At 54.1% G+C, this 40,437-nt stretch carries 41 protein-coding genes, 1 tRNA gene and 1 pseudogene; 24 read left to right on the top strand and 19 right to left on the bottom strand.

Features of this window, described 5'->3' with window-relative positions:
• Window positions 1-100 precede the first annotated feature (100 nt).
• Window positions 101-805: a response regulator transcription factor gene (locus PFRI_RS10715; protein ID WP_072630697.1), complete on the bottom strand. Its 705-nt coding sequence runs from the start codon at window positions 803-805 to the stop codon at window positions 101-103.
• Complete coding sequence (locus tag PFRI_RS10710; RefSeq protein ID WP_072630696.1) at window positions 802-2,718, bottom strand: hybrid sensor histidine kinase/response regulator; 1,917 nt, start codon at window positions 2,716-2,718, stop codon at window positions 802-804. The genes PFRI_RS10715 and PFRI_RS10710 overlap by 4 nt, the downstream gene beginning before the upstream one ends.
• 182 nt (window positions 2,719-2,900) lie before the next feature.
• Here PFRI_RS10710 and PFRI_RS10705 point away from each other — a divergent pair, with 182 nt between their 5' ends.
• From PFRI_RS10705 to PFRI_RS10670, 8 genes are all read left to right on the top strand, one after another.
• Window positions 2,901-4,874, top strand: a complete 1,974-nt coding sequence (locus PFRI_RS10705) for an AMP-binding protein (RefSeq protein WP_175549250.1) — start codon at window positions 2,901-2,903, stop codon at window positions 4,872-4,874.
• A gap of 20 nt (window positions 4,875-4,894) precedes the next feature.
• Window positions 4,895-5,443, top strand: coding sequence for a hypothetical protein (locus PFRI_RS10700; protein WP_139292115.1), 549 nt, complete (start codon window positions 4,895-4,897; stop codon window positions 5,441-5,443).
• Window positions 5,444-5,445: 2 nt separating this feature from the next.
• Window positions 5,446-6,264 (top strand): ABC transporter ATP-binding protein, encoded by an 819-nt coding sequence (locus tag PFRI_RS10695; RefSeq protein ID WP_072630694.1) that lies wholly within the window; start codon window positions 5,446-5,448, stop codon window positions 6,262-6,264.
• 36 nt (window positions 6,265-6,300) lie between these two features.
• Window positions 6,301-7,314, top strand: a complete 1,014-nt coding sequence (locus PFRI_RS10690; protein ID WP_072630693.1) for a branched-chain amino acid ABC transporter permease — start codon at window positions 6,301-6,303, stop codon at window positions 7,312-7,314.
• Window positions 7,315-7,368: 54 nt separating this feature from the next.
• A complete protein-coding gene (locus PFRI_RS10685; RefSeq protein WP_072630692.1) occupies window positions 7,369-8,445 on the top strand; it encodes a branched-chain amino acid ABC transporter permease in 1,077 nt (358 codons plus the stop codon).
• A gap of 70 nt (window positions 8,446-8,515) precedes the next feature.
• Window positions 8,516-9,790 (top strand): ABC transporter substrate-binding protein, encoded by a 1,275-nt coding sequence (locus PFRI_RS10680; protein ID WP_072630691.1) that lies wholly within the window; start codon window positions 8,516-8,518, stop codon window positions 9,788-9,790.
• 75 nt (window positions 9,791-9,865) lie between these two features.
• Entirely contained in the window at window positions 9,866-10,690 is an 825-nt protein-coding gene (locus PFRI_RS10675; RefSeq protein WP_072630690.1) for an ABC transporter ATP-binding protein, read from the top strand.
• Window positions 10,691-10,727: 37 nt separating this feature from the next.
• Window positions 10,728-11,924, top strand: a complete 1,197-nt coding sequence (locus PFRI_RS10670) for a phenylacetate--CoA ligase family protein (RefSeq protein WP_072630689.1) — start codon at window positions 10,728-10,730, stop codon at window positions 11,922-11,924.
• Here the strand turns inward: PFRI_RS10670 and PFRI_RS10665 are convergent.
• The 3 genes from PFRI_RS10665 to PFRI_RS10655 all read right to left on the bottom strand — a co-directional run bounded on the left by PFRI_RS10665 (window position 11,921) and on the right by PFRI_RS10655 (window position 13,651).
• On the bottom strand, window positions 11,921-13,093 hold the full coding sequence (locus PFRI_RS10665; RefSeq protein ID WP_072630688.1) for a cytochrome P450: 1,173 nt from the start codon (window positions 13,091-13,093) through the stop codon (window positions 11,921-11,923). The two genes, PFRI_RS10670 and PFRI_RS10665, sit on opposite strands and share 4 nt — an antisense overlap.
• Before the next feature lie 286 nt (window positions 13,094-13,379).
• Window positions 13,380-13,505, bottom strand: a complete 126-nt coding sequence (ykgO, locus tag PFRI_RS10660) for a type B 50S ribosomal protein L36 (RefSeq protein ID WP_048864290.1) — start codon at window positions 13,503-13,505, stop codon at window positions 13,380-13,382.
• Window positions 13,506-13,576: 71 nt separating this feature from the next.
• A tRNA-Val gene (locus tag PFRI_RS10655) sits at window positions 13,577-13,651 on the bottom strand.
• A 151-nt stretch (window positions 13,652-13,802) separates the two neighbouring features.
• On the opposite strand from PFRI_RS10655, the gene PFRI_RS10650 reads away from it, so the two are divergent.
• The gene (locus PFRI_RS10650; protein WP_072630687.1) at window positions 13,803-14,666 is read left to right on the top strand and encodes an N-formylglutamate amidohydrolase; all 864 of its coding nucleotides are present in this window, start codon (window positions 13,803-13,805) and stop codon (window positions 14,664-14,666) included.
• Here the strand turns inward: PFRI_RS10650 and PFRI_RS10645 are convergent, their stop codons facing one another.
• Window positions 14,667-15,920, bottom strand: a complete 1,254-nt coding sequence (locus PFRI_RS10645) for a DNA polymerase IV (RefSeq protein ID WP_072630686.1) — start codon at window positions 15,918-15,920, stop codon at window positions 14,667-14,669.
• 126 nt (window positions 15,921-16,046) lie between these two features.
• Between PFRI_RS10645 and PFRI_RS10640 the strand changes: the two genes are divergently transcribed.
• Both PFRI_RS10640 and PFRI_RS10635 read left to right on the top strand, forming a co-directional pair.
• Complete coding sequence (locus PFRI_RS10640) at window positions 16,047-16,943, top strand: SPFH domain-containing protein (protein WP_072630685.1); 897 nt, start codon at window positions 16,047-16,049, stop codon at window positions 16,941-16,943.
• A gap of 23 nt (window positions 16,944-16,966) precedes the next feature.
• Window positions 16,967-17,215 carry an NfeD family protein gene (locus PFRI_RS10635; RefSeq protein WP_245812345.1) on the top strand — a complete coding sequence of 83 codons (249 nt, stop codon included), beginning with the start codon at window positions 16,967-16,969 and terminating at the stop codon, window positions 17,213-17,215.
• A gap of 48 nt (window positions 17,216-17,263) precedes the next feature.
• On the opposite strand, the gene pyrF is transcribed toward PFRI_RS10635, so the two are convergent.
• Window positions 17,264-17,959 carry an orotidine-5'-phosphate decarboxylase gene (gene pyrF, locus PFRI_RS10630; protein ID WP_072630683.1) on the bottom strand — a complete coding sequence of 232 codons (696 nt, stop codon included), beginning with the start codon at window positions 17,957-17,959 and terminating at the stop codon, window positions 17,264-17,266.
• Window positions 17,960-18,027: 68 nt separating this feature from the next.
• Window positions 18,028-18,297, bottom strand: coding sequence for a hypothetical protein (locus tag PFRI_RS10625; RefSeq protein WP_072630682.1), 270 nt, complete (start codon window positions 18,295-18,297; stop codon window positions 18,028-18,030).
• Between the two features lie 228 nt (window positions 18,298-18,525).
• Between PFRI_RS10625 and clpB the strand changes: the two genes are divergently transcribed.
• Both clpB and PFRI_RS10615 read left to right on the top strand, forming a co-directional pair.
• Window positions 18,526-21,144, top strand: a complete 2,619-nt coding sequence (gene clpB / locus PFRI_RS10620; protein WP_072630681.1) for an ATP-dependent chaperone ClpB — start codon at window positions 18,526-18,528, stop codon at window positions 21,142-21,144.
• A 144-nt stretch (window positions 21,145-21,288) separates the two neighbouring features.
• A complete protein-coding gene (locus PFRI_RS10615; protein WP_084649670.1) occupies window positions 21,289-21,939 on the top strand; it encodes an HAD family hydrolase in 651 nt (216 codons plus the stop codon).
• A gap of 107 nt (window positions 21,940-22,046) precedes the next feature.
• Here PFRI_RS10615 and PFRI_RS10610 read toward each other — a convergent pair whose 3' ends face one another.
• Window positions 22,047-22,226: an EF-hand domain-containing protein gene (locus PFRI_RS10610; RefSeq protein WP_084649669.1), complete on the bottom strand. Its 180-nt coding sequence runs from the start codon at window positions 22,224-22,226 to the stop codon at window positions 22,047-22,049.
• A gap of 346 nt (window positions 22,227-22,572) precedes the next feature.
• Window positions 22,573-23,055 (bottom strand): fasciclin domain-containing protein, encoded by a 483-nt coding sequence (locus tag PFRI_RS10600; protein WP_072630679.1) that lies wholly within the window; start codon window positions 23,053-23,055, stop codon window positions 22,573-22,575.
• A 324-nt stretch (window positions 23,056-23,379) separates the two neighbouring features.
• Between PFRI_RS10600 and PFRI_RS10595 the strand changes: the two are divergent.
• Window positions 23,380-24,880: pseudogene (locus tag PFRI_RS10595) on the top strand (FMN-binding glutamate synthase family protein).
• Here the strand turns inward: PFRI_RS10595 and PFRI_RS10590 are convergent.
• A complete protein-coding gene (locus PFRI_RS10590) occupies window positions 24,863-27,637 on the bottom strand; it encodes an AsmA family protein (protein WP_072630678.1) in 2,775 nt (924 codons plus the stop codon). The pseudogene PFRI_RS10595 and the gene PFRI_RS10590 sit on opposite strands and share 18 nt — an antisense overlap.
• A gap of 127 nt (window positions 27,638-27,764) precedes the next feature.
• Between PFRI_RS10590 and rimO the strand changes: the two genes are divergently transcribed.
• From rimO to PFRI_RS10575, 3 genes are read left to right on the top strand one after another with little or no spacing between them, the layout of a single operon-like run.
• The gene (gene rimO, locus PFRI_RS10585; protein WP_072630698.1) at window positions 27,765-29,156 is read left to right on the top strand and encodes a 30S ribosomal protein S12 methylthiotransferase RimO; all 1,392 of its coding nucleotides are present in this window, start codon (window positions 27,765-27,767) and stop codon (window positions 29,154-29,156) included.
• Between the two features lie 42 nt (window positions 29,157-29,198).
• Window positions 29,199-30,062 carry a hypothetical protein gene (locus PFRI_RS10580; protein WP_072630677.1) on the top strand — a complete coding sequence of 288 codons (864 nt, stop codon included), beginning with the start codon at window positions 29,199-29,201 and terminating at the stop codon, window positions 30,060-30,062.
• 45 nt (window positions 30,063-30,107) lie between these two features.
• Complete coding sequence (locus tag PFRI_RS10575) at window positions 30,108-30,314, top strand: hypothetical protein (protein ID WP_072630676.1); 207 nt, start codon at window positions 30,108-30,110, stop codon at window positions 30,312-30,314.
• Here PFRI_RS10575 and PFRI_RS10570 read toward each other — a convergent pair.
• The 4 genes from PFRI_RS10570 to PFRI_RS10555 are packed head-to-tail and all read right to left on the bottom strand — an operon-like array spanning window position 30,306 to window position 33,506.
• Window positions 30,306-30,722 carry an NUDIX hydrolase gene (locus PFRI_RS10570; RefSeq protein ID WP_072630675.1) on the bottom strand — a complete coding sequence of 139 codons (417 nt, stop codon included), beginning with the start codon at window positions 30,720-30,722 and terminating at the stop codon, window positions 30,306-30,308. The two genes, PFRI_RS10575 and PFRI_RS10570, sit on opposite strands and share 9 nt — an antisense overlap.
• Window positions 30,722-32,338: a long-chain-fatty-acid--CoA ligase gene (locus tag PFRI_RS10565; RefSeq protein ID WP_072630674.1), complete on the bottom strand. Its 1,617-nt coding sequence runs from the start codon at window positions 32,336-32,338 to the stop codon at window positions 30,722-30,724. Before PFRI_RS10565 ends, PFRI_RS10570 begins: the two co-directional genes overlap by 1 nt.
• A gap of 53 nt (window positions 32,339-32,391) precedes the next feature.
• Window positions 32,392-32,775, bottom strand: a complete 384-nt coding sequence (locus tag PFRI_RS10560; protein ID WP_072630673.1) for a YigZ family protein — start codon at window positions 32,773-32,775, stop codon at window positions 32,392-32,394.
• Window positions 32,775-33,506, bottom strand: coding sequence for a M48 family metalloprotease (locus PFRI_RS10555; RefSeq protein ID WP_072630672.1), 732 nt, complete (start codon window positions 33,504-33,506; stop codon window positions 32,775-32,777). Before PFRI_RS10555 ends, PFRI_RS10560 begins: the two co-directional genes overlap by 1 nt.
• Before the next feature lie 124 nt (window positions 33,507-33,630).
• On the opposite strand from PFRI_RS10555, the gene PFRI_RS10550 reads away from it, so the two are divergent.
• From PFRI_RS10550 to PFRI_RS10535, 4 genes are read left to right on the top strand one after another with little or no spacing between them, the layout of a single operon-like run.
• Complete coding sequence (locus tag PFRI_RS10550; protein ID WP_072630671.1) at window positions 33,631-33,879, top strand: DUF8831 family protein; 249 nt, start codon at window positions 33,631-33,633, stop codon at window positions 33,877-33,879.
• A gap of 1 nt (window position 33,880) precedes the next feature.
• Window positions 33,881-34,987, top strand: coding sequence for a histone deacetylase-like amidohydrolase (locus PFRI_RS10545; RefSeq protein WP_072630670.1), 1,107 nt, complete (start codon window positions 33,881-33,883; stop codon window positions 34,985-34,987).
• 56 nt (window positions 34,988-35,043) lie between these two features.
• A complete protein-coding gene (locus PFRI_RS10540) occupies window positions 35,044-35,622 on the top strand; it encodes a nitroreductase family protein (protein ID WP_072630669.1) in 579 nt (192 codons plus the stop codon).
• Entirely contained in the window at window positions 35,619-36,320 is a 702-nt protein-coding gene (locus PFRI_RS10535; protein WP_072630668.1) for an EI24 domain-containing protein, read from the top strand. Before PFRI_RS10540 ends, PFRI_RS10535 begins: the two co-directional genes overlap by 4 nt.
• Here the strand turns inward: PFRI_RS10535 and PFRI_RS10530 are convergent.
• The gene (locus PFRI_RS10530; RefSeq protein WP_072630667.1) at window positions 36,274-36,570 is read right to left on the bottom strand and encodes a DUF1467 family protein; all 297 of its coding nucleotides are present in this window, start codon (window positions 36,568-36,570) and stop codon (window positions 36,274-36,276) included. The genes PFRI_RS10535 and PFRI_RS10530 overlap by 47 nt on opposite strands.
• A complete protein-coding gene (mce, locus tag PFRI_RS10525; protein ID WP_072630666.1) occupies window positions 36,570-36,974 on the bottom strand; it encodes a methylmalonyl-CoA epimerase in 405 nt (134 codons plus the stop codon). The genes PFRI_RS10530 and mce overlap by 1 nt, the downstream gene beginning before the upstream one ends.
• 162 nt (window positions 36,975-37,136) lie before the next feature.
• On the opposite strand from mce, the gene PFRI_RS10520 reads away from it, so the two are divergent.
• Entirely contained in the window at window positions 37,137-37,853 is a 717-nt protein-coding gene (locus PFRI_RS10520; protein WP_072630665.1) for a response regulator, read from the top strand.
• Here PFRI_RS10520 and PFRI_RS10515 read toward each other — a convergent pair.
• Window positions 37,850-38,560: a GNAT family N-acetyltransferase gene (locus tag PFRI_RS10515; protein WP_072630664.1), complete on the bottom strand. Its 711-nt coding sequence runs from the start codon at window positions 38,558-38,560 to the stop codon at window positions 37,850-37,852. The genes PFRI_RS10520 and PFRI_RS10515 overlap by 4 nt on opposite strands.
• Window positions 38,561-38,712: 152 nt before the next feature.
• Here PFRI_RS10515 and msrP point away from each other — a divergent pair, with 152 nt between their 5' ends.
• On the top strand, window positions 38,713-39,624 hold the full coding sequence (msrP, locus tag PFRI_RS10510; protein ID WP_072630663.1) for a protein-methionine-sulfoxide reductase catalytic subunit MsrP: 912 nt from the start codon (window positions 38,713-38,715) through the stop codon (window positions 39,622-39,624).
• Window positions 39,624-40,253 carry a protein-methionine-sulfoxide reductase heme-binding subunit MsrQ gene (gene msrQ / locus PFRI_RS10505; protein ID WP_072630662.1) on the top strand — a complete coding sequence of 210 codons (630 nt, stop codon included), beginning with the start codon at window positions 39,624-39,626 and terminating at the stop codon, window positions 40,251-40,253. The genes msrP and msrQ overlap by 1 nt, the downstream gene beginning before the upstream one ends.
• Window positions 40,254-40,257: 4 nt before the next feature.
• On the opposite strand, the gene PFRI_RS21525 is transcribed toward msrQ, so the two are convergent.
• A partial coding sequence (locus tag PFRI_RS21525; RefSeq protein ID WP_217653410.1) for a hypothetical protein occupies window positions 40,258-40,437 on the bottom strand: 180 nt, incomplete at its 5' end.

Below are 40,437 nucleotides of genomic sequence, written 5' to 3'. Positions count from 1 at the left end.
TTCGTGAATCATGACGACAAACCAGCATCAAGGCAATTAATGGGTCCTGAGCCTAAGGGGCAGGTTATTGGTTCGAATCCAATCGGGGTCAGCATATTGATCAACGCCACGAAACATCCCCCAAAAAAATATAGCCAGCACCGTAGATCGTTTTGATCAACTGCGGGTTCTTCGGGTCCTCGCGCAGCTTTGTGCGCAGGCGCGAAATGCGTACGTCCATAGCGCGATCGAAGCTGTCACCGGCACCGCCTCCGAGCATGTCTTGCATTTGTGCGCGCGAAATGAGGCGTTTGGGGCTTTGCAGGAAGAGCCGCAAAACCTCGCCTTCAGCGTGACTGAAAGGGGTTTCTTGGCCTGTGTCGTCTTCCAAAACATAGCGGTCAAAGTGCGCTGTCCAATTGGCGAAACCTGCAGTGTTGGAGGTGGTTTCAGTCGGTGCGGTCTTGCGCAAACGCACGCGGATTCGGGCGACGACTTCGGATGGGTCAAACGGCTTGATGATGTAGTCGTCAGCACCCAGCTCTAATCCGGTTACCTTGTCTTGCACCTGAGAACGCCCTGAAATGATGATCACAACCGCGCCTTGTTCCAGCGCGAGGCGATGCACGAGGGCGAGACCATCTGTGTCAGGTAGCGAAAGATCGACCAAACACACATCTGGGGTGACGGTTTTGAGCGCTGCTTCAAATTCGCGGGCGCGACCGAAACTGAGAGTGCGAAAACCAGCGTCTTCAAGGGTGTCGGAAAGGATCTCTCGGATTTCTGGTTCGTCATCGAGGATCGTAACCAATGGGAGTTTGCTCATGATGTCGCTCTCATTTGAACAGCGCTGGCGAGCGCTGCGCGCAAAGCGGTGTCGCTGAACGGCTTGTGAAGGAAAGCACCTCGCGCATGGGCGGCTTTGTGCAAAGGATCGCAGGTAGGTAAAGACGTCATAAGCGTAATCGGGCGATCTGTGAAGGACGCCAGATCAAGCCCTGTTCGCGCGCCGCTGAGGTGGATGTCAGAGAGAACATATGCAATGTCGGGCACACTGTTTAACAACGCTTCGGCCTCATGGACAGAAGTCGCTTCTAGTACAAGATGCCCCTGTGCGACCAACATATCGCGGATAGACGCGCGCAAGTCTTCGCTATCCTCTACCAGCAAAACAAGCCCCGCAGGGATGTGCGCATCGGCCATGCGCAAAGGTAAACGCAGCACCACGCACGCACCGTCTCTATTAAAAAGGCGCATGTCGCCGCCCGCGAGTTTCGTCATGTCATAGACCATCGCGAGACCAAGCCCGGAACCTTCTCCGCCTTTCGTGGTGAAAAACGGTTGCAGGGCATGTTCTAATGCGCGTTCGGAAAAACCGGGACCTGTGTCAGCGACTTCGAGCTCGAGCCACGTGTCTTGAACTGCGCGAGCGGTGAGCGTGATTTGCCCACCCGGAGGCGTCGCATCGCGCGCATTCAGGATCAGATTGAGCAGACTGTCCTGAAGCATTCCTGCGTCAAGATTAAAGGTCCCATCAGCTGCGTTCTGCACAACGTTTAGCTCATGATCACTACCGAGCGTCGGGGTCGCCATGGTTTCCAGCTCATTCAGGAACGATGAAAGTGTGACAGGCGTTGGGCGCAATGTTCGCGGCCCTGTCATGTCCGCAATACGGTGCAGCAGGCCACCGCCACGACGCGCAGCGGCAAGGGTCGCGGTGATCAGGTGTTCGGCATCAGCAGGAAGGTCGCTCATCCGCTCGAGTTTGCTCTGCATGCCGAGGATAATAGTGAGCAAGTTTGAAAAATCATGCGCGAGGCCGCTGGTCAGCTGCGCCGCCATTTCGCGACGACGGGTCTGTTGCAACGCAACGCGCGTTTGGGTTTCTTCTGTGACGTCCATGGAGAGGACGTAGACCCCTTGTACGCTTTGCTCTGACACATCCGGTGTAAACGCGACACGTATGCGACGAGAGCTGGAATGATGGGTGAACTCAAAAACAGAAGGTTCATTTTTTAGAGCACGTTCGAGGTGCGGTTTGATCACCTCATAGGTCGATGTGCCAAGCGCTTCGATGGCGCTCAGACCGACGATATCATCCGTGCTGCCCGGCATCACATCATGCAGTCGTCGGTTGGAAAACGTGTAGCGCTGTTGCAAATCCAAGTGTGCGATATGGGCTGGCATCATTTGCGTGGTGAGACGCGTGCGCGCCTCCATTTGGGTGAGTTGATGCTTTGTTTCTTCGAGGGTCGCATTGCTCGACGCCAATGCTCGGTTGGTAGAGGCAAGCTCCTCCGAGCGGGCGAGCACCTGTTCGCTTAAGACTTCAGAGCGTGCGCGCAGCAATGCTTCTTGCTGCTTTGTCTCGGTGATGTCTGTGTAGACAGTGACCCAGCCGCCTTCTGGCAAAGGTGCGCCTTCGACGCTGATGACGCGACCATTGGCACGGGTTCGCTCCATATAATGCGGCTCAAAGGCAAGGGCGAGCTTGGCGCGCACTGCGACGAAGTCTGCCAGATCATCGATTTCGCCGTATTCTCCACGCTCGGCTAAAAACCGAATCACAGATTCAAAGCTCACACCAACTTCGGTCAAAGCATCAGGTAGATTGAACATCTGTTGCATGGGGCGATTGATCAGGACCAGTTTCAGATCAGAATCGAAAATCGACATGGCTTGCTGGATCAGGTTCAATCCAGCAGCAATCATCGTGTCATGGCTATTTGTGCGGTTCATAGCCCTATGGCTAGCACCGTGAGGGCATCGCCGGAAAGCCCTGCGAGTGCGCTGTTACAATTCGTTAGGTTTCAGAAAACTTACGGAAAAAGTTGACCTTCAGAAAATAGCTGGCACGGTACATGGAGCGAGTCGCAAAAAGCGGCCATGTTCGCACAAGCGGGCAACGGGAGGAAACATCGTTGACACAAACGTCTGAGGGCGTGAACGGATTGACTTCCGTTCCGGCGCTATTGCAACGCAACGCAACCGAGTTCGCTGACAAAGCGGCTTACCGTGAAAAAGAGCTGGGCATCTGGCAAAATTGGACATGGTCCGAGACGGCGGATGAGATCGACGCATTGTCGTTAGGTCTGCTGACGCTTGGGATAAATGAAGGCGATTTCGTCGCAATCATCGGCCGCAATCGTCCATACCTGTATTGGGCGATGGTCGCTGTGCAATCTGTCGGTGCTGTGCCTGTGCCTTTGTACTCCGACGCCTCTGCAGAAGAGATGGCATATGTTCTCGATCACTGCGGCGCGCGTTTTGTGATCGCCGCGGATCAAGAGCAAGTTGATAAGGTGCGCGACGTTCAGGAAGGCCTGAGCCAGTTCGAGAAAATGATCTATCTCGACCCGCGTGGATTGCGTAAATACGACCATGCGAACCTGCATCAATTCTCGAAAGTGCAGGACGCCGGACGCGCTGCTCTGTCCGAGTTGATGCCAGAGCTGAACCGCCGCCGCGAAGCGCTGAATTACGACAGCACTTGCGTGATGCTTTATACTTCTGGCACCACGGGAAAGCCTAAGGGCGTTGTTCTGAGCAATCGTAACATCATTGAAACTTCGCGTCATTCATCCGAGTTTGATAGCCTCAGCGCTGGCGAAGATATTCTCGCCTACCTGCCGATGGCATGGGTTGGTGATTTCATCTTCTCGCTTGGTCAGGCTTATTGGACCGGTTTCTGCGTCAATTGCCCTGAAAGCGTTGATACGATGATGACCGATCTGCGTGAGATTGGTCCGACCTATTATTTTGCCCCTCCACGCGTGTTTGAAACACAGTTAACGACTGTGATGATCCGCATGGAAGATGCGTCACCTATGAAGAAACGGATGTTTGACTACTTCATGGCGCATGCCAAGAAAGTCGGCCCCGATATTCTGGACGGCAATCCCGTCAATGGTTTCGACAAGCTGAAGTATAAGCTGGGTGATTTGCTGGTTTATGGTCCGTTGAAAAATACTCTTGGTTTTTCGCGTGTACGTATCGGCTATACGGCTGGTGAAGCAATTGGCCCTGAGATTTTCGACTTCTACCGCTCGCTCGGGATCAATCTGAAGCAGCTTTATGGTCAGACGGAAGCCTCGGTCTTCATCACGCAGCAACCGGATGGGCAAGTGCGCTCTGACACGGTTGGCGTTCCATCCCCCGGTGTCGAGTTGAAGATCGCTGAGAATGGTGAAGTGTTTTACCGCTCTGAGGGCACGTTCGTTGAGTACTATAAGAACGCGGAAAGCACGGCAGACACCAAAGACCCAGAGGGTTGGGTCGCGACGGGTGACGCTGGTTTCATCGAAGAAGGCACAGGGCATCTGCGCATCATTGATCGTGCGAAGGATGTGGCGAACATGTCTGATGGAGCACTGTTCGCGCCGAAGTACGTTGAGAACAAACTGAAGTTTTACCCCAACATTCTGGAAGCCGTCGTGTTTGGCGCGGGGCGCGACCGCTGCACGGCGTTTATCAACATTGACCTGACAGCTGTTGGTAACTGGGCAGAGCGTAACAATATCGCGTATGCATCCTATCAGGAATTGGCCGGTCATCCCCGTGTCTTAGAGACGATCCAAGAGCATGTTGAGACAGTGAATAAATCTGTTGCCGAAGATCCGATGCTGTCGGGTTGCCAAGTCCACCGCTTCCTCGTTCTGCACAAGCAACTTGATGCGGACGACGGCGAGCTGACGCGCACGCAAAAGGTACGTCGCAAGATCATTGGCGAGAAATTCGAAGATTTGGTGAACGCGCTCTATGATGGATCACCCGAAATCTACACGGAAACCGAAGTCACGTATGAAGACGGTCGCAAAGGCATGATCAGTGCGACGCTGGAAATTCGTGATGCGAAAGTGGTGCCTGTTACCGCTTCCAAAATTGCTGCTGAATAAGGGAAAGCAACGAGATGCACTTGTCACGCCCACGCCTTGCTAAACTCGCAGCTATGCTGAGCGCTTTCGCTTGCATCGCGGCCAGCACGGCATACGCAAAGGTTGAGAGCCGCTTTTTGCTCGGCGCGGCTGCGTTTGAGATGCAGTGCTTAACGCCCATTCGAACGGGAAAGACAATTGCGCCCTCTCTGAAAACCGCTGGCGAGAAACAGTGGTGGGTGTCCAACGGCGTGATCCTCAAGGCAATAGAAAGCAAAAAAGGGCAAAAAGGCTGTCAGATATACCCATCAAGCGGTCAACGAGTGCCGCTCGAAACGCTCAACGCAGTGGCTGAAAATTTCGATGTTTGGGCCAAGGACGCAGAACAGTCCAAGGTTTTGAGAGAGTATCAAAATTGCGACGCTTTCGAAGATGGTACGCGCAGGGTGTTCGATACGATGCCCAATTTGAAGGGGAGCGCGATTCGCGTTGTGTTCCAGATTGATCCCGGCCTTTCACACTTTGTGATGATCGCCGCAGAAACCAGCGTATTTACACCACCGGCCGATTGTGAGCCTTGGGAGTCATAGAAGTGCTAGATAATTCAGAGAGCTACGTCACCGAGGACGGCCGCACGATTGGTGGCGTGGTGATGGAAATGAAGAACATTACCCTGCGCTTTGGCGGCGTTGTGGCGATTAAGGATATTTCGTTTGATATTCGCGAAGGCGAAATTCGTGCGATTATCGGGCCGAATGGTGCTGGTAAATCCTCGATGCTCAACGTGATTTCAGGGTTTTATGTACCGCAAGAGGGCGAGGTGCTGTTTCACGGCAAACCGCGTCCGCAGCTGCGCCCTTATGAAGTTGCGCAGCAAGGCATCGCGCGCACGTTCCAGAACATTGCTTTGTTCGAGGGCATGACAGTTCTCGATAACGTCATGACCGGTCGTTTGAACAAGATGAGCTCCGGTCTTTTGGCGCAAGCGATTTGGCGCGGTAAGGCAGAGAAAGAAGAGATCGAGAACCGCGAAAAGGCGGAGAAGATCATCGACTTCTTGGAAATTCAGCACATCCGTAAAACACCTGTTTCGCGTCTTCCTTACGGCTTGAAGAAGCGGGTTGAACTGGCGCGTGCGCTTGTGTCTGAACCGTCGATTTTGCTGCTTGATGAGCCGATGGCCGGCATGAACGTTGAGGAAAAAGAGGACATGAGCCGCTTTATTCTGGATGTGAACGATGAGTTTGGCACCACGATTGCGCTGATTGAGCATGACATGGGCGTTGTCATGGACCTGTCTGACCGCGTGGTCGTGATGGATTACGGCAAGAAAATCGGTGACGGCACACCTAGCGACATTCGCAACAACCAAGCTGTGATTGATGCGTATTTGGGGGTGGCTCATGACTGATTTTGCCCACGTTTTACCTAAGATGGAGGCCAAGTGATGCTTGAACAGCTCTACTTTGCGATGGAAGTGTTCCTCAATGGTCTGATGGCAGGCGTGCTTTATGCGCTGGTCGCGCTGGGCTTTGTTTTGATCTTCAAAGCCTCCGGTATTTTCAATTATGCCCAAGGGGTCATGGCGCTGTTTTCAGCCTTGACGCTGGTGGGAATTATGGACGGGCAAGTGCCGTTCAGCCATATCATAAATGCAACCTTTGGTACGGATATCCATCACTTTGGCTGGCATGTGCCTGCTCTGTTTGCGATATTTGGGACTGTCATTGTGATGGTTCTGTTTGCGTGGATCGTGCAGCGTTACATCTTCCGCCACTTGGTCGGGCAAGAGCCGATTATTTTGTTCATGGCCACGATCGGTCTCGCCTACTTCCTAGAAGGGGTTGGCGATTTGATGTGGGGGTCTGAGATCAAGAAACTTGATGTGGGTTTACCCCAAGGTATCAACGATACGATTGATCAGGTCACCTATGAGATGTTTGGCTATGGCTTCTTCATCGACAACCTAGATATCGTCGCGACAGTTGTTGCTGTCTTGCTGGTGATAGGTCTGGTCATTTTCGCGCAGTATTCCAAAGAGGGCCGCGCGATGCGGGCTGTGGCGGACGATCACCAAGCGGCTTTGTCCGTGGGTGTGTCGCTCAACTTCATCTGGATCATGGTCTGGTCGGTTGCAGGCTTTGTCGCTTTGGTGGCGGGTATCATGTGGGGCACGAAGTCAGGCGTTCAGTTCTCGCTCTCTTTGATCGCATTAAAGGCTTTGCCGGTTCTGATGCTGGGTGGTTTCACGTCTATTCCGGGTGCCATTGTCGGTGGTCTCATCATTGGTGTGGGCGAAAAACTGTTTGAGTTCTTCATGTCCAGCTCTGCGCTCGCGGGTGAGTTGTTCGGCTTTACGATTAGCGCGACCGAGAATTGGTTCGCTTATGTGCTTGCTCTTATCTTTCTTGTCTTCAGACCGCAGGGTCTGTTCGGCGAGAAGATCATCGAGAGGGTATAGCCATGCTTAACCACTCCACACGCGCGACTGAATTTTTCGAAGGGACTGTCTGAGATGTTTTACCGTGAAGCAGGTGATTTCAAAACGTCCTATACGGATGACAATCAGACCTTTCCGATCAAGTTTGATCGCTACCGCTACTACGTGGTTCTGGCGATTGCCTTTGGTGTCATCCCGTTCTTGATCAATGACTACTGGGCGAATGCGTTCTTGCTGCCCTTTCTGATCTACTCGATCGCGGCGATTGGTCTGAACATTCTGACAGGCTATTGCGGTCAGGTGTCACTAGGAACCGGTGGTTTCATGGCTGTGGGTGCCTATGCGTGCTACAAGCTGATGACCTCTTTCCCTGATGTGAACATCTTTTTCCATGTGATTGCAGCGGGGGGTGTTACCGCGATTGTCTGCACGGCTTTCGGTCTTCCTAGCTTGCGAATAAAGGGTTTCTATCTTGCGGTTGCGACACTTGCTGCGCAGTTCTTTCTTGTTTGGCTCTTCAACAAAGTCAGCTGGTTTTATAACTATTCCGCGTCTGGCCAAATCAATGCGCCGGAACGTTTTGTCTTTGGTGTGCCTGTAACTGGTGCAAATACGGACGCTTGGGCGACCTACTTGTTCTGTCTCGTGTTCCTCACCATCAGCGCCATTATCGCGCGCAATCTGACGCGCGGCATGCAAGGGCGTAAATGGATGGCCATTCGCGATATGGATATCGCGGCGGAAATCATTGGCGTGAACCCGATGCGCGCGAAACTAAGCGCGTTTGCCGTCTCTGGTTTCTTCATTGGTATTTCGGGCGCTTTGTTTTTTGCGGTTTATCTTGGCGCTGTTGAGGTTGGCGAAGTCTTTGGCATCCAAAAATCATTCCTTGTGCTGTTTATGATCATCATTGGTGGTCTTGGGTCTATCTTTGGATCCTTCGCGGGTGCGGCTTTCCTTGTGCTTTTGCCTGTCGTGCTCAAGCTGATCGGGGTCGATTTCCTCGGCTGGCCAACAGATATCGTTGCACATTTCAATTTGGTGATCGTGGGCGCATTGATCATTGTCTTTCTGATCGCAGAGCCACATGGCATCGCCCAGCTCTGGCGTGTTGCGAAAGAGAAATTACGCCTTTGGCCGTTCCCGCATTAATGTGCGCGGCCAAAGTACAATAAGGGGCGAATGCCCCACACATCGGACTAACCATGGGAGGAAAACCCCGATGAAGATGAAACTACCAGCAATGGCGCTTAGTGCGCTTATGATCGCAAGCCCCGTTATGGCGGATCTTGTGTTCCCATCCTTGTCCTATCGTACAGGCCCTTATGCGGCTGGCGGCATTCCGTTCGCGGATGGCTATGCGGATTACTTCACGATGCTCAATGCACGTGACGGCGGTATCGGTGGCGTTGAAGCACGTGTTCTTGAGTGCGAGACAGGCTATAACACTGAAAAAGGCGTTGAGTGCTACGAGTCCACAAAGGGCGAAGGCGCACTGGTCTATCAACCGCTTTCCACAGGTATTACATATCAGTTGATCCCCAAAGCAACGGCTGACGGCATCGCGATCCACTCTATGGGTTATGGTCGTACATCTGCAGCGAACGGTAAGGTGTTTAGCAACGTCTTTAACTATCCTGCAAACTACTGGAACGGTGCATCTGGCGCGATCAACTACCTGATGAGCCAAGGTGATATCTCTGGCAAGAAAGTGGCGTTGGTTTATCACAACTCCGCATACGGCAAAGAGCCTATCCGCACATTGGAAGAGCTCTCCGCAAAGCACGGCTATGACCTGACGTTGATCCCAGTGGATCATCCGGGCCAAGAGCAGAAATCACAGTGGCTGCAAATTCGTCGTGAAAAGCCTGACTACGTGATCATGTACGGTTGGGGCGTTATGAACCAAGTTGCGGTTCAAGAAGCGGCGAACATCCGTTTCAACATGGAAAACTTCATTGGCATCTGGTGGTCCGGTTCTGAGAACGACGTTCTCCCAGCGGGCGAGAAAGCGAACGGCTACAAAGCTCTGACGTTCCACGGTGTTGGCGACGATTTCCCAGTGTTTGACGACATCAAAGAGCATGTTGTTGACGCAGGTAACGCAGCAGGCGCTGGCGATCAGATCGGCACGGTTCTTTATAACCGTGGTCTTTATGCGGCGATGCTTGCTGCTGAAGCTGTGAAGACGGCTCAGGAAATCCACGGTGTCGCAGACATCAACGCCGCGCAAATGCGTGACGGTATGGAAGCCCTTGAGATCACAGAAGACAAGATGGCAGCACTTGGCCTCCCAGGCTTTGGACCATCGTTCAAAGTGTCTTGCGAAAACCACGGTGGCCCAGGTCTTGTTGGTATGACGCAGTGGGATGCAGCCGCGAAAGAGTGGACGCTGATCTCTGACTTCTCGCCATCCGACATGGACCTGATCCAGCCGCTGATCGACGAAGATTCCATGGCGTATGCTGCGGAAAACAAAATTGAGCCAAGCTGCTAATCCAGCTTTCTCTTGGTCCGGCTTGCCGAAGGGTTGGCCGGACCTTTCCACCCTCATTTATGACAGGCGTTTGACATGCTAGATTCCGCTCCAAGCACCGAGAAACTTCTCGAAGTGAACAACATTGAAGTGATCTACAATCACGTGATCCTTGTGTTGAAAGGTGTCAGCCTGCACGTGCCTAAAGGCGGTATCGTCGCCTTGCTGGGCGGCAATGGCGCTGGCAAAACGACAACGCTTAAAGCCATTTCTGGCCTGTTAAAATCGGAGCGCGGTGACATCACCAAAGGCTCTGTGAGCTATCGCGGCGCTGACCTCGCGGGTCGTGACCCTGCTGATCTCGTGCGCTCTGGCGTTATTCAAGTGATGGAAGGCCGTCACTGTTTCGAACACCTCACCGTCGAGGAAAACCTGCTGACCGGCGCATACACGCGCAAGGACGGCAAAGGCGCAATCGCGGCTGATCTGGAAATGGTTTACGACTACTTCCCGCGTATCAAAGAGCGCCGTAAATCACTGGCAGGCTATACGTCTGGCGGCGAACAACAGATGGTTGCGATGGGTCGCGCATTGATGTCGCGGCCTGAGACGGTTCTGCTTGATGAGCCCTCTATGGGTCTCGCGCCGCAACTGGTTGAGCAGATCTTCGAGATCGTGAAGAAGATCAACGAAGAGCAAGGTGTGACCATTCTGCTGGCCGAGCAAAACACAAACGTTGCCCTAAGGTATGCGCATTATGGCTATATCCTAGAAAGCGGCCGCGTCGTGATGGACGGTCCTGCGGCTGAATTGCGCGAGAATCCGGATGTGAAGGAATTCTATCTCGGGATGTCTGATGAGGGCCGTAAATCCTTCCGCGATGTGCGTTCTTATCGTCGTCGCAAGCGTTGGCTGAGCTGATCCGCTTTTCACGTCCCTTCCATTTGCGAGCTGCCCCATGACCAAATATTTCGATACGCTTGAGACACGCTCCTTAGATGAGCGCCACGCACAACAAAGCGCCGGGCTCATGGAGCAACTCGCGCGTGCGACAAGTGCGGATGGCAATTGTCTTGATACAAGTGGTGTAAGCGGCATCGACGATCTGGCGAAGCTGCCCGTTTTGCGCAAGTCCGAATTGGTCAAATGGCAGGCAGAAAAGCCGCCCTTTGGTGGGATCAATACCTCCAACGTCGCACATATCTTTCAATCGCCAGGTCCAATCTATGAACCCGGTGGTATCAGCCACGATTGGTGGCGTATCGGGCGTTTCTTGCATGCGCTTGGCATTGGCAAAGGCGACATCGTTCAGAACTGCTTTGGCTATCATCTGACGCCTGCTGGCTCTATCTTTGAGAATGGCGCGCGCGCTGTTGGCGCAACTGTGTTGCCTGCGGGAACGGGTCAGACAGAACTGCAAGTGCGCGCAGCGAAGGACGTTGGGTCTACCGCTTACGCAGGCACGCCTGACTATCTCAAAGTGATCCTTGATAAAGCTGATGAAATGGGAGTTCGACTCGGTTTCACCAAAGCGGCTGTCGGTGGTGGTGCGCTCTTCCCGTCTTTGCGCCAAGAATACGCAGATCGCGGCATCCTGTGCCTGCAAAACTATGCGACGGCTGACCTCGGTAATGTGGCTTACGAATCCCAAGCGCAAGAAGGGATGATCGTTGACGAGGGCATCATCCTCGAAATCGTTATCCCTGGCACAGGCATCCCTGTTGAGCCGGGCGAGGTGGGCGAAGTCATCGTCACGTCGCTCAATCCTGACTACCCTTTGATCCGCTTTGCCACTGGTGATCTTAGCGCTGTGATGTCCGGCACATCGCCTTGTGGGCGCACCAATATGCGCATCAAAGGGTGGATGGGTCGCGCCGATCAAACCACCAAAATCAAAGGCATGTTCGTGCGCCCTGAACAGGTTGCCGATCTTGTTGCTAGTCACGATGGCATTGAACGTGCACGCGTTGTCGCTTCGCGAGCGGACGAGAAAGACGTGTTGACGGTTCAAATTGAAAGCGCTGGAACAGACGCCAGCACCTTCGAGCAAGCCGTTCAAGCGACCCTCAAAATGAAGGGCAAGATCGAGCTCGTCGCGCTAGGCGCCTTGCCGCGGGATGGTTTGGTGATCGAGGACCAACGTAGCTACGATTAACCTTGAATATGGACGGGTAGCTCGGCGAAGGCGCAGATGGAATTGTTCATCGCGATTGTAGGTGTCCCGACAGTGACGGCAGGCATCTGCTGCGTCATAGCAAGGATCAAACATTCGATTTCAAGCAGAGCAAGGTGCATTCCAGCGCACATGTGAACGCCCGCTCCAAAGGCAAGGTGGCGACGCGCGTTACGGCGCTCAATGTCAAACTCATCCGCTTGTGGAAAGATTGTCTCATCGCGGTTCGCTGATGAATAGAGCATCATCACACGCGCCCCTTTAGGCAGTTGGTGTCCCGCAATTTCGACAGGCTTCGATGTGTGGCGGCTGAATGAGCGGATCGGCGTTCCGATCCGGATCGCTTCATGAGCAGCATTGAGCGCAAGGGACGGATCGTCTTTCAGTTTTTGCCACGTATCGGGATTCGACCCTGCGTGGAATATAAAGTGCCCAATCGCGGAAATCGTCGTGTCGAGGCTGGGATTGATGTAATCCCTGATCGCAAACGGCACGATCTCGGGGTCGATTTCTCCGCGCGCTGCCAACTCTGTAATTCGGTGTGACCAGCTTCCTGGCTTCAAGGTGTCAGGTGTAACATCTCTTGTGATAAACTCCTTCATTTCGGCGATCACAGGACGGGCTGCTTGGCCGCGAGCATTTTGGATGCCTTGCATATCAAATGCTGCGCTGGCCCATTTCAACATGTTCTCGCGTCCAAAGTCTGGCAACCCGACCAGATCACGCACCAACATGAGGGGTAGGGGCTGTGCAAGATCGGCGATCGCTTCAAAACTGCCTTTTTTCATGCAATTCGCAACTATGTCGTCGGCGATACTCTGGATTTGGGGTCTGAGGGTCTCCACACTGTCGCGTAAAAGGGGGGGCGAGATTGTGTCGCGTAACGTGGTATGGCGTGGCGCGTCAGAAGCAACGGTATTGCCCCTTTGGTGAGTGCAGCCAAAATCATCGGCTGCGGCTCCAAGGCTAGAAATGTGGGTCTCATGGTCGCGTAAACCGTTTCGAACAGTGTCATACTGTGTGAAGGCATAGTTCCCCAATGCCTCCATCCAGACCACCGGACCCAAGTCACGCAAGCGCGCATAGTGGGGCCAAGGATCGCGAATGACTGCATCATCATATAGATTTACCGGATCGCTTGGACCGTCCATTTTAAACGCCTTTCAAGAAGCTTTCCCTGAGCATGACTGACCCAAAGGAAGTTTTGTAGACCTATCTGAACATATACTGAGGGATTTGCGTAATCATTTGCTAAGAAAAAGCTGCTACTAGCTGTGCGTCTATCAGGCAAACACCCAAGCTTAACCCGACGCCGCTTTTTCACTGTTGATGGCATCGTTTTAGAAAAGCGTTGTGACAGGTGATCGTGACGCAATACCCAAAAAGAAAAGGCCGCCTCAAAAGAGACGGCCCAATCAATTCGAAAGCTCTTAGCTCTTAACCCTGACGGGCCTTGAAGCGAGGCTGTGTTTTGTTGATCACATAAACACGGCCCTTACGGCGCACAACACGGCAGTCGCGGTGACGCGACTTCAGCGAGCGGAGCGAGTTTTTAACCTTCATAGGTCTTCTCCTCTTACGCGGCGCTGATTGCGCCTCGGTGGTTAACGCCCGAAATTGGGCAGATAAATTCATGGTGGGCGATACAAGGATCGAACTTGTGACCCCTTCGATGTCAACGAAGTGCTCTACCGCTGAGCTAATCGCCCATGAAACCGTTACGAAACCTTTGCCCAATACAAAATGGAGCGCAGAATCCCGCGTCAGTACTGGGGCTATAAAAGGAGTCGTTCGCAGGATCAAGGGCTTTTGGTAGTTGGATGAAATGGGTTATAACGTCTGTGACGAACAGGAGCATTCATGCCACGATCCGGCTTTACTCTCACACGACCTGACGCGCTGACCTCTAGCGTTGTATGTGCCTCGCCTCATAGCGGTCGTGACTACACGTGGTCGTTCATGCGCCGCTCTGCACTCAGCGAGTTGACGATGCGTTCTAGTGAGGATGCTTTTGTCGATCAGCTTATCGAAGACGCACCGCGCTTTGGCGCACCTTTGCTAACAGCGACAGTGCCGCGTGCGTTCGTGGATCTTAATCGCAGTGTTGATGAGCTCGATCCGGCGCTTATCGATGGCGTGCGCAAGAGCGGGTATAACCCGCGTGTCGCCTCTGGTTTGGGTGTAATTCCGCGTGTGGTTGCCAACAGTCGAGCGATTTATCGCGGGAAACTTAGCCACGTCGAAGCGCGCAAGCGGCTTACGGATTATTGGTTTCCCTATCATGACCAACTCGCCAGCTTGCTCAGTGAAGCGCACGAGAGCTTTGGCACCGCTCTTTTGATGGATTTCCACTCCATGCCCCACGAAGCGCTTGATACTGTTGTGCGCGCCTCAAAAGATCGTCCGAACGTTGTGTTGGGGGATCGCTTTGGTGCCTCAGCAAACAGCGATGTGGTGGATTTGGTGGAAGCTGCGTTTGCCAGCGCGGGTTTCAAAGTCGCGCGCAACACACCTTTCGCTGGTGCCTATGTGACACAAACTTACGGTCGTCCGTCACGACAGCAACATGCAATTCAGATCGAAATTGATCGCTCGATCTATATGGACGAAGAGACGCTCACGCCCAATGCTAACTTCAATGATGTAAAACAGGCGCTGACAGCAGTGATCGCGGATGTGTGCGAGATGCGAAGAGGGACGAGCCAACCTGTCGCGGCGGAGTGATCAGCGCAGCGAGCGCCCTTTCATGATTGCATCAGAGCCAAAGCGCGCGCGAATAGAATCGGTGGCGCGTTCCGCTTTGCCGCGTTTCACGGCATCAGGATCGAGTAGATCACCGCTGAGATCTGCGCCATCCGCTTTGCACAGATCCGACAGCCCCGTCCCAATCAATCGAAACGGTCCTTGGTCCGCGACCGTATCAAACAGCGCACGCGCTTCGCGATAAACACGATCTGTCATTTGCGTCGGATCACGCAGGGAAATGCGTCTTGTGATTTGCGTGAAATTCGCGCGTTTGAGTTTCAGTGTGACGACGCGACCAGCAAGCTCTTTCGCCTTGGCGCGGTCTGCGACTTGCTCGGATAATCGCCAGATATGCCCATCAAGGATTTCGAGATCGGAGGTGTCATCGTGAAATGTCGTCTCTTTCGAGATGCTCTTCATCGGTGCATGCGCTGAAACGCGTCTGAAATCTTCGCCTCGCGCGATATGATAAAGCCGTTCGCCCGTGCCACCAAACCGTGCGACCAGATCCGACTTATCCCAGCGCAGTAAATCGTCGAACGTGCGAATCCCCACTTTTTCTAAAGAGGCTTGCGCAGCAGGGCCAACACCCCAGATCATGCGTACAGGTTTGCCTGCAAGAAAGTCCGCAGTTTCTGCTTCGCCAATCACGGAATAGCCGTGTGGCTTATCCAGATCAGACGCTACTTTCGCGAGGAATTTGTTGTGCGACAGACCAATCGAGCCTGTCAGCCCGACTTCACTGCGCATCCGTTTGATGAGCCGTGCGAGCATGACGGCAGGTGGCGCGCCATGCAGCCGTTCGGTTCCGCGCAGGTCCATAAAGGCTTCGTCGAGCGAGAGGGGTTCGATCGCAGGCGTCAGATCCAACATCATCGCTTTGATCGCCTTGGACGCTTCTACATAGGCTGACATGCGCGGTTTGATGACGACGGCGTCGGGGCACAGCTTGAGCGCTTGAAACATCGGCATCGCTGAACGGACACCCTTTATCCGCGCCACATAGCATGCGGTTGAGACAACGCCGCGGCGCCCGCCACCAATGATCACAGGCTTATCCGCAAGCGATGGATCATCGCGTTTCTCGACGCTGGCGTAAAAGGCGTCGCAATCCATATGCGCGATAGAGAGTGTCATCAGCTCAGGATGCTGGATCACGCGCGCAGAGCGACAGGCAGGGCAACGATTGCCTTGCTCAAAATCGTTCAAACAATCTCTGCACAGTGCGGGCATATCGCTGTTTTAATCCTCTTGTCGTAGGGCGTGAGACTAAGCGCGATTTGCGTTCAATTCAAACGCTCTGCCTTTGAATTGTCGCGTATCCGTGACTATATCAAGTGATATTGTTAGGAGTTTTTCATGTCGCTTGATCAAATTGCGTTGAACTTTCTGAGTGAGAACACGTTTATCGTTCTGCTCGCGGTCTTCATTATCATTTGTATTCTGCTTGGGGTTCGCATTGTTCCGCAGTCAGAAAAGTTTGTGGTTGAGCGGTTCGGCCGTCTACGCTCTGTGCTTGGGCCAGGGATCAACCTGATTGTGCCGTTCCTTGATAAGGTCGCGCATAAGATTTCCATTCTGGAACGTCAGCTTCCCAATGCGACGCAGGACGCGATTACCGCGGATAACGTGTTGGTGCAGGTGGAAACGTCCGTGTTCTACCGTATCCTTGAGCCTGAAAAGACAGTGTACCGTATCCGCGATGTGGACGCTGCGATTGCGACGACTGTTGCGGGTATGGTGCGTTCTGAGATCGGTAAGATGGAGCTGGACGAGGTGCAATCGAACCGCACGCAGCTTATCAGCCAGATCCAGAAGCTGGTCGAGAGCGCGGTGAATGATTGGGGGATCGAAGTGACACGTGCCGAACTTTTGGACGTGAATCTCGATCAAGCAACCCGCGATGCGATGTTGCAGCAGTTGAATGCAGAACGTGCGCGTCGTGCGCAGGTGACTGAGGCTGAAGGCGCAAAGCGTGCGGTTGAACTTGGTGCGGATGCGGAACTTTACGCAGCAGAGCAGATTGCCAAAGCGCGCCGGATTGCTGCGGATGCGGAAGCCTATGCGACAGGTGTGGTTGCAGCAGCGATTGCTGACAACGGCATGGCTGCGGCGCAATATCAGGTGGCTTTGAAGCAGGTCGAAGCGTTGACCGCGCTCGGAAGTAGTGCTGGCTCGCAAACGGTTGTTGTGCCGTCCAGCGCGATGGATGCGTTTGGCGATGCGTTCAAGATGCTTAAAGGGGTATCAAAGTGATGTGGACGTCTTGGGTATTTTGGATGATCGCAGCTGTCGCTTTGGCGATCCTCGAAGTCTTTGCGCCCAGCTTTATCTTTCTTGGCTTCGCAATTGGCGCGGCTGTGATGGGGCTGATCTTGCTGGTTGGGGGCGGGGCATTAAGTCTGTCTTTGCCGATGGCATTTCTGGTTTTTGCGGTGGTGTCTTTGATCTCATGGATAGCGCTGCGGCAACTTTTGGGTGTCCGCAGAGGTCAGGTGAAAATCTGGGAAAAAGACATCAACGATTGAAGCATTGGTGGCCATTCGTGCTGCAGTACGAACGGCCACGGGTCGGACTTAGAGCGCAGCCAACTCGCTTATAATTGCTTGCGCGGCTGCCTTGCGATCAACAGCATCCCGAATTGGGCGACCTACGACAATATGGTCTGCGCCATCGCCAATCGCGCTTGCGGGCGTCGCCACGCGTTTTTGATCACCCAAAGCCGCACCAGCAGGGCGTACGCCGGGCGTCACTATCAAACGACCCTTTGCTTCGGGCAAAGCCCGAATGGCCGCTGCTTCTTGTGGCGATGCGATAATACCGTCAGCGCCTGCTTCAAAGGCTAGGCCTGCGCGTTCGACCACCAAATCAGGGATAGCACCGTCGCGGATGAGACACCCATCAAGGTCGCTGCGATCAAGCGACGTGAGAATGGTCACACCAAGGATTTTGAGATCTGTGCCAGACGCACCTTCTTTCGCGGCGCGCACAACATGAGGGTCGCCGTGAACCGTCAGAAAATCGATGTCGAACTGCGCAAGGCCGCGCACTGCGGATTCCACCGTTGCGCTGATGTCGAACAGCTTCATATCTAGGAAGATACGCTTGCCATGCTCTGCTTTGAGCTCATTCGCCAGAGCCAACCCGCCGCTCGTAAGCATACCCAAACCGATCTTGTAGAACGACACAGCGTCGCCAAGGGTTTCGGCCATTTTCAGCCCCTCCAATGCATTAGGCACGTCGAGGGCTACGATCAAACGATCATCGGACATAATTGCTTCTCCTGCTGAATGGCACTCCTATCGCGTGGAGTGCCGTGCAGGTCAAGCAGAACGGGCTCTTACAGTGCGAATTCAACAGGCAAAACGCCGGGCGCAAACTTCATGTAAGACTTGGAAATACGGTATTCCGGCATCAACTGCACTTGGCGCAGAGCTTCGGAAATATAGGCAACAACAGGATTGCGCTTCAGAGCATCACGGCCTGGCTTAATCTGGCAATCAAAGATCACATCACCTGTGTCTGTCACAAAGGCAACTTTGCCAGCGCCACCAGTTTCCGGCGAGAATTCTTTGGTCGGTGTAATATCGATACGCTTTACGATTATCATGGGTCTTCTCCTGCAAATGCCCCTGCTTTGGAGGCTTTAAGATTGTTTACTGCTCAGACCTTAAACCAACGAATCTGGGCGAAATGTGTCCAAATGCGCGTTAATTACGTGGCAAGAAGGTCTTGATACGATCTTGCTTGCTCCCCACATTATCAATGAGGCCCGATGCCATGCGTGCTGCAAAGCAGGCGCAAATCTCAGTTGGGTGCTTTTAAAGGAGTACGACACATGGACCTTAATAAGTTCACAGAGCGTTCGCGCGGGTTTATCCAAGCGGCGCAAACAATCGCTCAACGCGAAGACCACCAACGTCTGACGCCTGAGCATATTCTAAAAGCATTGATGGATGACGACCAAGGTTTAGCATCCAACTTGATCACCCGCGCAGGCGGCGCGCCCAAGCGTGTCGTTGAGGCGGTTGAAGCCTCTGTCGGTAAGATCGCTAAAGTGAGCGGCGATGCGGGTCAGGTCTATCTTGATGGGCAAACTGGCAAAGTGCTGGCCGAAGCTGAAAAGTTGGCCACTAAGGCGGGTGATAGCTTCATCCCTGTCGAGCGTATTTTGCAGGCCTTGGCGCTTGTGAAATCCAAAGCGCGGGATGCTCTGGAAGCAGGCGCAGTGTCCGCGCAATCCCTAAATTCTGCGATCAATGACATTCGTAAAGGGCGCACTGCTGACAGTGCCTCTGCCGAGGAAGGGTATGACGCGCTCAAGAAATACGCGACAGACCTGACTGCATTGGCCGAGCAGGGCAAGATTGATCCAATCATTGGCCGCGACGAAGAAATCCGCCGTACAATGCAGGTCTTATCGCGTCGTACCAAGAATAACCCGGTTCTGATCGGTGAACCCGGCGTTGGTAAAACGGCGATTGCTGAAGGGCTCGCGCTACGGATCATCAATGGGGACGTGCCAGAATCCTTACGCAACAAACGTCTTATGTCACTCGACATGGGGGCGTTGATTGCGGGCGCGAAATATCGCGGTGAGTTCGAAGAACGCCTCAAGGCGATCTTGTCAGAGGTCACATCTGCCGCTGGCGAAATCATCTTGTTCATCGACGAAATGCACACACTGGTTGGCGCTGGTGCAGGGGATGGCGCGATGGATGCGTCCAACTTGCTGAAACCAGCCCTTGCGCGCGGGGAATTACACTGCGTGGGCGCAACCACATTGAGTGAGTACCGCAAGCACGTTGAAAAAGACGCGGCATTGGCGCGGCGTTTCCAGCCTGTTTTGATTGAAGAGCCTACGGTCGAAGACACGATCTCGATCCTTCGCGGTATTAAAGAGAAGTACGAACTACACCACGGCGTGCGTATCTCTGATAGCGCACTTGTGGCCGCGGCGACCCTTTCGCATCGCTATATCACGGATCGCTTCTTGCCCGACAAAGCCATCGATTTGATGGATGAAGCTGGGAGCCGCTTGCGCATGGAAGTGGACAGCAAACCAGAAGAGCTGGATGCGCTGGACCGAGAGATCATGCAAAAGCAGATCGAAGCAGAAGCACTGAAGTTAGAGGATGACACCGCCTCTAAGGATCGTCTTGAAACGCTTGAGCGTGACTTGGGTGATCTGCAAGAACGCTCGTCCGAGATGACAGCGCAGTGGCAGGCTGAGCGCGACAAACTTGCGGGGGCTCGTGAGATGAAAGAGCTGCTTGATCGCGCACGCGCTGATTTGGATATCGCAAAACGTGAAGGTGATCTCGCCAAAGCGGGTGAACTGTCATACGGCGTTATTCCCGAGCTTGAAAAGATGCTTGGCGATGCCGAAAATCACGAAGCCAACGGCGTGATGGTCGAAGAAGCCGTGCGTCCTGAACAGATTGCGAGCGTGGTTGAGCGTTGGACGGGTATTCCCACGTCCAAGATGCTCGAGGGCGAACGCGACAAGCTTTTGCGGATGGAAGATGCGCTGCATGGTCGTGTGATTGGTCAGCATACGGCGGTGAAATCTGTTGCGGATGCGGTGCGCCGCGCGCGCGCTGGTCTAAACGATGAAGGGCGGCCCTTGGGTTCCTTCCTCTTCCTCGGGCCAACGGGTGTGGGTAAAACAGAACTGACAAAGGCGGTGGCAGAATTCCTCTTTGATGACGACAACGCGATGGTGCGAATTGATATGTCTGAATTCATGGAGAAGCATTCTGTTTCGCGTCTCATCGGTGCCCCTCCCGGTTATGTGGGCTACGATGAGGGCGGCGTGCTGACCGAAGCAGTCCGGCGTCGTCCGTATCAAGTCGTCCTGTTTGATGAGGTTGAAAAAGCGCATCCCGATGTGTTCAACGTCCTCTTGCAGGTGCTTGACGATGGTATGCTGACAGATGGTCAGGGCCGCACTGTGGATTTCAAGCAAACGCTGATTATCCTCACGTCCAACCTTGGGGCGCAGGCGTTGAGCCAGCTTCCAGAGGGCGCAGATGCGAGCGATGCGAAGCGCGATGTGAACGACGCTGTGCGTGCGCATTTCCGGCCGGAGTTTCTCAACCGTTTGGATGAGACGATTATCTTTGATCGCCTTGCACGTGAGGACATGGCAGGCATTGTCGAAATCCAGCTCAAACGTTTGGACAAGCGTCTTGCTCAGCGCAAGATCACACTTGATCTGGATGACGCTGCGAAGAAGTGGCTCGCGGATGAGGGCTATGACCCTGTGTTCGGTGCACGTCCTTTGAAGCGCGTGATCCAACGTGCCTTGCAAAATCCATTGGCAGAGATGTTGCTGGCGGGTGATGTGGGCGACGGCTCGACGATTGAAGTCAGCGCAGGTGTCGAAGGGCTGATCATTGGCGATAAGGTGGCAAGTACCAATCGTCCCCGCCCCGACGATGTTGTGGTGCACTGATCTGGTGGCCCAGCGTGCTTGCACCACGCAGGGCTACAACACAGAGCTAAGAGCAGGGCTACATCCTGACACAAACCGTGCTTTGACAGACAAACACTAAAACCGGAAAACGGCCTCGCAACCCCAAAGAGCGAGGCCGTCTTTATGCAAATGCCCCCTGACATGGTAATTTTTGATTGCGACGGTGTGATCGTGGATAGTGAATCCATCACGGATCGCGTCATGCAAGCCAGTTTCAAACGTTATGGGTTAGAGTTAGCAACTGACGAAATAGCGCGTTTGTTTGTGGGCGGCACCATGCAAGGTGCGATGGATAACGCAATCAAACTCGGCGCTGCTTTACCGAGCGATTGGCTCGATCTGATCTATCCCGAGATTTTCAACGCTCTTGAGCAAGAGGTGAAACCCATTCCCGACGTCATCACCGTGCTAAATATGCTCGATGCAGCCAGCATACCTTATGCGATTGGTTCGAATGGTCCGCACGCAAAAATGGAGGTCACGTTAACCCGAACAGGGCTCAAAGAGCGCTTCAAAGGTCGCATCTATTCGCGCGAAGATGTGCCAAACGCGAAACCTGCGCCCGATGTTTATCTACATGCTGCAAAACAAGCGGGCATCGCGCCTGAGCGTTGTGTCGTGATTGAGGATAGCGCGAGCGGTGCCAAAGCGGGCGTCGCTGCTGGCATGCGCACGTATGGGTTTTATGGTGAAACACCCAGAGAAAGGCTCGCTCCGATTTGCGATGAGCTCTTTGGTGACATGAAAGAACTGCCCAAATTACTCGGTCTTTAAACGAATGTAGGGGTGCAGGCGGTCAAAGACCTGCACCCCCTCTTCCGATCCAGAAGTCTGCGTGAGTGGGTTAACCTGGACGGAAGAACTCGCGGTTAGAGTGTGCCTTAGCCGCCGAGATCAGGGAGAACGCCGGCCTCGACCGCGTCCTTAAGTTCTTGTTCTGTCAACATCCCGTCGCCGTTGGCGTCCGCCAAGGCGAACTGATCTTCGTTGATCTCAGGATAGGCGGCTTTCATCTCGTCCATGCTGAGCATCTTGTCAGCATTCGCGTCAGCGTCGGACATTGCGAAGCTTGCGGTTGCTAGGGTGAGGGCCGTGGGTGTGAGTGCGGCTTTCGTAAAAATAAAGTGTCTCCGTTTGGTTATGCGCACTCAAATATGTGCGCAGGGAGAGCATCGGTTGTATCGCCAACGCGCGCACCCCCGAGATACATTGGGCGCAGTTTTCGGCCATTGGTTGCGTGTTTTGCGGGGTTTCATAAGCAATCCTCCGCGCGACCAAACCGCAGCTGGCACGATCGACCAAAGCGAGCCGATGGGGTTGGCCAATATGTGCGAGAACACGCTTGAAACAAAAAATTCCCACCAGATCGCTCGGATGGGAATTCATTAAGGTTGAGATTCTCAGGCCTTACATTTTCGGCATGATCACAGCGTCGATGACGTGAATCACGCCGTTGGACGCTTCGATATCTGCGGCTGTTACGTTCGCGCCGCCGACTGTTACGCCGCCTTCCGTCATGATCTTGACGTCTGTGCCTTGCACAGTCGTTGCCATCATGCCGTTGCTCAGATCAGTGGACATCACTTTGCCCGCGACGACGTGATACGTCAGGATCGCTGTCAGCTGGTCTTTGTTCTCTGACTTTAACAGGTTTTCGACCGTGCCCTCTGGCAATGCAGCGAACGCGTCATCTGTCGGTGCGAAGACTGTGAAGGGGCCATCGCCCTTGAGCGTATCGACAAGACCTGCGGCCTGCACGGCTGCGACCAATGTGCCAAAGCTGCCAGCGCCAACGGCTGTGTCTACGATGTCCTTGGAATGACCGTCTGCGAAAGCTGGGCCAGAGATCAAAGCTGCGGCTGTAAGTGCGAGGTAAGTTCTACGTAGCATGTGTTGTTTCCTATCGAGGTTAAACCAATACCGAACTTGGTATTGAACAGAATACGGGGGGTGTCAGAGGTTGGATCAGCGGGGATTTCTGCCGATCAGACTTGACGAATTTCGTAGCGCTCTAAGCCAACGCGTTTGCGTAGGACCACTCACATTCTTGTTATATTCCGTTAGATCGATGTCATTGATCCAGCTCGATTTTGCGTATTTTTACGCCCGTCACATTCACGTGCTCCCCCTTGTGGGTGGCGCGTGAATTGCACACACTCGCACTCAAAGGCTTGGGTCGCCAAGCCACTGGAAGTGATCACTGGGAGATATGTGATGGGTTTTGCGATGAATGTGCTGGATACGCTGGCGATTTTATTTGCGTTTGTGGTTGGCTTGGTCGTTTTGGTCGCGTTGGTCGTCTTTGTGCTGGACCGTTTGCAGACTGAGGATGCCATCCGGCGTAATTATCCAGTGATCGGGCGGTTCCGCCATTTGTTTTCTACGCTGGGTGAGTTTTTTTCGGCAGTATTTCTTTGCGATGGATCGCGAAGAACTGCCGTTCAACCGTGCACAGCGCGAATGGGTAAAGCGCGCAGGCGAGGGCAAAGGAAACACCGTTGCTTTCGGGTCTACACGTAATTTGAACGTCGTTGGCACGCCTATTTTTGCGAACGCGGCATTTCCCCCGTTGGATGATCAATTCGCCAGTTCTGAGCCTCTGGTCATAGGGGCTGAAACACGCACGCCTTTCGCCGCGAAAAGCTTTTTCAACATTTCGGGTATGAGCTACGGCGCGATCTCCAAGCCTGCGGTGCAAGCGCTTAGTCGTGGTGCTAAAGAAGCGGGTGTTTGGCTCAATACGGGTGAAGGCGGGCTAAGTCCGTTTCATCTGGAAGGGGGCTGTGATGTCGTCTTTCAGATTGGCACCGCGAAATACGGTGTGCGTGATGCTGAGGGTGGTTTGAGCGATGAAAAACTGCGCGCGGCTGCGGCGCACGAAAATGTGCGCATGTTTGAGGTGAAGCTGGCGCAGGGCGCAAAGCCCGGTAAGGGTGGCATATTGCCAGCCGCGAAAGTCACGAAAGAAATTGCAGAGATCCGCGGGATTGCGGTTGGGACCGACAGTCTTTCGCCCAACCGTCATTTGGATGTGGATGATTGGGGCGATCTGCTCGATCTGATTGGCCATATGCGTGAGGTGACGGGCAAGCCTGTGGGCATCAAAACTGTTGTTGGTACTGAATCGGGCATTCAAAGTTTGTTTGACGAAATCAATCAACGCGGTGCCAGCTCTGCGCCTGACTTTATCACAATTGATGGCGGCGAAGGGGGCACGGGCGCTGCGCCGATGCCGCTAATCGACTTGGTTGGCATGTCCATTCGTGAGGCATTGCCGATTGTTGTGGATATGCGCAATGCAGCGGGCCTTCAGGATCGTGTACGCATCATTGCGAGTGGAAAGCTGGTAAACCCGGGTGATCTGGCTTGGGCACTCGCGGCGGGGGCTGATTTCATCACGTCTGCGCGCGGTTTCATGTTCTCGCTTGGCTGCATTCAAGCGCTGAAGTGCAACAAGAATACTTGCCCCACAGGGATCACCACACACGACAAGCGCTTTCAAAAGGGGCTGGTGGTCGAGGATAAATACAAACGCGTTGCGCGTTATGCCAAAAGCCTCGTGAAAGAAGTCGAAACCATCGCGCACTCTGTAGGTGTCACCGAACCGCGTCAGCTACGTCGTCATCATGTAAGGCTGATGCAAGACAGTGGGCGATCCGTGCCGATGTCGGACCTTTACCCTCCTGCAAAACCTGTTTCAGTTGCCGCCGAGTAGATTGCGCAGACCATTGCCAAGTTCGCGTTCAAGCGCCCCTTTGGCGGCATCTTGAAGCTTTTGTTGCTGGGCTTTATCCAGCTTTAGATTGTCGGCGGCGCGCTTGGCTGCTTTGCGCGCTGCATCTTCGATCTTGGCTTTGGCACGGTCCTCGAGCTTTTTCGCTTCTGCCTGTGCTTTTGCGCGAAGCTTGGCTTTTTCTGCTTCCGCCTGATCGCGCAGCTTTTGTTTTTCGCGCTCTATCTCTTTGCGCGCTTGCTCTTCGAGTTTCTTGCGCTCGTTTTCTAGGTTCAGCGCAGCTTTCAAATCAGGTCGCACAGAGACGTCCGACCAAGGCCCTTTGATCCGCACAGGTATTTCGATGCGGTCCTGTTCACCCACATTGTTCACAACAGGCGTCAGCAAATAATCAATCGTTTGCGCTCCAAGGTTGATGTTGCCCTCACCGCGGGCTTCGACGCGGCCCGTTTTTGCGCTGAGATCATCATTGCGCAGGTTGCCGTTCGTCAAAACCCCGCTGGCTTGTAGATTTTCAAACGACGTTTTGCGTGCGTTGGCGTTGCCTTGGCGAATGAGACCTTCCAGATCGATCCCAGCGATTTCACCGCTGGGCACAGACATTGCAATATCCCCGTTGAGCGAGCGCATGATCGCATCAAGCGAATTGCCAACGCCCAAAAATTTGACGTTGAGATTGCCGTTGCCGCTAATCTTGTCGATGTCCGCGAGCGCGCTCAGCAAAGGACCGAGCGCTACAGAATTCGCCCGCAGATCACCCGCAACAGAAAGGCCATTGCGATTGTTTGCCACGAGTTGACCGCCAAAGCGCCCTTGATACGCGTTCAGGTCATTGATCGAGACAACCGCGCGTGCACGATCTATGGCAACGCCAAGATCAGCGGCACCGAGTTTGATTTTACCCAAGTTGATTGAACGTGCTTTGAGTTTGATGTTGCCGTTCAAGGCACTCAGCGCACTGGCGTCGATGCGCTCTTTAGACCAACCGGAACCCGCTGAAGAGTCAGTGCTTTCCCCGTTGTCGGCTGACAATGCGCTCAGATCAAGATCACCTGCTTGCAGGTTTGCGTTAATATTTGGCACGCTACCCGCAAGATTGACAGAGACACCACCGCTCAGCGTGTTCTGATCAAGCGAAACTTTGAGCCCTGTCAGATCGAGTTGGTTTGATTTGAACGACAGTCCCGTGCTTGCGGTGATTGCTTGACCGAAGCCTTTTGGCAGATCAGGCGCGCTTTGTCCCAGCGCGCGCATCAGATTCGCTGTGCTTGGGACGTTTGCGTTGATAGTGCCCGACACATTTGGTGTGCTGCCTGAGAGTGCGAGATCAATCGCGCCAGAGAGGTTTGCGCCTGCGAGCGTAGCGCTCATATCGCGTAGATTGGCGTTGATTGAACTGCCTTGAATGCGGGCAGTGATGTTGGATTTCAGCGATGGCGCTGCATTTGCGGCAAGTCCGAAATTGCTGAGGGGTTGACCCAAGAGTGCAGCTGCGCGCCCAGCATTGGGCAGGTTCACCGCAAGGTTCGCGGTCACATCTGGCACGCTGTTCTTTAAGACAATAGTGGCATCACCAGAGATGCGCGTGTCCTCCAGCGCTGCGCTGAGACCTGTCAAATTTGCGCTCATGTCATCACCGTTGACCGTGAGGGCAATATTGCTCGCGAGACTAGGATCAAACGCGCTTGCCAGTCCGAATTTCTCAGGCGCTTGCCCGAGCATGCGCATCAGTTGCCCTGCGTTCTTTACATCTGCATCCAGCTTGGCCGTAATCTGTGGTGCTCCCAAAGCGATGACGATATCGGCGTCCCCAGAAACAGTGTTGTCGTTCAGTCCCAACGCCATTTTGCGCAAGGCAAGGCGCGTGCCATCAAAGCTGACTTGGCTGTTCACGCTCGCACTTGGGTTGAAATCAGACGCTAGACCAAAGGCAGACGGCTCTTGCCCAAGCGCGCGCATTAATGCGCCAACTTGGGGGATTGTGCCGCTCAGTTGCATTGCGGCTTCCGGCTTGATCGACGCGATACCCTCGAATGCAAGATCGGCGCCCGCAGCGTTTAAAGTACCGCTCAACGCTGTTTGCTCTCCTGCGATCAGTCCCATGACGTCTGCCACTGTCGTGTTCAGCGCGATCCGGTCATTGAAAGGCGTGATCCCCAAAACCAGATCAGCGGGTCCACCCAAAGACGACCAACGCAGATCGATGTCCACGTCTTTGAGGTTTTGATCGGTGCCTGTGCCATGATCAATGTAGCGAAGCGATGCGTCGGTGATAAGCGCTTGGGCGAGAGAGAGATCGAAACTCTGGCCTTCACTGGTTTCGGTTGCGACGGGCTCGGAAGGTGCGTCATCACTTGGCAGTAGATCCCAGTTGGCGCGCCCATCGGCGGCACGCTCGAGCACAATGCGCGGACTTTTGGCTTCGAGTTTGGTGATGCGAATCGTGCCGCCAATCAAAGCGGGCACATCAACGCCAATGGCGAGGCTGTCACTGGTCAGCAGCGGCCCGTTCTTAGCCCAATCCGCACTTGCGATGCTCGCAGGGCCAGTGGTGACACCAAGCGTTGGGTAAAAGCTGATCGACGTATCAGAGCTGATGGACACCGCGCGCCCTGTTTGCTTGCTCAGTTGATCAGCTGCAATGCGCGCGATTTTCTCACCCGGCAACATCAACAAACCTACAATAGCAATTGCGACCGCCACGAGGACGATCACGATCAATCGGATCAAGAAACGCATTTGGCTGCTCCGCCTATTTTTGTCTGACTCTATGGCGACGTTTCTCAGGCTGCAACCGCAGGAGACATCAAACCATCTTTAAGGCGATAGATTGCCTGCGCGCGCGCTTCCTCGTATAGGTCGCGCCATGACACAAAACCCTCCTTCGCTTCGCCCTGATCTTGCCCCCGCTGCAAAGCTTGATGGCACATCGCGCCCCGGTCAGCCCCGTATCGGCATGGTTAGCCTTGGTTGCCCCAAAGCGTTGGTGGATAGCGAACGCATTCTGACGCGTTTGCGCGCCGAAGGATACGGCATGTCGCCCGACTATGCTGGCGCGGATGCGGTGATCGTGAACACCTGTGGTTTCCTCGATAGCGCCAAGGCAGAAAGCCTTGAGGCGATTGGCGAAGCGCTGCAAGAGAATGGCAAAGTGATCGTGACGGGGTGTCTGGGGGCGGAGCCGGATTACATCCGCGAGCATCACCCGAATATCCTCGCCGTTACAGGCCCGCATCAATATGAGCAAGTGCTCGACGCTGTGCACAATGCTGTCCCGCCTTCGCCTGATCCGTTTGTGGATTTGCTGCCTGCCTCTGGCGTGTCTCTGACACCGCGTCATTACAGTTATCTGAAGATTTCCGAGGGTTGTAATCACAAGTGCAAGTTTTGCATCATTCCTGACATGCGTGGTCGTCTTGCGTCGCGTCCTGCTCATGCGGTTTTGCGCGAGGCGGAAAAACTGGTTGAGAGTGGCGTGAAGGAGCTGTTGGTGATTTCGCAAGATACCTCTGCCTATGGTCTTGATCGCAAGTATGATGTGAATCCTTGGAAAGACGGTGAGGTGCGATCGCACATCACGGATCTCTCTCGCGAAATGGGCAAGCTCGGCGCTTGGGTGCGTTTGCACTACGTTTACCCTTATCCATCTGTGCGCGAGTTGATCCCTTTGATGGCAGATCCGTCGAGTGGGCTTCTGCCCTATCTCGATATCCCGTTCCAGCACGCGCATCCTGATGTGCTCAAACGCATGGCGCGCCCTGCGGCGGGTTCGAGAACGCTGGATGAGATTGCTGCGTGGCGCGCGACATGTCCTGACATCACCTTGCGCTCAACCTTTATTGTCGGCTACCCCGGTGAGACGGAACAAGAGTTTCAAACGCTGCTGGATTGGATGGACGAAGCGCAGCTCGATCGCGTGGGATGTTTCCAGTACGAAAACGTCGATGGCGCGCGCAGCAACGCTTTGCCGGATCATGTTCCAAGTGAGCTGAAGCAAGAACGCTGGGATCGTTTCATGGAGAAAGCGCAAGCGATTTCCGAGGCAAAGCTCGCGGCGAAAGTTGGCACGCGCATGGATGTGATCGTTGATGAGATTGACGAAGACGCTGCAACCTGCCGCACCAAAGCGGACGCGCCAGAGATTGATGGCAACCTGTTCATTGATGAAGGCTACGAAGGTCTGAATGTTGGTGATATTGTCAGCGTCACCGTCGATGAGGCTGGCGAATATGATCTTTGGGGTGTTCTCAACGCTTAACACTTTAAGGTTTTGCTAACCTTTCTTTCGTAGACAGTAACCATGTTGCTGCGCTTTTTAATCATATTCCTGTCCTTCAATTTGCTTGCTTGTGCGAGCCAAGAGGATCCACCGGCAGAGATTATCTGCCAACTCGAAACCTGCGAAGAGACAGGTGGAACCGCGCAAGGCACGAGCGCGGAAGAGGAAGTGCCGACCTCTGTAACAATCCCCGAACCTGCGACGACAAATGATGAGCTGAGTGGCAGCATTATCACCGCGGTTTTCGATGAGGACTCTCAAGTTTTCACGCTTACGGCGCTGGGCCTAGATACGCAGCTTGCGCGTTTCCCGAGTGCAGACTTCGGTAGAATGCTGGCCATGCGCGATGTAGCAGGTGTGCACAACGCGTATTTTGCGCAGGGCGAGGGCAGTAAGATCATCATCTACTCAGGCGGCATGGCGGGCAGTGTGCGCAATCTTGCCAGCTTTGGACGCATCGGCGCGACGGAGCTTCCTCTCGTCGGGGGTGCGCAATTTAATGGTGACTACGCAGGCTTCACCACGACGCGACGTATAAACGGACGCGCGCAGATTGATGTTGATTTCAAAGAAGCGACGTTGAGTGGTCGGATCACCCAGCGTATTTTCCGCCAGCGACCTGACAATATTGTTGATGTGGTGAATCCGCTCAGCATGTTGGTGTTAGAGCAGACTACGTTGAAAACCGACGGTACGTTTGGTGGCGAAACGGGTGGTGGGCAGATCGTGAATGGCCAAGAACTTTGGAACCCTGCCTCTGGTAGTTTCACAGGGCTGATTGGCGGTGCAAATGCTGGCGAAGTCGTCGGCACGGTGAACGTCACACACCGCACGCCTTCGGGGGGAAGCTTCGAAGAAGTCGGGGGATTCCTTGCGACGCGGTAGGATTTGCGGCTACTAAGGGCGAAAATGCCGATAGGAGCAGTTGAGATGAGCACAGCAGGTAAGCAGATCGTCGTTGAAGGTCATTCGTTTGAGATTATGACCCAGCAACAAGGGAGTACGTGGAGTGTGGAAGTGGTGAACAGCGCCAAAACCGCCTTTGCGTTTGATCCCACGTTTAAGAGCGAAGAAGATGCAATCGCCCATGCGAGCGATGCGTTGCAGAGCACGGATATCAATACTTATCTAGGCTAGCACGTCACGCACTCTGCACTGAAGATGCGGGATTGCTTTGGTGTGGGTCAGGTAGGACTTGATTGGCATCATTTGCCAATACTGACCTTCGTCACCAAACTTGATCCGAGTTATTTCATCTGAAGTGATTGGTGCTGCAAAGAACCAATTCGGCAAGGCTTGCTCTGCAGTGTTTGGGTATGCCCGGGACCATTCAATGCGCTCTTGCGGGATCGCCAATGCAAATTCTTCTTTGGTTTCCCGCAAAGCGCATTCCAGTGGTGTTTCGTCTGCTTCACCGCCCCCGCCAGGAAGATCCCAAAGCGCGCGGAAGGGAATGTCGGGTTTTTCATCTCGCAGATAGGTCAGTAACGCGCCTTGGCAGTGCAAAAGTATCTTTGCACCGCCAAACGCGCGCTGGTGGATCATTACATCAAGACCTGACCAAACTCGTCACGCAGGTTCCGTTTAAGCACCTTACCCGTGGCATTGCGCGGTAGGGCATCGGTAAAGACAACCATGTCAGGCTTTTGCCAACTTGCGATCTTGCCATCGAAAAAGGCGATAAGATCATCTGGATTGGGCTCACAGCCTTCGGCTTTGACAGCGACCAGAACAGGGCGCTCATCCCACTTGGGATGCGCGGCACCGATTACGGCCGCCTCAAGCAATTCAGGATGCGCGACGGCGATGTTTTCCAGCTCGACCGAGCTGATCCATTCACCACCGGACTTGATGATATCCTTGGAGCGGTCACAGATGGTCATGTACCCATCGGGATCAATGCGCGCGACGTCGCCCGTGTCGAACCACCCATCGCGCAGTTCTTCTTGCTTTTCAGGACGGAAGTAGCCGGAAATCACCCAAGGACCGCGCACGAGCAGATCGCCTTGTGCTTTGTCGTCATGAGGCAGCGTGTTGCCCTCGTCATCAACGATCTTGATGTCCATTCCAAACGGAGGACGCCCTTGGTTTTCGCGCAGTTTGTGCTGATCCGCGATTGGCAGGTCTGCGTGCTTTGCGAGAGGTTTGTTGGAAGTGCCAAGCGGGCTCATCTCGGTCATACCCCACGCGTGGACCAGATCAACGTTATATTCCTCGCGGAAGGTGTCGATCATAATAGGCGGACATGCAGAGCCGCCAACGACTGTGCGCTTCAGGCTCTCAAGCGTGCTACCGCTTTCTTTCGCAGCCATAAGAAGGCCCTGCCAAATCGTCGGAACACCGAGGGCCACGTTGACGCCTTCGTTGTCGATTAGCTTCAAAAGGCTCGATCCATCAAGACCCGGACCCGGCATAACCAAGCGCGCACCAACCATCGCTGCTGAATACGGCGTGCCCCATGCGTTGACGTGGAACATGGGTACGACAGGCAACACAATGTCCTGCGCGCTAAAGCCGATGCAGTCGGGAAGGGCGGCGGCGAAGCTGTGCAACATGGTAGAGCGGTGCGAATAAAGAGCACCCTTTGGATTGCCAGTTGTGCCGGACGTGTAACACAGGCTCGACGCAGTGTTTTCGTCGAAATCGGGCCAAGTGTAATCGGCACTGCCTGTCTCGATAAACTCATCATAGAAGACCAGCTCTGGAATTTGCTCCAGAGCGGCCTCATTGCGCGCGCTCATCAAAACGATGGCTTTCAGCGTTGGCATCTTGTCGCGCAATGCAGCTGCAAGCGGGAGGAAGGTGGCGTCGATGAAGAGTATTTCATCCTCGGCGTGGTTAACGATGTAGATCAATTGTTCAGGGAACAGGCGGGGGTTGATCGTGTGGCACACAAATTCGCCGCCTGACACGCCAAAGTAGATTTCTAGGTGACGTCGGTTGTTCCACGCAATCGTGGCGCAGCGCGCGGAAGGCTTGAGGCCCATGTTGGTCAAAGCGCTCGCAAGTTTCTTCGAGTTTTGCTGAACGACGCCCCAATTTGAGCGCTCGATCGTGCCGTCAGTTTCGATCGAGGTAATCTCTGTCGCCCCGTGATATTTACCCGCGTGATCCACCAGTGATGAAATCAACAAGCGGTCTTGCATCATTTGACCTAGCATCTTTTCTCTCCTCCCAGAGTTTGAATGAGAGAGTGAAGTCTAGGCGCGGATTGTCAATCCTTTTGAGCAGGTTGCGACGGAAGGTCAGGTGCTTGCTCAAGATACGCGTTGACGCAATCTTGGACGCGACGGAAGCGATCGCCGCCCAGATGCGTGCCGCCGTACCAACGGGTAACGACGATCAAGTGATCGGTAAGCTCTGCACGTTCCAACATGCGCAGGATAATCGCGCCTGCGCCGCTTTCGCCGTCGTCATTTTTGATTGGGCCATTCTCAGAGCAGAGCAGCGCCCATGTATTATGTGTCGCTTTGGCGAAACGCTTGTAGCGCTTGAGGTCTTTGATCAGTTTCAAAGCATCCGCTTTGGAGTGCGCAGGCGCACCGCTGACCGCGTATTTTGATCCGCGATCCGTAACGACATGCGGGATTTGAAACACTAGTTCAGCGTGGCAGCAGTGCGACGGACGATATCAATACGCGCCGCATTGGGCGGGTGCGTGCCTAGGAAGCGAATGCCAGGGTCAGCGATCTTGGTGAAGAAGGCAGCGCCGAGAACAGGGTCGTAACCCGCTCGATGTGCGATGATCGTGCCAAGTTCATCCGCTTCAAGTTCAAAGTCCTTGGAATATCCGCGTGCGCCAACTGTTGCGCCGACTTGTTGCGCGGATTCAATGGCCTGTTCCCCAACGCCCGTGATCGCAGCAAGGCCCCCAAAGATAAGCGCGCCAGCAGTTGCGTTACGCTGTTGGCGATCAAGGTGTGCCCTGATGTGGTGTGCTGCCTCGTGCCCCATAACAAAGGCCAATTCGTCTGCGTTGCGCACAGTTGCGATAAGCGGAATGTTGAAAGCCAGAACAGGGCGGCCTGACTTATCACGCGTCTGGAAAGCATTTGGGGGCTGGTTCGGGCGATCATCGACAACGATGTTGAAATCGCAATTCATGCTTGGCGCGCGCTCGCGGCAAACGGCTTCAGCGACTGGCTCAACAGTGCGCACGACTCTAACGAACTGTCGCGCGGCTTGTTCGGCTTTTAGTGATGTTGCGGGTGTTGGCGTGCTAACGGCAGGTGTGCTTGGTTGGCTCGGTGCCGTTGGCGCTGGGCGCGACGTGGAGACACAGGCGCTGAGGCCGAAAGCGAGGAGAGGGACGAGAAGATATGTCTTCATGATTTTATGATGCCTGAACATGCTCGGTTGAGACCTAAGATAGGCGCGCGGCGCGTTCAATACCAGTCACGAATTTGCGGGGATTGGCGTTGCTGCTTTCACGTGTGCGCCGTAAGCTGCTGACATGTTTAGTATAGAACACGAATTTGACTCCAGCATCATCACGCTTGTGGATGAGGGCGAGGGCATGCCGCAAGAAGATGTGGTGATCAACGCATTCGCGGAATGCGTCACGTTGGAACAGTTTAACCCACGTCTTGGTCGTGCAGAAAAGATCACGCTGAGCATGGAGCAAATTCGCGACCTCGCAGCGGCGTTGGATTTGCCAGAGGGCGTGTATCGCATTCGTCCAGATGAAGAGAAGGAAGCATAAGATGCAAACAGGGTTTTTCTGGGACGAGAGCACGTTCTGGCATGGCGGTGGCAACTACGCGAGCATGTTTCCTGTAGGTGGTTTTGTGCAGCCGATGGTGAACGGCGGTCTGCCCGAAAGCCCCGAGAGCAAGCGTCGGATGAAGAATTTGATGGATTTGACGGGCTTATCAGGTGAGTTGGCGATGCAAAGTGCCCCTTTGGCGAGCATGGAGGATCTGCTGCGTGTTCACCCCAAGGGTTTCCTCGATGAGTTCAAACGCCTGTCTGATACAGGCGGCGGCGAAATTGGTGCGCGTTGTCCCTTTGGGCCCGGTGGGTTTGAGATTGCGGCGCAATCAGCGGGGCTTGCGAAGGCTGCGTTGGAAGCAGTGCTGAAAGGCAGTGTGAAAAATGCGTATTCGCTGTCGCGTCCGCCAGGCCATCACTGTAGCGCTGACACGCCGATGGGCTTTTGTCTGTTGGCCAATATTCCTGTCGCGATTGAAGCGGCACTTGCTGGTGGTCTCGCGAAACGCGTCGCTGTGCTGGATTGGGATGTGCATCATGGGAACGGCACCGAAGCGATCTTTTATGATCGCACGGATGTGCTGACAATTTCGATCCATCAAGAGAATAACTTCCCCGTTGATACAGGGGATTTTGCCGATCGTGGCGAGGGGGCAGGTGAGGGCTTTAACCTCAATATTCCGCTTGGCGGTGGCGCTGGGCATGCGAGCTATCTTGAGGTGATGGAGCAGATTGCGTTGCCGCAGATACGCGCGTTTCAGCCGGACGTGATCATCGTCGCTTGCGGCTTTGATGCGGCTTTGATTGATCCGCTTGGCCGGATGATGGCGACGGCGGAGACGTTTCGACAGATGACCCGCCAAGTGATGACGCTCGCGGATGAGATTTGTGAAGGTCGTTTGATGATGGCGCATGAGGGCGGGTATTCGGAGGTTTATGTGCCGTTCTGCGGACATGGCGTTCTGGAGGAGATGAGCGGTAGCAAAATCACAGCACCTGATCCGATGGGTGCGATGTATGTGAAACGTCAGCCTGGGATGTCGCACCAGCGATTTATCAGCTCCGAAATCGCGCAAATGCGGGATGCGCTGGGCCTTTGAGGTTGAAAACTGCGCGCAGAGTGCTGATGTAGCCTGCAACGAATAAGGAGGCGCTTGTGCCAGATCCAAATCCCGCTGCGATGGAGTTTTTGCTCTCGCGTCGCTCGCGTCCTGCGAAGACTTTGCAAGGTCCTGTGCCAAGCCGTGATGAGCTTGAGCCGATCCTGACTGCCGCTGCACGCACGCCGGATCACGGTAAGTTAGAGCCGTGGCGCTTTATCGTGGTGCAAGGCGCTGCGATGGATCGTTTGGCAGATCTTGCGCGCGCGCGTGGTGCAAAGCTTGGCTATGATGAAGAGAAAACCACCAAAGGTGCTGCGCAGTTTGTAACTGGCGAGTTGGCTGTCGTGGTTGTTGAGGTGCAAAAGCCGTCAGAAAAAGTGCCTGCGATTGAGCAGACGTATTCTGCGGGTGCCGTTTGTCTGGCCCTGTTGAATGCAGCGCTGGCAAGCGGTTGGGGCGCGAATTGGCTCTCTGGTTGGCCCTCGCATGATCGTGGCTTTGTGGAAGCGGGCTTTGGGCTTGCAGCCCATGAGAGCGTGGCTGGCATTGTTCATATCGGCACGGAAAAGATGGCGCCGCCTGAACGCCCGCGCCCTGATTTGAGTGCTATTACATCTTGGCTCGACGCATGATCCTTTCGTCGTTCTTCAAAGCTATCGGGCAAATGGGCGATCCTCGGTTTCGCCGCGTCCTCTTTCTTGGAATTACTCTGACGATTGCTTTGCTTGCAGGGTTCTACGCGCTGTTTTTGACGGTGATGAACGAAGCGGTGGACGGCACTATGGTGCTGCCAGTGATTGGCGAAGTCACATGGATCGGTGATTTGCTGGGCTGGGGTTCGCTCTTTCTGATGCTGTTCTTGTCGACGTTCTTGATGGTGCCTGTGGCGTCCGCAATCACGTCGCTTTTCTTGGACGAAGTTGCGTCTGCCGTTGAGGCCAAGCACTTTCCGCATCTGCCAGACGTCAAAGGTGTGCCGTTCTACGAATCCCTGCGCGACACCATCAATTTTTTAGGCATTCTGATTGGTGCCAATATCGTTGCGATCTTGCTTTATGTCATGTTGCCGTTTGCAGCGATTTTCATTTTCTGGGCGCTGAACGGCTTTTTGCTGGGGCGTGAGTATTTCCAGATTGCCGCGATGCGCCGCCTTGGCCGTGAAGGCGCAAAGCAGGCGCGCAAGGAGCATTTTGGTATGATCTGGCTCGCGGGATGTTTGATGGCAGTGCCACTGACTATCCCATTGTTGAACCTGTTCATCCCGATCCTAGGTGCTGCGACCTTTACCCATTTGTTCCGTCAGACACAGATGCGTCGCCCATCCGATTGAACATATCCAAGTCGCGGATACTGATCACACCAGAAATAATCGTCCCTGCGATAATGCACCACAAAACTGCGCTGATCGCGGTGGTGATCCACGCTTTCTTTTTGAGGTTATGATTTTCAGGTGAGCCTGCGTGCGTGCCTGGAACAATTTCGCCCAAGTCCCCTTGGGTCTCAAGACGGATGGGGATGACGCAAAGAAATGTCATGAACCAAATAACCGCGAAGAGGACGAGCGCTGAGGTAATGCCCATTAAACTTGCTCCAACTCGGTAAGTGTTCCGTTCATGTCTTTGGGGTGCAAGAAGATGACAGGTTTGCCATGAGCGCCGATCTTTGGCTCACCGTTGCCAAGCACGCGCAGACCAGACGCGACCATTTGATCGCGCGCGGCGATGATGTCGTCGACTTCGTAGCACACATGATGAATGCCGCCCGACGGGTTCTTTTCAAGAAAACCGTTGATTGGGCTGTCTTCTCCGAGCGGATAGAGCAGTTCAATCTTGGTATTAGGCAGTTCGATAAAGATAACAGTGACGCCGTGATCCGGCTCATCCTGCGGGGCACCCACATTTGCGCCGAGCGCGTCACGGTACTGCGCAGCGGCTGCCTCAAGATCTGGCACTGCGATGGCCACGTGGTTCAATCGTCCAATCATCGTCGAAACTCCGGTTTATCTGTTTGAAGTCTATATGGAGTGACAGCGTAGTTTCGGCAAGCGGACGCAAAGACGCGGGCTCGCTAAATATGGAGAGGATTAATCACTTGTTAGGCTCGTTGGCCTAGCGTCGAGGGTAGCCGATATAGATTCGAGGGAATCATGAATGAACTGGAATACACGTCCTTAACACCTGCGCCGACTGCTACGCGCCCTTTGCTAGGATTGACCATCTTAGTGGTGGAAGACAGCCGGTTTGCCTGCGATGCGATGCGACTTTTGTGTCTGCGCAGCGGCGCACGTATTCGACGCGCGGATTGTCTACGTTCTGCGCGCCGTCATTTGCAAGTATATCGCCCCAGTGTCGCGATCATTGATCTAGGTCTGCCGGATGGCTCGGGTGCTGAATTAATCAAAGAGCTAGCCGTTGCGGAGCCACGTATTCAAGCGTTGTTGGCGATCAGCGGTGACGACACTAAAGAGGAGCTTTCGCTTGCCGCGGGTGCGGATGGGTTCTTGAGCAAGCCGCTGTCATCATTGGCGAGTTTTCAGACGGCGGTTCTACGAGCGTTGCCTGAAGAAATGCGCCCCTCGGGATTGCGTACCATCACAGATGAAGAGGTTGATCCAGATCCGCTCGCGTACCGCGATGACATGGCGCATGCGTCAGAGATGCTATCTGATGATGCGGATTTGATGCGTCTTGACTATGCAGCACAGTTCTTGCGCGGTGTCGCCAAAAGCGCGCGGGACGAACCGCTGCGCCAAGCCGCACAAATGCTCGCAAAAGCTACCGCAACGGGGAAAACCGTTCACAGCCATCAGGCGCGGCTAGCGGGTATGGTGCGTCAACGGATGGAAGAGCTGGTGACGATTTAAAGGGTGGGATCACTCGCAAAACGAACAAGACCTGTAAGGTCGCCCAATCGTTCGCGTTGCTTGCCATCAGCGTCGAAGTTCGCAGAATCAAGCCAAACACGGTAGGCTTCTTTGAGGGCGGGCCACTCTTTGTCGATCATTGCAAACCATGCGGTATCTCTGTTGCGCCCTTTCACAACGAGCGCTTGGCGAAAGACGCCCTCATAACTAAAGCCCAAGCGCTGAGCCGCTTGGCGAGATGGTTTGTTGAGCGCGTTGCATTTCCACTCAAAGCGACGGTAGCCTGCGTCAAACGCCCATTTGATTGTAAGGTAGATTGCTTCGGTCGAAACTGGGCTGCGCTGCATCGTTTTTGAGAAGTTGATGTTGCCCACTTCGATCGACCCAGCAGCGGGCGTGATGCGCAGGTAACTGAGCACGCCTAAATAGGCTTCTTGGCGCACATCATAGACGGCAAAGAATAGATTGCTTTCGTCCGCAGTCACCTCTCTCACCCAACGGTGATACTGAGCGGCAGAGTGAAACGGTCCTGCGGGCAGGTAGTCGTAAAGCTCGTCCTGATCCACAAAGGCATTAAACAAGAGCGCTGCATGCTTTTCGGCGCTTAGTGGTTCAAGGCGGCAATACCGCCCCTCGAGTATCATTGGCGCGGGCGCGTTCGGTGCCGTCCAATCGGAAACGAGCGCTCCTACGGGTCTGACTGTCATTTGCTCTCACGCCTCTTTTGGCGCAAAGCTTCGCACCGAAACTGACAAAGGGGAAGGCAAATGTTGCAAAACCCCTACAGCATTGTGAGTGCAGGGCCATTGGTCTGTGAACGTTTGCTCTCTATATCGGTGATGAACATAGGAGCACCAACATGGCATATCGCTGGAAGAACACCCTCTCGGACAATGACGTTACCGATCACTCGCTGTTTCTGAACAGACGTCAAATCATGGCTGGTGCCGCGGGTCTTGGTCTTGCAACGGCCATTGGCGGTCCGCGCGCCGCACTCGCGCAAGAGGCGCTTGAGCCAAACAGCTTTGAGGATATCTCTAGCTACAACAACTTTTATGAGTTCGGCACAGGCAAGGATGATCCAGCTAAGAACGCAGGTGCGTTGACGACAACGCCTTGGACAGTCACGATTGATGGTATGGTTGATAAGCCAGGCGAGTATGATTTCGCAGACATCATGGCGAAGATGACCGTCGAAGAGCGCATCTATCGTTTCCGCTGTGTCGAGGCTTGGTCGATGGTCGTGCCTTGGAACGGGTTTGAGCTGAAAGACCTGCTTGATCTCGCGGGCGTTCAATCCTCCGCTAAATACGTCGCTTTTGAGACGCTCTATCGTCCTGAGGAAATGGTCGGTCAGAAGTTCCCCACTCTAGAGTGGCCCTATGTCGAAGGTTTGCGTCTGGATGAGGCAATGCATCCGCTGACAATCATGGCGACAGGTATCTATGGGAAAGACATTCCTAACCAGAATGGCGCACCGATGCGTTTGGTGGTGCCGTGGAAGTATGGCTTTAAGTCGATCAAGTCTGTGGTGAAGATCACGCTTACCGATAAAGAGCCGCCCACCAGCTGGAATATCGCGAATGCGCGTGAGTATGGGTTCTACTCTAATGTGAACCCAGAAGTGGATCACAAGCGTTGGTCCCAAGCGACAGAGCGTAAGATCGGTGGCGGTTTATTTGCCAAGCGTATCCCAACGTTGATGCTGAACGGTTACGAAGAAGACGTGGCGAGCCTGTATGAAGGCATGGATATGAGCGTTAACTTCTGATGATCAAAGATACGATCAATAGCACCGCGCGCCGCATTCCAGCTTGGCTTGTATATACAGTCGGGATTTTGCCTGCCGCTTGGTTCCTTTATGAAGGGCTAACAGGCGGGTCTGGCGCTGATCCTATCAAGGCGTTGGAACATGAGTTGGGTGAATTCGCGCTAAAGCTATTGATCGTTGGTCTGTGCATTACACCGCTTCGCAAACATCTGGGCGTGAACCTTTTGAAGTTCCGCCGTGCGATTGGTGTGATGACCTTTGTCTATGTGGTGCTGCACTTGTTGGTGTGGCTCGTGCTGGATGTGCAGATCGTTAGCCAGATCTGGGCCGACATTGTGAAGCGTCCCTATATTACGGTCGGCATGGTTGGGTTCGCTCTAATGATTCCTTTGGCGCTGACATCCAACAACCTAAGTGTGCGTAAACTGGGGGTGCGTTGGCGTAAGCTTCACAAACTCACCTATGGAATCGCTTTCCTTGGGGCTTTGCACTTTGTGATGGTCGCAAAAGGCATTCAATTAGAGCCCTTGCTCTATATGGCGGTGGTTCTTGGGCTGTTGGCGCTGCGGATTCCTAAAGGTACGCTGCAAATTGCAGGGCGATTCACAGCCAAGTCTGTGGATAACTAGCGTCTTATCCACATTGCCGATAATTCGACCCTAGGGAAACTTGCGGGCGCGTAATTTTCTTATCAAGAACGCACCGCAAACAACTGTTTTTGTTCGCAAAACGGGAAAAATCAAAAAAAGTGAAATTAGGCGAAAAAAGGTCTTGCGGGTTTTGTGTGATAACACTAGAACCGCCCTCAGCAGC

This window comes from Planktotalea frisia (assembly GCF_001890925.1).
In the GTDB taxonomy this organism is placed as follows: Bacteria; Pseudomonadota; Alphaproteobacteria; order Rhodobacterales; family Rhodobacteraceae; genus Planktotalea; species Planktotalea frisia.
This window is presented reverse-complemented; position numbering and strand designations above follow the sequence as displayed.

What these genes read in the sequence shown, in the direction of transcription:
- msrP (WP_072630663.1), top strand. Translation starts at nt 38,713, where the DNA reads ATGGCATATCGCTGGAAGAACACCCTCTCGGACAATGACGTTACCGAT.
- PFRI_RS10550 (WP_072630671.1), top strand. Translation starts at nt 33,631, where the DNA reads ATGTTTAGTATAGAACACGAATTTGACTCCAGCATCATCACGCTTGTG.
- PFRI_RS10665 (WP_072630688.1), bottom strand. Translation starts at nt 13,093, where the DNA reads ATGGACGGTCCAAGCGATCCGGTAAATCTATATGATGATGCAGTCATT.
- PFRI_RS10590 (WP_072630678.1), bottom strand. Translation starts at nt 27,637, where the DNA reads ATGCGTTTCTTGATCCGATTGATCGTGATCGTCCTCGTGGCGGTCGCA.
- PFRI_RS10710 (WP_072630696.1), bottom strand. Translation starts at nt 2,718, where the DNA reads ATGAACCGCACAAATAGCCATGACACGATGATTGCTGCTGGATTGAAC.
- ykgO (WP_048864290.1), bottom strand. Translation starts at nt 13,505, where the DNA reads ATGAAGGTTAAAAACTCGCTCCGCTCGCTGAAGTCGCGTCACCGCGAC.
- PFRI_RS10565 (WP_072630674.1), bottom strand. Translation starts at nt 32,338, where the DNA reads ATGCTAGGTCAAATGATGCAAGACCGCTTGTTGATTTCATCACTGGTG.
- rimO (WP_072630698.1), top strand. Translation starts at nt 27,765, where the DNA reads ATGACACAAAACCCTCCTTCGCTTCGCCCTGATCTTGCCCCCGCTGCA.
- PFRI_RS10535 (WP_072630668.1), top strand. Translation starts at nt 35,619, where the DNA reads ATGATCCTTTCGTCGTTCTTCAAAGCTATCGGGCAAATGGGCGATCCT.
- PFRI_RS10515 (WP_072630664.1), bottom strand. Translation starts at nt 38,560, where the DNA reads ATGACAGTCAGACCCGTAGGAGCGCTCGTTTCCGATTGGACGGCACCG.
- PFRI_RS10650 (WP_072630687.1), top strand. Translation starts at nt 13,803, where the DNA reads ATGCCACGATCCGGCTTTACTCTCACACGACCTGACGCGCTGACCTCT.
- PFRI_RS10645 (WP_072630686.1), bottom strand. Translation starts at nt 15,920, where the DNA reads ATGCCCGCACTGTGCAGAGATTGTTTGAACGATTTTGAGCAAGGCAAT.
- PFRI_RS10545 (WP_072630670.1), top strand. Translation starts at nt 33,881, where the DNA reads ATGCAAACAGGGTTTTTCTGGGACGAGAGCACGTTCTGGCATGGCGGT.
- PFRI_RS10690 (WP_072630693.1), top strand. Translation starts at nt 6,301, where the DNA reads ATGCTTGAACAGCTCTACTTTGCGATGGAAGTGTTCCTCAATGGTCTG.
- mce (WP_072630666.1), bottom strand. Translation starts at nt 36,974, where the DNA reads ATGATTGGACGATTGAACCACGTGGCCATCGCAGTGCCAGATCTTGAG.
- clpB (WP_072630681.1), top strand. Translation starts at nt 18,526, where the DNA reads ATGGACCTTAATAAGTTCACAGAGCGTTCGCGCGGGTTTATCCAAGCG.
- PFRI_RS10670 (WP_072630689.1), top strand. Translation starts at nt 10,728, where the DNA reads ATGACCAAATATTTCGATACGCTTGAGACACGCTCCTTAGATGAGCGC.
- PFRI_RS10680 (WP_072630691.1), top strand. Translation starts at nt 8,516, where the DNA reads ATGAAGATGAAACTACCAGCAATGGCGCTTAGTGCGCTTATGATCGCA.
- PFRI_RS10615 (WP_084649670.1), top strand. Translation starts at nt 21,289, where the DNA reads ATGCAAATGCCCCCTGACATGGTAATTTTTGATTGCGACGGTGTGATC.
- PFRI_RS10625 (WP_072630682.1), bottom strand. Translation starts at nt 18,297, where the DNA reads ATGATAATCGTAAAGCGTATCGATATTACACCGACCAAAGAATTCTCG.
- PFRI_RS10715 (WP_072630697.1), bottom strand. Translation starts at nt 805, where the DNA reads ATGAGCAAACTCCCATTGGTTACGATCCTCGATGACGAACCAGAAATC.
- PFRI_RS10570 (WP_072630675.1), bottom strand. Translation starts at nt 30,722, where the DNA reads ATGATCCACCAGCGCGCGTTTGGCGGTGCAAAGATACTTTTGCACTGC.
- PFRI_RS10675 (WP_072630690.1), top strand. Translation starts at nt 9,866, where the DNA reads ATGCTAGATTCCGCTCCAAGCACCGAGAAACTTCTCGAAGTGAACAAC.
- PFRI_RS10555 (WP_072630672.1), bottom strand. Translation starts at nt 33,506, where the DNA reads ATGAAGACATATCTTCTCGTCCCTCTCCTCGCTTTCGGCCTCAGCGCC.
- PFRI_RS10600 (WP_072630679.1), bottom strand. Translation starts at nt 23,055, where the DNA reads ATGCTACGTAGAACTTACCTCGCACTTACAGCCGCAGCTTTGATCTCT.
- msrQ (WP_072630662.1), top strand. Translation starts at nt 39,624, where the DNA reads ATGATCAAAGATACGATCAATAGCACCGCGCGCCGCATTCCAGCTTGG.
- PFRI_RS10635 (WP_245812345.1), top strand. Translation starts at nt 16,967, where the DNA reads ATGATCGCAGCTGTCGCTTTGGCGATCCTCGAAGTCTTTGCGCCCAGC.
- PFRI_RS10520 (WP_072630665.1), top strand. Translation starts at nt 37,137, where the DNA reads ATGAATGAACTGGAATACACGTCCTTAACACCTGCGCCGACTGCTACG.
- PFRI_RS10610 (WP_084649669.1), bottom strand. Translation starts at nt 22,226, where the DNA reads ATGTCCGACGCTGACGCGAATGCTGACAAGATGCTCAGCATGGACGAG.
- PFRI_RS10580 (WP_072630677.1), top strand. Translation starts at nt 29,199, where the DNA reads ATGTTGCTGCGCTTTTTAATCATATTCCTGTCCTTCAATTTGCTTGCT.
- PFRI_RS10575 (WP_072630676.1), top strand. Translation starts at nt 30,108, where the DNA reads ATGAGCACAGCAGGTAAGCAGATCGTCGTTGAAGGTCATTCGTTTGAG.
- PFRI_RS10640 (WP_072630685.1), top strand. Translation starts at nt 16,047, where the DNA reads ATGTCGCTTGATCAAATTGCGTTGAACTTTCTGAGTGAGAACACGTTT.
- PFRI_RS10530 (WP_072630667.1), bottom strand. Translation starts at nt 36,570, where the DNA reads ATGGGCATTACCTCAGCGCTCGTCCTCTTCGCGGTTATTTGGTTCATG.
- PFRI_RS10685 (WP_072630692.1), top strand. Translation starts at nt 7,369, where the DNA reads ATGTTTTACCGTGAAGCAGGTGATTTCAAAACGTCCTATACGGATGAC.
- pyrF (WP_072630683.1), bottom strand. Translation starts at nt 17,959, where the DNA reads ATGTCCGATGATCGTTTGATCGTAGCCCTCGACGTGCCTAATGCATTG.